Raw genomic sequence first — 57671 nt, forward strand, 5'->3', positions numbered from 1 at the left:
GGGAAGTTGGCGATGGCCCCGGTGAGCTCGCGCATCGCGCCGCTGACGGCGATGCCGAACACGCCCTGACCACCCTGCAGTAAATCCACGACCTCTTCCGGCGACGAGCATTCGTACACCGTGGCGCCGTCGGAGAAGAGCGTGATGCCGGCCAGATCCTCGACGCCGCGGCTGCGCAGGTGATCCACGGCGATGCGGATGTTCTGCAGTGAGATGCCGGCGTCGAGCAGCCGCTTGACGATTTTGAGGACCAGGATGTCCTTGAACGAGTACAGCCGCTGGCTGCCCGATCCGGTGGCGGAGCGAATGGACGGCACGACCAGCCCGGTGCGGGCCCAGTAGTCCAGCTGACGATAGGTGATCCCGGCCACCTGGCAGGCGCTGGGCACCCGGTAGCCCACGAGTTCGTCCGGCACCGTGTCGTCGGGGAACAGCCCAGGCTGCACCACATCCTGCGGTTGCGGTTGATCTCCCACTGACTACTCCCTTACTGCTTGCCTGTCAGGGCTCGTGTTCGTGAACACTCGTCGACGCTGGAGCGTGGCCTAACTATCGAGGCTACTCTCCTGATTGTCTCGGGAGTATCGGCATCGAACCAAGCGCCCTCGGCGGCGTGTTTCTAGACCTTAAGTACAGGTCGAGACAATAATTGCACCGTCGCCGAGATCACCTGCGAGCACCCCTGAAGATCAGCTGTCGGTGGCCTTGAAATCATCGGGCGACACCGACTCGAGGAACTCCTTGAACTTCTCGACCTCGTCCTCTTTCTCGTCCGGCATGACCAGCCCGGCTTCCTCGAGGACCGGCTCCTCGGCGTAGATCGGACAGCCGACGCGCAGCGCGATGGCGACCGAATCCGAGGGCCGCGCCGAGACGCGTAGATCGTTGTCGAAGACCAGATCGGCGTAGAAGGTGCCCTCCTGCAGATCCACGATGCGCACCTCTTTCAAGGTGTGCCCGAGTTCCTTGATCAGAATCTTGATCAGATCGTGGGTGAGCGGGCGGATCGGCGTGACGCCTTCTTGCTCGAGCACGATCGCGGTCGCCTCGGCCTGCCCGATCCAAATCGGTAGATAGCGATCACCGTTGGCCTCACGAAGCAACAGCACGGGCTGGTTCTGTGGCTGTTCGACACGGATGCCGATAACACGCATTTCGCTCATCGTCCTGCCTCGCTAGAGCTCGGCAGGACGATGCGCGAACGCGCGCTGTGCTCATCGATTCGCTCGCTGCGCTCGCTCATGGCCAACTGCCTCCCAAGTACTCGCCGGCCGAACCCAGCCCTGCCTAACGTAGTCGGCCGTATCACCGAGTCTAGGCGAAGATTTCAGCCCCCGAGGGAAGCGCGCACAGAGGTCTTCACCAGGCATGTGTGCAGGGTCAGCGACAGTGCCGCCAACTCGCGCACGGTCTCTTCGGCACGGGCGCGGGCGTCCGCGTCGCGGCTCTTCGCGATCGGGGCGGCGATCTGTGCGACCATCGCGGCCTCGCGATCCGCGGCCAGCTTGAAGGCACGCAGATGCCGTGCCTCCAAACCGAATTCGCTGAGGGCCTTAGCGGTGCGGGCGAGGGTCACCGCGTCGGCGTCGAAAAATCCGGCGGCGCCGGGGGTGATCAGGTTGGCTCGGATGAGTTCGGTCAGGAACTTCTCGTCGATACCGGCCTGATCGAGCAGGTCCGCCCGAGTGATCCGGATTTCGTGATCGAACCGGAGTTCCTCGGGCGATACCTCACCGGGCACGACTCCGAGCCGTCGTAATCGGCCGTCACCGTTGGGCGCCATAGTGTTTCCTTGCGCGGCCGCACCGTTGCCGGCGTGCGAGCCGTCTCCCCCCACGCCCGCTCGGGCACGGGCTTCCCGTACGCCGAGCGTCGCGGCACCGCTGTCGATCGCTTCGAGCTGCTCCTTGATCACCTTCAAGGGCAGGTACTGGTCCCGCTGTGCGGTCAGAACGAACCGCAGGCGTTCGACGTCGCCGACGTGAAACCTGCGGTATCCCGAGGGAGTTCGCTCCGGGCTGATCAATCCCTCCGATTCGAGGAACCGAATCTTCGAGATGGTGATGTCCGGGAAATCCGGACGCAGCAAATCCAGCACGGAGCCGATCGACATACCTCCGCGCGTCCACTGCGCTGCGCCTGTCATTCCGGAGTGTCCTATAGCGTGCCCGACGCCTCTACGGGGCGGGGGCCGGTCAGGAACACGAGACGGAACTTGCCGATCTGCACCTCGTCGCCGTTCTGCAGCTCCGAGGAATCCACCGGCTCCCGGTTCACGTAGGTGCCGTTCAGGCTGCCCACATCGACGACCTGGAAGGTGTCGTCGTCCTGACGGAACTCGGCGTGGCGACGGCTGACGGTGACATCGTCCAGGAAGATGTCGCTGTCGGGGTGGCGCCCCGCGGAGGTGGTGGGCTGGTCGAGCAGGAAACGCGATCCGGCATTCGGGCCGCGCTTGACCACCAGCAGGGCCGCGCCCGCGGGCAGGCCCTCGACCCCTTGCACCGGCTGTTCACCGGTCTGCTCGGTGCGCGACGTGTCGACCTCGTTCAGGAAATCAGCGCGGAACACCGAAGTGGTTTCGGCTGCTGTCTCCTGGTAACCCGGGTCTTTGTTCTCGCTCACCCTTGCTCTCCTCCTCGAACCGAATAATCCATGCAAGCAGTTGATGCCTTCGGCGATGCGGCCACCGGCCGCCTCCCCGATTGTCGGGTTGGTCCGGACTTCTGAACACACCGTCCGGGCACCGGCTGCAGACACATCTGTTGGCAATGACCGTACCCTGCCAGGGCGTACCCGTGCAGGTAGAACTGTGAAGGCTCCTTCAGCCTCCGATAACTCCTTGATAACCTGCCGCGTCGAGCAGCTTTGCGAGCTCTGCGTCGAGGGCTGCGGCGTCGGAGACCTCGAGTTCGAACATCCAGCCGTCGCCGTACGGATCGGTGTTGATGGTCTCCGGTTCGGCGACCAGAAGATCGTTCACGGCAACGATTTTCGCGGCAAGCGGGATGTAGATGTCGGAGACGGACTTGGTCGACTCCACCTCGGCGATGCTCTCGCCGGCAGCCTCTTCACGGCCCACGTCGGGCAGCTGCACGAAGACGACGTCACCCAGCTGCGACTGTGCGAAGTCGGTGATGCCCACCCGCACCCGGGTCGGCCCCACTTTGCGCACCCATTCGTGTTCTTCGGTGTAGCGCAGGTCCTCGGGTAGGTCGGTCACAAGTGTCCTTTCAACGGGCGTCCTCTCGCGGCATCGTCGTCGATGCGTGGCAATACCCTATCGGCTAGCGATCATGGTGCGGCACGGCCGGTATGGTCCGGGCCACGGCAATGGCTTTGCCGAGGTAGAGAATGCCGGTCCAGACGTACACCGCCGTACCCCAGACCAAGAATGCCCCACCGAAGGCTCGGCCGAAACCCGCGGCGGCCCAATCCATCTGGCCGGCCAGCAGCCACGGCAGCGCCGACATGAGCGCGAAGGTGGCGGCCTTGCCCAGGTAGATGACCTCCGGCGGGGGCAGATCGCGGCGTTTGTAGATGCCCAGCGTCAGGAACAGAACCGCGTCGCGGCCGACCAGGATGAGCACCACCCACCAGGGCAGGATCCCGCGAATCAGCAAGCCACCCAACGTCGCCAGCAGGTACAGCCGATCCACCAGCGGGTCCAGGATGGCCCCGAGTTTGGAGGACTGGTCGAGCAGCCGGGCGAGCTTGCCGTCCAGGAAGTCGGTGAAACCGCTGACGACCAGCAGCGCGAAGGCCCAGCCGTCGGCCTTCTCGACCAGCAGTAGCCACAGGAAGACGGGGACGCCGATGAGCCGGATGACGCTGAGAACATTCGGCACGGTCAGGATGCGGTCGCTGTACACCGGTTCGGTGTGGCGCTCGGTGGTCACAGTGCGGTCATACCGCAATCAAGCCCGCATCACCATCCGGGCACGCCGCTTGGCCGAGCTCGCGTGAAACCGATATGGTCTCCGCCATATCCAGGGGGTGACAGAATGAGTCGGCATCCTTCTCATCTGACTCCGGTGTGCGAGAGGAAAGACCATGCCCGACTTCGACTATGACGTCGTCGTGATCGGTTCCGGCTTCGGGGGCAGTGTCAGTGCGCTGCGCCTGACCGAGAAGGGCTACCGGGTGGCCGTGCTGGAATCCGGCCGCCGCTGGACTGCGGAGGACATCCCCAAGACGAACTGGAATGTGCGCAGATCGCTGTGGGCGCCACGGCTGGGATTGACCGGCCCGCAGCGCATCAGCCTGCTCGGCAAGTGTGCGGTCTTCTCCGCCTCGGGCGTCGGCGGCGGCTCGCTCATCTACGGCAACACGCTCTACGAGCCGCTGCCGAACTTCTACACCGATCCGCAGTGGGCGCACATCACCGACTGGCGGACCGAACTCGCGCCCTACTACGACCAGGCGCAGCGCATGCTCGGCGTCGCCCGGAATCCGCGCATGACGCCCGCCGACGAGGTGATCCGTTCGGTCGCCGAGGATCTCGGCGTGGGCTCCACCTTCCACCCCACCGATGTGGGCGTGTTCTTCAACGAGGACGCCCCCGGCGAGGAGGTGGCCGACCCCTACTTCGGCGGCGCGGGGCCGCGGCGCAGCGGCTGCATCCATTGCGCGCGGTGCTTCACCGGCTGCCCGCACAATGCCAAGAACACCACCCCCACCAACTACCTGTACCTGGCCGAGCAGGGCGGCGCGAAGATCTTCGAGCTGACCACGGTGACCAGCGTGCGCCCCATGACCGGTGGCGGCTACGCGCTCGAGACCCAGCGCTCGGATCGCTGGATCCGCAAGGAGCGCAAGACCTTCACCGCCGAGCAGGTGGTCTTCGCGGCGGCGGCGCTGGGCACCCAGAAGCTGCTGCACAAGATGCGCGACGAGGGCGTGCTCAACCATCTCTCGCCGCGCCTGGGCGAGCTGACCCGCTCCAACTCCGAGGCCATCCTGAACGTGGTGAGCCGCGAGCGCGACGATTTCGCCGAGGGCATCGCCATCACCTCCTCGATTCATCCGGAACCGGATACGCATGTCGAGGTGTGTCACTACGGCAAGGGCCAGAACATGCTGTTCCCCATGTCGGTGCCGATCGTCGACGGCGGCGCGTTCCGGGTGCTGCGCTTCCTGCTGGCGATCCTGCTGCATCCGCTGGTGTTCGCGCGCAGCCTCAACGCGCACCGGGCCTCGGAGAAGTCGGTGATCCTGTTGGTCATGCAGTCGCTGGACAATTCGCTGACCTCGTATCGGCGCTGGGGTCAGCTCAAGACCAGACAGGGCACGGGGAAGCCGAATCCGACCTGGATTCCACTGGCGCACGAGGTGGGCCGCCGCTTCGGCAAGAAGGTGAACGGCGATGTGCACGGACTGATCATGGATGTGTTCAACATTCCGGCGACCGCGCACTACATCGGCGGCTGTGTGATCGGCGAGGGCCCGGAATCCGGTGTGGTGGACCCGTATCAGCGGGTCTTCGGGCATCCGGGCCTGCATGTGGCCGACGGTTCGGCGGTGACGGCCAATCTGGGCGTGAACCCGTCTCTGACCATCACCGCGCAGGCCGAGCGCGCGATGGCGTACTGGCCCAACCGGAACGAGCACGATCCGCGCCCGGAGCTGGGTGCCGGATATGTGCGCATCAACCCGGTCGTGCCGAAGCAGGCGGCGGTTCCGGACTCGGCGCCGGGTGCGCTGCGGCTGCCGATCTTCCCGGTGGAGCAGCCCGAGAAGCCGGTGATTCCGGCCAACTGAGCGAATCCGCCGGTGCGACGGTAGGTTCAGCTCTCGTGTCTGCAGGTGTGATCGATTTCCGCGCTCCCGTCTCGCCGGAGGAGGTGCGGGCGCGGGGTGCGGCGTTGCGTGATCGCACTCCGGTGCGGGCGCGGGACCGGGCAGCGGCCGGTACGTCACGGCCCGGGGTGCTGGAGTTCCTGGAGTCGAGCAACCGGGGACGGCTGCCGCATCTGGTGCCGTTGCGGTTCGGGCGGATGGCGGCCTCGCCGTTCACGTTCTTCCGGGGCGCGGCCGGGTTGATGGCGGCGGATCTGGCGGACAGTCCGGTGAGCGGGCCGCACGCACAGCTGTGCGGGGACGCGCATGCCGCCAACTTCGGGTTGTACGGCACGCCGCGCGGCGACATCGTCATGGACATCAACGATTTCGACGAGACCATCCCCGGACCATGGGAGTGGGATCTGGAGCGGCTGGCGGCCAGCCTGGTGCTGGCGGGCCGGGAGAGCGGTGCGTCCGAGGACGACTGCCGCGCCGCCGCGCGCGATGCCGCCCGCACCTACCGGCTGGCGGTGACAGCCATTGCGGGACAACCGTTCCTGCAGTCCTGGAATGCCGTGCCCGGGGAATCGGTGCTGGGCACGGTGAACGCCGACGGGCTGGCCGACGATTTCAAGAAGGCCGCCAGGAAGGCGCGCAAGAACACCAGCGCCAAGGTGGCGCGCAAGTGGACCGAACACCTCGAGGATCACGAAGCCGGTTACGGCAAGCACAGATTCGTGCCGGATCCGCCGATCCTGACCGGCGTCGAGGCGGGCGTCGCGGACGCGGTGATCGACGGTCTCACCGAGTACGTCGGCACGCTGCGGGAGTCGCGGCGCAATCTGATCACCCGATACCGGGTGTCCGACATCGCTTTTCGCATTGTCGGCACCGGAAGCGTGGGCCTGCACAGCTATCTGGCGCTGCTGCACGGCAACGGTGACGACGACGCGCTGGTGCTGCAGATCAAACAGGCGGTGCCGTCCTCGCTGACGCCGTACCTGCCGAAGCAGCAGCCGCGGCACGAGGGTGAGCGAATCGTGCAGGGCGCCAGGACCGTTCAGGCCGAGACCGACATCCTGCTGGGCTGGACGACACTGCGCCTGGACGGCCGGGAGCTGCCGTTCATCGTGCGCCAGTTCCGAAACCTCAAGGGCGGCATCGATCCCGCCGAACTGGAGCCGCATCAGCTCGACGACTACGGGCGGCTGGCGGGCGCGCTGCTGGCACGCGCGCACTCCCGATCGCTGGACGCGCGGCTGCTGGCCGGATACCTCGACGACGACGAGGCTTTCGAGGACGCGGTGGCCGCGTTCGCGGTGCGCTACGCCGACCGCACCGAGGCCGATCACGCCCAGCTGGTGGCCGCGGTGAAGGACGGCCGACTACCCGCCGAAACGGCCTGAGCGAGCCCGACACTCGGCCGGTCGGCAAATCTGTGCCGAGGGTGCGGTGGCTCCGTACCATTTCTGTGAGTGCTTCCGCTGTGCCCGCCACAGCACCGACAGCTTGAATACGATTCGACGAGGAAGGTGCGGAGCCGATGCTCGTCCGAGTGCAGAACACCGCCGGCACCCATGCCGAGAAGGTGCTCATCGATTGGCTGCGCACCTGGAAGGGCAGCGCCGATCCGCACGGGGTGGCCACCGTGAATTGCAGCGTCTTCCACGGGGATCGGCTGCATTCCTTCGACGCCGTGGTGTGGACGCCCAGCAGCTGCGTGGTGGTGGAGGCCGAGGCGATCGTCGAGCAGGCCGACGGTGAGCTCGAGGTGCCGCTCAACGGCCCGTGGCGGGTCGGCGACAAGCTGATCAACTTCGAGGGCGGTGACAAGCGCACGCCCCTCGACAAGTCCCGCGAGCACACCTACGCGCTGCAGGATTGGCTGGCCAACCGCGGTCTCGGCCAGCGGGTGGTGCACGGCGTGGTGCTGGTCATCCCGCCGCCCAATTCGAAGATCCAGGTCCGCCAGATGTGGAGCGACCCGAGCTTCGAGGTGTGCCTCGGCGACGATCCGCGCCGCCTGCGCGACTACTTCACCAATCTGTCCTCGCGGGGGCGGCCACAGTGGTCGGCCAATGATGTGGCCTTCGCGTTCCGCGGGATGAACCTGCTCCCCTACCTGCCCGCGCCCCAGGATCTGCTGAACGAGGGTTTCCTCGGTCCGGTGGACATCACGCTCTGGCACGGCGGCCCGCAGCAGGCGCAGGCCGAGGCCTGGGCCGAGGAGCAGGCCCGGCTCGAGCAGGAGGTGGCCGCCGATCGGCCGCTGCACGTCAACCTGCCCTGGTTCGCGCCCTCCAAGCTCTATCCCAGGGAGTCCGGCGATGTCAGTTTCGGTCGCGGCTTCATGCGGGTGATGCTGACCATCGGCATGATCGTCGTGGTGCTGTGGATCATCTGGTTCGTCTTCGCCGCGGCTATCCAGTACGGGCCACTGTGACCGCGTAGGACCGCACCGGCAGGTACATGGCCGTCACCAGCGCGACGGCCGCCGCCGTGCCGCCGATGACGTCGGTCGGATGGTGGTATCCCAGGCCCACCATCCCGATCGTGACGGCGGGCAGGACCACGGCCGCCACCGCCACCGCCGTCACCCGGACCCGCGTCGAACCACTCGCCAGGGCGACGGCGGTCACCACCGCGACCAGGTGCACGGTGTGCCCGCTCGGATACGCGAGATAGCTGTGCAGGGGCCGGTCCCACGCCGGTTTCAGCACCAGGCTGTTGATCAGCATCGCCACCTCGGGCGCGACGATCACGAACGCCGCCTGCCACCATTCCCGCCGAGACGCGAACCAGCCCGCTCCGGCGAGCAGCAGCGGCACCACCGCGTACGCGTTGCTGGGCGACACCAGTAGCCGGTAGGTCCACGGGTGCCCGTCCAGGGCGGCGTGAATGTGCTCGGCCACCGCGCGATCCAGTCCGGTGGCGCCGCCATCGGCCGGAAAGAACTGCGGCACAACGCACATCACCAGCACCGACACCGCGATCAGTACGGGGAGCGCCGCCCGGCGGGTCACTTCACCTTCACGGTGCGCAGACGTGGGCGGCGGATTGTGCCGAACCGCTGCAGGATTCGCGGGCGGCGCAGGTCGCGGGCGAACCATTCACCGAGGGTGACGCCGGCGGCCAGGGCGCAGCCGACGGCGAACGCGCTGAACATGTGGTTGAGGCCGAGCACGAGTTCATCGTTGAGCAGGGCGTAGAGGCCGCGGTAGACGCGCAGGCCGGGGAGCAGGGGCGTGATGCCCGCGACGGCCACGACCAGGGGCGGGGTGAGGGCGCGGCGGGCGAGCAGACCACCGGCGAGGCCCACGACGGTGGCGGCCACGCCCGAGGAGATGATCGGGCCGAAACCGGCGTTCTGGGCGAGCAGGAAGACGATGGTGGCGGCCGCGCCGGAGAAGGCGGCGGCGGCCAGCGCGCGGCGTTCGGCGTAGCAGGCCAGGGCGAAGGCCAGCGAGGTGATGGCGCCCGCGAGGAGTTTCAGCGGCAGGTTGGTGAGGTCGCGGGCGGAGGTCATATCGACCGAGGGGACGGTCAGGTCGAGCAGTTCGGCGCCGCGCAGCACGAGCACGATGCCCGCGATGATGCCGCCGGTCATGACGATCACCTCGAGCATACGGGCGGCGGCGGTGATGGGCGCGCCGGTGATGGCGTCCTCGATGCCGCCGACCAGTTGTAAACCGGCCAGCAGCGCGGTGATTCCGGCCGCGATGACCACGCCGGGGTGCAGGTGCAGTTCACCGGCGTAGGTGGAGACGAGCACCGCGGGCACGGTGGCGATCGCGCCGCCGGCCATGTGCTGGAAGAAGAACGGCAGTCCGCGCCGGTTCAGGATGCGGTTGGTGCGGTCGATGGCCATGGTGGTGACGAAGCTCAGTCCGGCGATGAGCCAGCCGCCGTTGAGCAGCAGTGCCACGCCCGCCGCCAGCAGCGCCCAGCCGAAGGTGGCGACCCAGCGGTTGTAGGGGTGCGGTGCGGTGGTGATCTCGTCGAGGGCCTCGAGGGCTTCCTCCGGCGGGACCAGTTCGCGGCGGATGCGGCGGGTCAGCCGGTCGACGGCGGCGAGGCGGGTGAAGTCTAGGGAGCGGTACTGCACCACCCGCAGCGTCGAGGCGGGCGGCAGGGTCGGCCCGCGGTCGGCGGAGATGCGGATCGAGTTGTAGGTGACGTCGATATCGCATTTGGTCAGCCCGTAGGTGGAGGCGATGAACTCGATCTGCTGCTGGGTGTCGGTGACGGCGGTGCCGGAGGCGAGGACGACCTCGCCCACGCGTTCGGCCAGATCGAGGACGCGGGTGACGGTGGCGTCATCGGTGAGGTCGATCGGCTGTACCGGCGCGGGCGCTTCCACCACCGCGTCCACGGTGGCGCTGCGGTCGGCGACGACGCGGTCCGTGGCGCGGGCCAGCAGGTGTCGCCAGCGGACCCGCGGCCCGGAAACCGCATTGTCAGCTTGGGTAACCAGGTCGTTGCTCACGGTGAGACCGTACACGGGTGCGGGAGATCACCCAGTCGAGCATATCTATGGCAGTAGTGTTTTGAAGTATGGAGACCGGCAGCGATCCGATAGCGGACCAACTACGCGCGGCCCTGGACGGCCCCTGGCGGGAAGTCCGAGAAAAGGCCCGTGAGCACCTCGATGACGAACGTCTCTACGGAGATCCCTACCTCGACTACCGGGCCGCCCGCGCCCGGGTACTGGAACAAATGCGACTGGTGTCGCAATTCGGCTGGGCCGAAAAAGGTTTCAAGCGGGAGAACGGCGGCGCGAGCGATCCGGGCGGTGCCGTCACCGCCCTGGAGATGCTCGCCTACACCGATCTGTCCCTGTGGGTGAAATGCGGTGTGCAGTGGGGACTTTTCGGCGGCGCCGTCGAAAACCTCGGCACCGCAAGGCATAAGGAGTACATCGAGAAGCTGATCACGCTCGATCTGCTCGGCTGTTTCGCCATGACCGAGACCGGGCACGGCTCCGATGTCGCGAATCTGGAGACCACCGCCACCTACGATCCGGGCACCCAGGAATTCGTGATCCACAGCCCGACCCCCTCCGCCCGCAAGGACTACATCGGCGGCGCGGCCGAACATGCCCGCGTAGCAGCGGTTTTCGCGCAGTTGATCACCGGCGGGGAATCGCAGGGCGTGCACTGCTTCGTGGTGCCCATCCGCGACGAGCAGGGTAACGACCTGCCCGGCGTCACCACGTCCGACGACGGCCTCAAGGGTGGCCTCCCGGGTGTGGACAATGGCCGAATCCTCTTCGACCAGGTCCGAATTCCCCGCGAGAACCTGCTCAACCGCTACGCCGACGTGGCCCCCGACGGCACCTACAGCTCGGAGATCGAGAACCCGAGCCGCCGCTTCTTCACCACCCTGGGCACGCTCGTCCGAGGCCGCGTCAGCGTCGGCGGCGCAGCCGCCGCGGGAGCCCGCGTCGCGCTGAGCATCGCCGTCCGCTACGCCGAAAAGCGCCGCCAATTCGCCGATCCCGACACCGGCGAGGAAACGGTGCTGCTCGACTACCGCTCCCACCAGCGCCGACTGCTCCCCCTCGTCGCGCGCGCCTACGCCCTCTCCTTCGCCCAGAACGACCTGGTGCGGCGCATGCACCTGGTGCAAACCGGCCAGGACCTGGACCCGAATGCGCAGCGCGCCTTGGAGAAGCGCGCCGCCGGCCTCAAGGTGGCCCAGACCCGCCATGCCACCCGCGCCATCCAGGAATGCCGCGAAGCCTGCGGCGGCGCAGGCTATCTCACCGAGAACCGCCTGGTAACCCTCAAGGCCGACACCGACGTCTTCACCACCTTCGAAGGCGACAACGTCGTCCTGACCCAGCTGGTGGCGAAAGAGCTCCTCACCTCCTACGCCGACGAGGTCCGCGACCTCGACGCGCTCGGCTGGGTCCGCTTCGCCGCCACCATGACTCGCGATGTGATCCGCGACGCCACCGGCGTCCGCCAGATGATCCAGCGCCTGCGCGACCGCTCCGACCAGACGGTCGACGAAGGCGACCTCTCCCGCCGCGAAGTCCAACTCCAACTCTTCGCCGACCGCGAGGACTACCTGGTCCGCACCGCCGCCCACCGACTCCGCGCCCGCGCCAAGGAAACCGGCCCCTTCGAAGCGTTCAACAACGCCCAGGACCACATCCTCGCCGCAGGCACGGCCCACATAGACCGCCTCGTCCTGGAAGCCTTCATCGACGGCATAGCCGACGTCGAAGACGACGAAGCCCGCAAACTAGCCGAAGACGTCTGCGACCTCTTCGTCTACACCACAATCGAAGAGAACCAAGCCTGGTTCATCATGCACCGCTTCATGTCGGTCGAACGCGCCAAAGCAGTCCGCCGCGGCGTCAACGAACTCGTAGACCGCCTCCGCCCCAACGCCCTGACCCTCATAGGAGGTCTCGGCGTACCGGAGAAGATGCTGCACGCTGCCATGATCGAGTGAATATCCCACCCTGAGAGACGGAAACAGCACGGCGACCTCGTCCGGACCATTGCGCGTCCAGCCGAGTTCGTCCGTGCTGGAACGGTCATGCGCGGTTACCTTTCGCTGGGCGGGTCAAACGTTCGACGGTGAGCTCGGCGAGCCGCCGGTGGTCCGCGTCCATCAGCGACGTCGTGAAGTGGCTGTTGGACGCCAGTTCCGTATAGCCGATCCAGCCTTCGTGACTGATATACGATTCAACGAAATTGAAAAGGACAGGACTGCTCCTGCGCATGGCATCGACATCCAGATGCAACAGCCCGAAGCCGACATAGAAAAGATCTGTGGCAACAGTGAACTTGCACTCGGATATCTGCGCTTCGGTCAGACGGCGTTTCCTAAGCAAATCCCGGAACTGTTGAATCCTGGATTCGCGCTCCGACATGTCTTGGGAAAGTACGAAGCTATAGCTGCGCCCCGCCCTGAGGTTGTCGGCCACGACAGCTAGGAAACCACCCGCCGTGACACCCCGCTCGAACTCGCTGTCGACATCACGCAGATTCTCATCCAGGTTCATCACCACCACAATGCTGTGCTTGCTGTATCGCTCGAGCTCGAGGGCCTGGATGTGATCCAACATTCCGTGAAAGGTCGGCGGCCGCTTGGCAACCGCCTGTGCCGCCGAGGCGATCTGCTCCGCGATGATGGTGCCGATCTTGGCGACTCGGGCGGCTTCGGCGGCCGCTTCGGCGCGTGACGCGGCGAAACCAGCTTCCATGTAGCGACCGACCAGCCTCGATTCAGCGCTGTCCTCACCGAACATCAGATAGTCCAGTGAGACGTCGAACAGATCCGCGATGGCGACGAGGTTCTCGAGAGATGGTCTGGTCTGCCCCTTCAGATACTGGGAAAGCGCCGCCGGGGTAATACCAAGATCATTAGCGACCCGCCGCCTATTACCGGCATACTTACCACTGTCGATGAGATGTTTAAGCGTCGCTGCCAGCTCAATCTCGCGCATGACCAAATATCTCCGAAAACAGGGCGAATCATCGGTCGAGTCAAGCAGATATTCGCCGCTCACACTCGATCATCAAGTACCACTTGACATTCTACCGACCATCCGCAGGTCAGCGTTGAAGCTGCACTTGACATTAATCTGAAATCGCCGCACTCTCGACCTCATCCGGGGGCGGCGTATCGCAGCCCCCCAGCGAGCAAAGAAGTACGTCGTGGCAAATGACACCGAGCGATGCCCGAATTGCGGCAATCCACTCGTCGCCGAACCACTGCAGACCCAACCCGTCCTACTACCCGCAGTGCCGATCGAGACCGTAGCGGCCAACGCTCGGCAAGAGAAGCCTCGACGTGCCACGCCCCGGCGGGGGTCGATCACCGGAACCATTGTCGGGACGCCCGAGAGCGTCATGATGACAGTCCCGCAACCACTGTGGTTCTTCGTGCCGATGCTCATCCTGATGGTCGAGCAACCACTGATGCCTCGAGCGGTACTGCCGACACTGGGCGCGGTCCTCGTCGCGGCCGGGGGACAGCATCGGCTGGCGCGTAGCCGGCGGCCGGCGGTTGCGCGATTCTTCCGGCGAATGTCGCCGGTCGATCGCCGGTGGGGGACGCTGGTCCGCCTCGTCGATGACGGGGGCCGCCGGTGGGAGTCCCGTTTTCTCCCGGTGCGGGCCATGGAGTTGGGCAATCGTGATCCGGTGTTCGTCAGCGGATGGACTACTCGGCGCGGGGATCTGACCATCTGGAAGCTGGCCAATATCAGGACCGGGTCCCATCGCATGAACCGGCGGCTGGCGGTGTGGCCGGTGGTTGCGGCCACCTCGGCTGTCGCGATGTTCGTAGTACTCGGCGCGCTGCCGCTGTGAGAGTTCGGACACAAAGTGTCCCTCGCATCGTGTGGTCGGCCAGGATTGGTCGCGGGTCACGCCGGGAGGGTGTGCGGTAGGTGATATGTGAAGGGGGCAACGATGATCGGGAGGCTGACGGCGTTCGCCGTGCGGGCGCCGAAGCTGGTGCTGGTGCTGGTGGGTGTGGCGTTTCTGCTGTGCGGGGCGCTGGGGTCACAGGTGGCGGGGAAGCTGTCCAATGGCGGGTTCGTGGGGACCGATTCCGAATCCGCCCGGGTCGCGGAGATTCTCGAGCGCGACTACGGCATGTCGGGGATGCAGTTGCTGTTGACCGTCGAGTCGAGCAGTAGCGCCAAGACCGCGGCCGCTGTCGCGGAGGGTGGTTCGATCGCGCAGCGGTTGAAGGCGGACGCCCGTGTGTCGCAGGCGGTTTCGCCGTGGACCGAGCCGGTGCTGAGTGGGTCGCTGGTCAGCCGGGACGGGAAGGTCGGGCTGATCGTCGCCACGGTGCGCGGTGACGAGAACACCGCACCGAAGGCGGCGCGGGAGCTGGCCGACGAGTTCACCGGGACGCGGGACGGTGTCACGGTGCGGGCCGGTGGTCAGGCGGCGGTGTGGACGGATACGGCGGCGCAGTCGCAGAAGGATCTGGGGATCGCGGAGGCGATCGCGCTGCCGATCACGTTCCTGCTGCTGGTGTGGTTCCTGAGAAGTCTTGTGGCGGCGTTGATTCCGGTGATCACCGGGGTCGCGGCGATCGTCGGCACCACCGCGGTGCTGTACCTGCTGACATTCGTGACCGAGCTGTCGATCTTCGCGCTGAATCTCACCACCGCGATCGGCTTGGCGCTGGCGATCGACTATTCGCTGCTCATCATCGGCCGCTATCGCGAGGAGATCGCGGCCGGGCAGGAGCGGGACGCCGCCCTGCGGGTGGCCATGCGCCGCGGTGGGCGTGCGGTGGCCTTCTCCGGTCTCACGGTCGGCATCGCGCTGATCGGTCTGACCTTCTTCCCGATGGCGTTCCTGCGGTCACTCGGTTTCGCGGGTCTGGCCGTGGTGGTGCTGTCGATCCTGTTGACGCTCACCCTGGTTCCGGCGCTGCTGATGCTGCTGGGTGAGCGTCTGACCCGCAAGCCGCTGCGGGAGGCGAAGCCGGTCCGCGACGGGATCCTCTACCGCACGACGCGTGCCGTGCAGCGGCGTCCCGCGCTGTGCGCGCTGCCGGTGGTCGCGCTGCTGCTGGCGCTCGGCGCACCCATCCTGGGCCTGAAGATGGGTCTGCCCGACGACCGCGTCCTGCCGACCAGCCTGGAGTCCCGTCAGGTGGGCGACCTGCTGCGCGATCGCTTCGACGACAATGCCAGTGGCACAGTGCATGTCATCGTCGAGGCCGAGGGCGCCGATGTCACCGCCTACGCGACCGCCCTGTCCCTGGTCCCCGACGTGCAGAGCGTGACCGGCCCCGCCGGCAGCTACGCGCAGGGCCACCCGGCCGGTCTCGCGGATCCGAAGGCCAACGGCCCCAGCACAGTCCACCTCACGATCGCGACCCGCCTGAACCCCTACTCGGACGCGGGCCGCACCCAACTCGAGGCCCTGCGCGCGGTGCACGCCCCGGCCCCCGTACTCTTCGGCGGCCAGGCCCAGCAGACCTCCGACGCGTCCTCCGGTATCGCCCAGGGCTTCCCGAAAGCCCTGGCCTGGATCGTGGTCACCACTTTCGTCCTGCTGCTCCTGCTGACCAGCAGCGTGATACTCCCCCTGAAAGCGATCCTGCTGAACGTCGTCTCCCTGTCGGCGACCTTCGGCGCCCTGGTCTGGATCTTCCAGGACGGCAACCTCTCCGGCCTCGGCACCACGGCCACCGGCTTCACCATCGCCACCATGCCGGTCCTGCTCTTCTGCGTATCCTTCGGCCTCTCCATGGATTACGAGGTCTTCCTCCTGTCCCGCTTCACCGAGGAATGGCAGCGCTCCGACAAGTCCCGCCGAGCCAACGACGACGCCGTAGCCCTCGGCATCGCCCGCTCCGGCCCGATAGTCACCGCCGCCGCAGTCCTCATGGCAGTAGTCTTCGCGGGCATCGCCGTCAGCGGCGTCACCATGAACCGCATGCTCGGCCTCGGCCTGGCCCTGGCCGTCCTGATAGACGCCACCCTCGTCCGCATGATCCTGGTCCCCGCCTTCATGCGCGCCCTCGGCACCGCCAACTGGTGGTCCCCCACCGCCTCACGCCGGATCCTGGAGAAGGCCGCGTTGCGCGAGTAGTCCCGCGCGCTGAGCCGGATCTCGTTCAGTTGCTGTGCAGTCCGATGCTGCGGCCGATGTCGGCGAGGGTGGCGTTGAAGAGGGCGTCGGGGTCGGAGATGTGGATGGGGTAGTTGCCGAAGGCTTCGAGGGTTACGTGGCCGTAGAGGCGGGCCCAGAATTGGATCATCACGTAGGAGACGCCGAGGTCGAGTTTTTCGGCGGGGAATTTCTGGCCGGATTCGGCGAGGACCGCGAGCAGGTCGGTTTGGAAGCGGATGAGGTCGTCGCGCAGGCTGGGCGGGATCGCCTCGAGCGGTGGGGTGACGACGGCGTAGTCGGTGAGGAGGCGGCCGGCGGCTTCGAGGAAGAGGCGGCCGACAGGTTCGCCGAATTGGCGCATGGCGCTGCCGGTTCCGCCGGCTTCGGGGGAGGCGAAGACGAGGGAGAATTCGCGGGAGTGGGTCAACGCCCAGGTGCGGAAGCCGCGGCAGACGGCGAAGAAGCGGAGCATGGCGTCGTCGGGCTGGCCTTCGAGGGCGGCTGCCATGTGGGCGGCGAGGTCGCAGCAGACGTCGGTGCGGACGGCGGAGACGAGGTCGTCGCGGGATTCGTAGTAGCGGTAGAGGGCGGGGGCGGTGACGCCGAGGTCGCGGGCGATGGCGCGCAGGGTGACCGCGTCGGGGCCGTGGGATACCAGCAAAGACCTTGCGACGCGGCGGATGTCGGTGTCGCTGACCGCGGGCATTCGGCCGCGTCGCTTGGTCTCTGTCATGGGTACCGCTCTTCTTGTTACCGCTGGGGTGTCACTCGTAGGCGACTTGCCAGCTCTTGATGCCGTTGAGCCAGCCCGAACGCAGGCGGACCGGCTCGGAGATCTGGCGCAGGTTCGGCATCACGTCGGCGATGGCGTTGAACATCAGGTCGATCTCGAGTCGCGCGAGGTTCGCACCCACACAGTAGTGGGTTCCGGTCCCGCCGAAGCCGACATGAGGATTCGGGTTGCGCAGAACGTTGAACTGGTACGGGTTTTCGAAGTGCTTCTCGTCGAAGTTGGCCGCACTGTAGAACATTCCGACGCGCTGGCCGACCTTCAGCTCCTGTCCGCCCAGGACGGTGTCCTGCATGACGGTGCGCTGGAAGGAGATGACGGGGGTGGCCCAGCGGACGATCTCGTCGGGCGCGGTGCGCGGACGCTGCTCCCGGTAGAGCTCCCACTGGTCCGGGTGGTCGACGAACGCCTTCATGCCGTGGGTGATGGCATTACGGGTGGTCTCGTTGCCGGCGACCGCCAAAAGGATGACGAACCAGGCGAATTCGTCGGAGGCGAGGGCTTCGCCGTCGACGTCGGCATTGAGCAGGGTGGACATGATGTCCTCCGCGCCGCCGAGGTCGACAGGGCAGCCCTTCTTGCCTTCGGCGAGGTTCCACGAGTAGCCCATGACCTCGGCGGTGGCGACCTTGTGGTCACCCTCGAAGTCGGGGTCGTCGTAGGAGATCATCTGGTTGGTCCAGTCGAAGATCTTGCGGCGATCTTCCTGCGGGATGCCGATGAGCTCGGCGATGGCCTGCAGCGGCAGCTCGCACGCGACCTGTTCGACGAAGTCGCCGGAGCCGGTCTTCTTGGCCTCGTGCACGATTCGCTCCGCACGATCGCGCAGCGCGTTGCGCAGCGATTCGACGGCGCGCGGGGTGAAGCCCTTGGAGATGATGCGGCGCAGCTTGGTGTGGCGCGGCGGGTCCTGGTTCAGCAGCAGGAAGCGCTGGACCTCGATCTCCTCGCGCAGGATGTCGCCGTAGAAGCGGATGACCGCGGTGTTCTCTTCCGAGGAGTACACATCGGGAGTCTTGGAGATCTCCTTGATGTCCTCGAGCTGGGTGACGGCCCAGTAGCCGTCGTCCTTGAATCCGCTGTCCTTCTGCGGCACCCACGTGACGGGCGCGGTGCGGCGCAGTTCGGCGAATTCCTCGACAGGAAGTCGGTTGGCGAGCAGGTCGGGATCGGTGAAGTCGAACCCGGTGGGGATGGACGGGGCTGACACGGGTACCTCCTTTGGAACACGTCGCGACGAGTGAACCACACCACACCCCCATTTGTGAACAGGTTTTAGTAAATCCTGTTCACTTGATGTGTCAGCGAGGTTCGCGCAGCGCGGCAAGCGGCCTTGCCGATCGGCGTAACGGCGACCTTCGCATACACGACATGCGGGGTACCGGCCCGTCGGGCGCGGGACGCCGAATGGCCGAAACCCGTTGCGTTTCATACCTTTAGGTTTCCCACCATTGCTTTCCCGCCCGCCGCCGGAACCAGTAATATTTCTCCTTGGCATCCAATGGGGGGATAGCCATGAGGCTCAGCGCGCGGGGATGGAGCAGCAGGATGGCCTTCCAGATCGAGCAGGAACAGATTCTCGCGCCGCCACCGCAGCCCGAGAGTCCGCAGCGATCGGGCAAACAGCGCTGGCAGGCCGAGTACCGCCGCCGGCTGCGCATAACAGATGCCCTGGTCATCGCGGGTGCGGTGGCCATGGCCCAGGCCATCCGCTTCGGCGGGCTCAACAATGACGCCCGGGTGGACTGGGTGGGCGATCACGACCGCGTGGGGTACGCGGCCATCTCCTTCCTGCTCACCTTCACCTGGCTGGGTTTCCTGGCGGTGGGCAACACGTGGTCGCCGACCGTGCTGGGCACCGGGCCCGAGGAGTACCGGCGTCTGGTGGCGGCCACCATGCGGCTGTTCGGGTTGATAGCCATCGTGTCGCTACTGCTCCGAATCGATTTCGCCCGAGGCTATCTCGCCATCGCACTACCTGTCGGTTTGCTCGGCCTGATACTGAATCGCCTGTTCTGGCGCAAGTTTGCCGCGCGTAAGCGGCGCACCGGCCGCTACCTGACCTCCACTCTCGTTGTCGGCCATCGTGATTCGGCCCGCGAGATCATGCGCTGCTTCGAACGCGACCCGGCCGTCGGATACTCCGTGGTCGGCGTCTACACGCCATACGAGATCGTCGACGAGGCCGAACTCACCGGCGACGACAGCGATCTCCCCATTGTGGTCGCCGAATCCTCGGTCGTGGACGCGGTCCGCGCCACCGCCGCCGACACCGTGGTCATCGCCGCCACCGAGCATCTGGGCACGCGCGGCATCAACGACCTGCTCTGGAAACTCAAGCCACTCGGCGTCGAACTGGTCGTGACCCCCGGTGTCGTCGACGTCGCCGACCAGCGACTATCCATCACCCCAGTCTCGAATCTTCCACTCCTGCATATCGAGAAGCCGCAGTACGACCGCGCCAAATCCTTCGGCAAGGCCGTCTTCGACCTCGTCTTCGCCACCCTCGCCCTGCTGGCGGTCTCCCCCGTCATGATCTTCACCGCCATCGCCATCAAGGCCACCAGCCGCGGCCCGGTCTTCTACCGCTCCGAACGCATCGGCCTCAACGGCGAACCCTTCCGCATGGTCAAGTTCCGCAGCATGTACGTAGACGCCGACCGCGTCCGCGACACCCTCCTGGCCGAAAACGACGGCGCGGGCCCCCTCTTCAAGATGCGCGAAGACCCCCGAGTCACCCCCGTAGGCCGCATCCTGCGCAAATACTCCCTCGACGAACTCCCCCAGTTCCTCAATGTCATCCGCGGCGAAATGTGCGTCGTAGGCCCCCGCCCACCCCTGCGCACCGAAGTCGAACAGTACGACCGCAAAATGCTGCGCCGCCTCCTCGTCAAGCCCGGCGTCACCGGCCTCTGGCAGGTCTCCGGCCGCTCCAACCTCTCCTGGGACGAGTCCGTCCGCCTGGACCTGTCCTACGTCGAGAACTGGTCCATGGTGCAGGACCTGCTGATCATCAAGAAGACCATCTCGGCGGTCACGCGCAGCGAGGGAGCCTACTGAGCGGTCGCCGCAGGGTCCGCGTCGAACCCTAGCAATGTCTCCCGCGCGATCGACCTCACCAGCCCGGCGTCGAACGTCGCGACGAGGTCGAGCGCGGCGTACCAGGGACCGACACCCCAGATCTCCCCGAGCAGCTGGGAGATGTTTCGGTGCAGCGACTTTCGCTGCACCGGTGCCGCCTCGAAGTAGCGGGCCACCAATTCCTTCGCCACGCGGGTGAGCGCGACCACGCGATACTCGGGCTCGGCTCGCCGCGCGAGATCGAGTGCGTATCCGGTGTCGCCCAGGGCCAGCGCGGCGAAAACCAGCGACAGCAAAGCTCGGCTCATCTGCTCGTCGATGGACACGTTCTCGAGGAACGCCTCCCACGCCCCTTGCTTCGCGATGTCATCGAGGAGCGCTTCGGCGTCCACAAGCACGGCGCGTGCCGCATCGAAACCACGCGCCTCAGCGAGTCCGGGGACAACCAGAGCCAATGCACGGATCCGCTGGTCGACTTCGGGGATCCGCTGGGCGAGATCGAGTGCTCTCGGTACTTCGCCGGATCGCACGAGCGCTGCGACAATCTCCCGGGTGGCCGCGCCCTGGTAGGCCACCCCCCAAAAAACGCTCGGCGATTTCCGAGGCTCCTGTGACATCCCCGCTGCGCGCCAGCGCGACAGCGAGTTTGGACATCACATCCGGACTGTCCGTCGGGTGGTCGGCGGGCAGCAGTTTCAGGGTGAGATCGGCCAACCCGAGCGTGGCGGCGACAGCTGCCAGCGCCTCATTGGCCTCGGCTGAGTCTTCAAAAATTCGCTGTGCACGATCACGAAGAAACGGACCGATGAAACGGGTCGCGCGGCCCTTGTCGACCTGCTCCGCCACCACCGCCAAGGCGGCCTCGATTCCGCCGGAATCCGCAGGGCGCGTACTGATGAGGAAGGGATGCGCGAGCACTTCCGACGCGAGTTCCAACGCATCGCACTCGACCAACGCTGCGACCACCGCGGCGAGCGTCGCACCGAATTCGACGCCCTCGGGCTCCGCGGAGTCCGCCGACGCGGCGAGTTCTCGAATCAGCACGGCGGCTCGGTCACGAGCGCCCGCTCCGAGCAGCGCGCGTACTAGTTCAGCCATCGGAATCCGTCCAGCTTCCGCATGCTTCTGCTCGATCCTGGACAGCTCCGGATCACCTTGAACTGGGCCGAAGTACGCCGCCCCATCCGCGCGCCCTCGTGCCATCGCCTCGATCATCTGTCGCGCAGCGGCCTCCGAAGCCTCGAGAAATCGATCGACCCACGTATGGTCACCCAGGGATGCCGAGGCCAGGCGAGCACAGGCGTAGACGCGGTGATGCGGTACGTCGATCCGCTGAGCAACGGCATACGCGGCGGTCGAGTCACCGGCGGCGAGAACAGCTTCGGACAATACCGACAGCGCGCGTCCCCGCTGTTGTGGGTTCGTCATGCTGTAGCAGAGTTGCTCGGCTTCTTCCGCGAGACTCCGCGCCGCATCGCGATCGATCACCGCCATTGCCGGAACGATCCGCAGCAGCCTGTAGGCGTCATAGACGGTGGCCATCGACGCATGACACAGGGCTATTGCGCGATCCAGTTCGCCGATCTCGATCAGACACGCTACAGCTCGGTCGAGTTCCGCGCGCCGTTCCAGCTCACCGGAGTCCCCGATACGGTCAGTGTTCTTGTGGATGACTACCCGCAGTTGCTGATCGTGACCGGCCGCGACAAGATCGGCCACGATCGCCTCGGCGGATTCGATCGTGGCCCCGAGTAGACGTGCTCCGGCCAGTTCGGCGACTACTTCAGCCGCAAGATGCTCCGCTGCTGCCGAATTTCCCTGGCCCGCCATACATCTGGCGATCCGTGCCAGTGCGGCTAGTTCGTCGGACTTGGTCACGCATTGGCGAGCGTAGGATTCCGCACGATCGAATCTGCCGAGGTGTGCCAGCGCATGCGCCGCGTATCGAGCGGCGATACCACGTTCCCAGCTCATCGGCAGTTCGGCGGTGCTCTCGGTGCCGGAACCGGTAGCCCAGAGGTCGGCATCATCCTCTATCAGCTCAACCTCATCAGGATGTTCGACCTCGAACGGGTTGTCCGGGTCGAACTCCGGCTCCTCCAGTTCGGTGACTTCAAACCTGTCGTGATCTTCAGCGGCGCGTGCGAAGTCCTCTATCTCGACCGCCGCTTGCGCTGCCGCAGCGTCACAGCCCGTAGTCGACCAAGCTTCGGCCAGTAGCGCCAAGACGCGCATCCGCGGTTCGAGCTGGCGGATCCGGCCTACGAGCGCTTCAGCACTGTCGACATCCCCCGCAGAGATCAGCGCCGCGGCGAGAGCACAGAGTGCGGCATCGTAGTTGTCCGAGTGTCGCAGGCTGGGCAGCAAAGCCTCGACAGCGTTCCGGTCGCGCTCCCGGTATTCGGTGCGCTCACGGACCGCGATCAACCGGATATGTGCCTCGATCCGCCGTTCCGGGTCGATGATGCTCTCCGCCAAGCTGTCCGCCCGGTCGTGCTCCCCCAGCACGGCGAAGGCGACGGGCAGGTTCGGCGGGATGTTCTTCCCTCGCAGGGACAATCGCTGCCGTCGCATCGACAACGTGCACAACGTGAGCAGATCCAGCTCCGGTTGTCCGCCAAGATGCTCGCTGACCCGGGAGATCTCACGGCGGGCGGTGATGTCGCCGCCGGTCAGGCGCAACAGGCGGTCGTGCCGGACGGAGTCGAGGGCGAGGGCGGCCATCCGGAGGAGATCATTGCGGGCCTGGAGCATCGAGAAGTACCGGGTGAGGAGGTAGGTGGGAGTGTCGGCGGGCCACGCGCGGTCGCGATAGTGGTCGGCCCAGGCGTGGATGCGGGTGCGGTAGTCGTCGAGAAGGGTACGGCCGAAGGCTCGTTCGGCTTCGGATTGGAGGGTTTCGTGGGCCAGGAGGTTGATGTGGTCGAGGGCGTAGCGGCTGGGGCGAGTTCGGAAGGTGCGGCCGGTGACACCTGCCAGGATTTCGTCGATTCGGAATGGGGGGAGGTTGGTGAGATCTTCCAATTCGGGGCTGGTGAGCCCGCCTGCCGCCGTGATGAATCCGAGGATGTCGCGGGAGCCGTCGGAACCCTTGAGCATGCGGTCCAGTTCGAGGCGGGCGACGCGGCGGATGTCTCCGGCGCGGGTGGAGTCGGCGAGGATGCGGCGGCGGCAGGTGCGCAGGGGGTGGATGGTCGCGACATCCAGGGGCAGGGCCGGATTCGGGCGGCCCGCGACGATGATGCGGAGGTGCGGATGGGGCTTCTTCGGCAGCAGGGAGGCGATGCTCGGGCTGCCTTCGTCTTCGTCGAGGCCGTCGATGAGGAGGACGAGGCGGGTTCCGCTGGTGGCCGCTCGTTCGGCGGCGAGGTCGATCAGTTGGCGGCGGAGTGCGTCGCGGTTGCCGGTTGTCGCGGTGATCGTGCCGCGTTTGTCGGGTAGGAGTTCTGAAAGTTGTTCCAGGATGGCGTCGTTGAAGGCGGTGTGGTCGGCCTGGGAGGCCAGTCGTGAGGTGATGAAGAAGGCCACGACGCGTACATGGTCCGGTGGGTGCAGGGCGAAGGAGGACATGAGTGCGGTTTTGCCTGCCCACGGCCCGGCCTGCCACCAGATGTACTGGTCGTCGCCGTCGCAGAAGGCGGCCAGTTCGGCCAGTTCGTGTTCGCGGTTGTCCAGGTGGTCGGCGGGTGCGATTTCGCGGATCTGCGCGTAGTACGCGGAGCCCGATGCGTTCGGGAAAACGCCGGGCGGGGCCGAACTTCTTCGGGCCGGGTTGATCGCGAGGGCGAGGGAGCCCGCGGTACCGCGTTCCAGCGCTTTGGGTTTGGGCATGTTCGCGGCGGGGAGGCGGGAGCGCAGTTCGCGGTAGAGCGCGTCCATGGTGAGGTACTCGTCGGGCCCGGGGATACCGGAGTGAAGGGTGTCGAGCAGCATGCCGGTGAAGGCGGTGCGACCGTCAGCGCTCGTGGCGACGGCGAACTTCGTCTTCTCGTCGGTGGCGGTGAGCACGAACGCGCCATCTATGTCGACGGCGGAGCGCAGGACATCGTCGCTGGCGGCGAGCACATCGCTGCCGAAGGCTCTGCCGCTGTGGCAGCAGTCGAGGATGACCACCACGGGTCCGCGAGCGCCGGACCTGATGCGGGAGCGGATGACGCTGTAGGGCAGGGTCGTGACGTCGGCGTCCGCGCCGTCTCGGGATCCGGTGTGGGTCAGGTGAAGTCGGTTGTCGACCGCTACGCCGTGGCCGACGTAGTAGACCAGCAGCAGGTCGGTGGCTTCGCGGCAGGCGGTGCTGATCCGCTCGGCGATGGTCTGTGCGTCGGGCGGATCGGCGACCACGTCGACGTGCCGCAGGCCGGTGGTGGTGCGCAGGAAGGTGGCGACGTCGTCCAGGCTGCGTTTGATCTCCGGGAAGGATTCGAAGCCCGAATCCGGTGCGTACGAAGCGGTTCCGATCAGGACGGCGCGTGAGGCCTCCGGGTCAGGAAGCCGCATTCTTCCCCTCGGGCTCCGCGTTCGCAGGGCGTCCCTCGAGCTCCGCGGTCGCACGACGGCCCTGGAGCTCCGCATTCGCGCCGCGCCCGTCGGACTTCGTATTCTCGCCGCGCACGATATCGATCGCCTCGAGCACCTGGGCCTCGTTCACGGCTTCCCCGCCGATGGCCACGATTTCGGCGTGCAGCCCGTCGGGGCGGCTGAGTTTCAGCCGTAGTTGTGGCCGCCGCATGCGCAGCCAGGCGACGACGCAGGTGGTGACCGCGCCCCAGAATTCGGGGGCGTCGATCACGATGCGGATGATCTCCTCCGCGCCGAGGGTGCCCGCGCGGGGTGTCCGCGCGATCTCCTTGCGCAGCGCGCGTAGCTCGTCGTCCACGACCAGTTCGTCGAACAGCGACTTCAGTTCGGCGACGTCGTCGTCGGAGTCGTGTACCGCGAGGAGTATCTCCACCATCCGTCCTTCCCCAGCGTGTGGTGTCAGCCACGAGTGTGCCACGCCGTTGCGACAGGTGAAGCACCGTCGGGGAGTTGGGATTTGGAATTACGGGACATTCGCGGCGGTCGCGTCCGCGGGCAGGTCGGGCAGCTCGACGCGGCGACGGAGTTCGCGGTGCCACACCTCCAGCGAGAGCAGGGTCCACAGCCGGGACTGCTCGTCGCGCTCGCCGGAGTCGTGCGCCGCGAGCAGGCGGCGCACCATGGCCCGATCGAAGACCGCCCCGACGAACGACGACGGCCCCGTGAGCAGGTCGAAGGCGGGCTCGCGCAGGTGGCCGCGGAACCATTCGTCGAGGGGAACCTTGAAGCCGACCTTGGACCGATCCACCAGATCCGCCGGAAAGTGCCGGCGCGCCAGCTCTTTGACCACCCATTTGGTGGTGCCGTTGCGAATCTTGAGATGGCTGGGCATGCGGAAGGCCAATTCGGCCACCCGGTGGTCGAGGAAGGGCGGGCGCAGTTCCACCGACGCCGCCATGGACATCCGGTCGCCGCGTTCGAGCAGGTTGTCGGCAAGCCAGGTGTGCGTATCGGCGTAGAGCATGCGGCGCAACGCATCTCCCCTGCCATCCCGATAGGGCGCCAGGACGGTGCGCTCGGGCGGGCCGCCCAGCAGCTGTTCGCGTTCAGCGGAGGTGAAGGGCGCGAACCAGCCGCGCATGCGTTCGGCGTAGGTGGGTTCGGAGATGGCACGCAGGGCCACGGTCAGGCGCGCCTGCGCTGCCCCGAGCCGGGTTTCCAGGTGCCGCAGCGGCGAGCGCGGCAGTCCGGGAACCCGGGTGGTGCGCGCGAAGCGGTATTTCGGGTATCCGGCGAACAGTTCGTCGCTGCCCTCGCCGGAGAGCACGACCTTCACGTGTTCGCCCGCGAGCCGGGCCAGGTGGTACACGGCCACATCGGCCGGTTCGGACAGCGGGGAGTCGCGGTGCCAGCTCAGCCGCGCCCAGTCGCGCTGGAAATCCTCGGGCGTGACGAGGGTTTCGTGATGGGTGCTGCCGACGAGATCGGCGGCCCGGCGTGCCCACGAGGTCTCGTCGACCCGGGCGTCGCCGAAGCCCGCGGTGAAGGTGTGCAGTTCGGCGTCCGGCCGCAGTTCGGTGGCGAGCGCGCACAGCAGGCTGCTGTCCACGCCGCCGGACAGGTACGCCCCGACCGGCACATCCGAGACGAGCGCGTCGCGCACCGCGGACCGCAGCGCGTCGTCGAGCAGCGCGACCGCGTCACCGGGTGGGATGTCGAGCACCTCACCGGCGGTGGGCAGTTGCCAGAACGGCTCGATGTGCACGGTGCCGTCGGCCCGTACCACCAGGTGATGGCCCTGCGGCACCTTCCGCACGCCGTCGATGAAGGTGTAGGGCGCGGGCACCGAGCGGTGTGCGAGGAAGTCGTGCAGGCTCGCGGTGTCCACCCGTGGTGAATCGATCACCGGCAGCAGCGCTTTGATCTCGGAGGCGAAGGCGAACAGGGTGTCGCTGCGGTAGTAGTACAGCGGCGCGATGCCCAGCCGGTCCCGGAACAAATGGGTCTCATTGGTCCGATAGTCGTGCAGCGCGTACGCGAACTGCCCTCGCAGGGAGCGCACTCCGGCCGGGCCGTGGGCCTCGTACACGGCGAGCAGCACCTCGGTGTCACCGCGGGTGGTGAACGGGTAGGCGAGCTCGCGCCGCAGTTCCCGATAGTTGAGGATCTCGCCGTTGAACGAGATGTGGGTGGTGCCATTGGATCCCGCCATGGGCTGTGCGGATCCGCCGGGGTCGATGATGGACAGCCGGCTGTGGGTGAACCCGACCGGCCCGGCACACCACAGTCCCTCGTCGTCGGGTCCGCGATGCCGCAGACACCTGCCCATTTCGGCGAGCAGTTCGGGGTCGACGGGTATGCCGTCGAATCGGCGCACTCCAGCTATGCCACACACGTTGCCTCCGTCTCGGTGTCGACGGCGTGCCCTGCTGACCAGGGTAGTCGCGTTCGAGCCCGGCTTCGCGTGACGAAAAAGACTGGCGTATTGGTGAATTCGAGGTTTAGCGGGCGCGGCGGCGGTTCGGGCCGGGTGGCCGCGGCCCGCACGCTCCCCAGCGGCGCCACGCCCCAGGCGGTATCGTCGGGCCCGGCCGGGGCGATACAGCGGGGGTGGGCGTTCACCTCGTAGGGAGGGTGTCAGTGAGCCGGGCGGTCTGGTATCTGCAACGTCTGCGGACGATGAACGGCAGGGAAATCCTCTGGCGGACAACACGATTGCGGCATCGGCTCAGCACCCGGCAGCTGACCTGGGAGTCGGCGGAGCGCGCGCTGTTCGGCCGCGAGCAGCCGGACCGGGCGCGGCTGCTGCGCGACTTCCGCGAGGCCGCCGGCCGGCCGGTGCTGCTCGACCGGGCGCGCGCCGCACGCCTGGCCGCCGACCATCCCGCCGAGGTCGCGGCGGTGATCGCGGCGGCCGAGCAGATCCTGGCCGGGAAGGTGCGCTACTTCGGCTACCCGCACGCGAGCATCGGCGCCGAGGTCGACTGGCATCTCGACCCGCTCTCCGGAACACGCTGGCCCCGGGTGGATTCCGACCGCATCGACCATCGCACCGCGACCGGCGACCCCAAGTGGATCTGGGAGCTCAATCGTCTCCAGCATCTGCCGTGGCTGGCGCAGGCGTGGCTGTTCACGGGCGAGGATCGCTTCGCGGACAAGGCTTTCGAGCATCTGGACAGCTGGATCGAGCAGAATCCGCCCGGTATCGGGATCGCCTGGCGCGGCGCGTTCGAATGCGGGATCCGCGCGATCTCGGTGGCGGTCGCGGTGCAGGGTCTGCGGGATGCCCCCGGTCTGACGCCCGACCGATTCGCCAGGATCGTCACGCTGCTGGGCGAGAGCGCCCGCCGCTGCTGGGCGGACCGCTCACTGTTCAGCTCCGCCAACAATCATCTGATCGGCGAGCTGGCGGGCCTGGTCACGGTGGCCGTCCTGCTGCCCGAGTTGCCGTCGGCCGCACGCTGGGAACGCGATGCCCTGGCCCTGCTCACCACCCATGCCGAGCGACAGATCCTGCCGGACGGCGCGGGCGCGGAACAGGCCGTGGGCTATCAGCTCTTCACCGCCGAACTGCTCGCCCTCGTGTACGCCCTGCTGGCCCTGCGCGGTACGCCGCCACCCGCACTGGCCACCGTGCTCGACCGCAGTTCCCGCTATCTGTCCTTGCTGGTCGGCGCTGCCGACCCGAACCCCCGCTACGGCGACGACGACGGCGGCTTCGCCCTGCGCCTGGGCCCCGAACAGGTCCGGACGGTCCGCGAGCATCTGGGCATCGCCGCCGCCGTGACGCCCACGCCCGCGGCGCGCCGCGCGAGCACGCAGACGATCACCGCGGCCTGGCTGCGCGCGGCTTTGGGCACGAATCCCGTTGGCGGCGAAGACCATCCGCCGACCGCCGAGTCCCCGGCACCGCAGCCCGCACCGGATGCCGATGCCGTCCACACCGATTGTCCGGACAGCGCCTACGCCGCCGACGGCGGCGTGGTGGTGCTGCGCGCGGGCGGTCGCCGCCTGCTCATGGATGTCGGGCCGCTGGGTTTCCTGTCGATCGCCGCGCACGGGCACGCCGACGCGCTGGCGGTCACCCTCGCCGTCGACGGGCGCGACCTGATCGGTGATCCCGGAACGCCCAGCTACTACGGACATCCGGGGTGGCGCACGGCCTGCCGGAGCACCCGCGCGCATGCCACGGTGTGCGTCGACGGGCTGGATCAGTCGGTGATCGGCGGACCGTTCCTGTGGACGGCGCATGCCGCGATGCGGGTGCGGGCGGTCGATCCGGAGGGCGGCATCGTGGATGCCGAGCACTACGGGTACCGGCGGCTGGCCGATCCGGTGGTGCACCGGCGGTGGCTGATCGCACCGCCGCAGGCCCGCGCGGTGGTCGTCGTGGATCTGCTGGCGGGCAAGCGAACCCATACCGCGCAGGTGTCCTGGCCGCTGCCGCCCGCTCTGGACGCGCGCGCCGGGAACTGCGGGCACACGGTGAGCCGGGATGGTGTCGAGGTCCTGGCGCTGTCCTATGCGGCCACGGTCGACCTCGCCCCGAATCAGCTCCGGGGCGAGGAGGACACCGCGCTGGGCTGGTGGTCGGAACTGCTCGAATCCCGGGAGCCCTCCTGGCTGATCGGCGCCCAGGCGTGCGGCACCGGGCCTTTCGCCGTGGCCACCGTGCTCACGCCGCTCACGGCCGAGGTGAGCCCGGCCCGCGATCTGCGAATAGACCTGGCGGACACCGAGATCCGGGTGCGCTGGACCGACGGCGGGATCGACCGCGCCCTGTCCGTCGACATCACCCGCGACGGCGCGGTGGAGCTCAGCAGTCTCGTTCGGTGAGCGTCCGCAGGTAGCCCGCGGTCTGGTAGAGGTAGGACCACGCCCAGTATCCGGTGGAGAACCGCTCGGTGCTGGCGCGCATCACCAGTTCGCCGCTGAAGCATTCCGCCAGGATGTATCGGGCCCGGGACAGGTGCGGCCGCATGGTGACCACGATGACGGTGTGCCAGCCGCGTGCGGCCGCCACCCGGCGCAGTTCCCGTCCCTCGCCGAGGGTGGTCGGCGGATCGGGTGCGAAGCATTCGAGGGTGAATCCCACCTGTGGTGTGTGGCAGGGCTCGCGGACCTCGTCGATATCGGTGTATTCGCCATACGGGTTGGAGAACAACACATTCGGCGCGTAACCCTGGCGTGCCAGCTCGAGTCCGTAGCGGTAGCGGTCCACGCCGTTGCCGCCCAGCACGACGATGGCGTCGGCCTTGCGCAACGGATCCACCTGTGGGTACACGTATACCGGCAGTCCGGCGCCGACCAGCGCCGGGAGCAGCGCGAGGACGGCGGCGGCCGCGAGCAGCCCGCGCCGTGTCACGCGCGGCGCAGCGCAGACCACACCGGTGCCAGGCTCGACGGGGAAATCAGCTGCAGCACACCGAGGTACAGCACACCGAAGGCGAACGCCTCCGCGACGACCAGGCCGAGCCCGGCTGCTACGCCGCGTTCGCTCGCGTGCAGGATCATGTGCTCGAGCAAGCCGACCGCCACGGCGGCGAGGACGCCGGCGAGCAGCGGGGGCACCAGGCAACGCGCAAGTTCGCCACGGGACACGCCGACCACCCTACGCGACAAGATCAGACCGGTCAGTCCGGTGGCCAGGGCGGATGTGGACAGCGCCAGTCCGACACCCCACAGTCCGTGATGCACCAGGATCAGCAGCAGCGGCACCATGGTGAGCGCGCCCACCCCGGACATCCAATAGAGCAGATGCGGCCGGCCCGCGCCTTTCATCGCCTCGGCGCACACCGACATGAGCGCGAATCCCATGCCCACCCCGGCCATGACCTCGACCAGCTGACCCGCGCCGCGCCACTCGTGGCCGAGCAGCAGCACCACCACCGCCTCCCCGGTCGCGCCCAGCAGCGCGGACGCGGGCACCACCGCCAGCCACATCCAGGTGAGGGCGCGCAGGAACCCGCGTTTCAGCCGATCCGGCTCCCCCGCGATGGTCGCGAACGCGGGAAACAGCACATACGAACAGACTTGGACGATGGCCACCACCGGCAGGAACGACAGTTTGCGTCCATTGCGGTAGTTGCCGAGCGCCGCGGTGTCCAGGCGATTGCCCACGATGACGACCTCGGCGGCCTCGACCGCCCGCTCCACCACACCGTCGATCAGCAGCGGCAGCGAGAAGGTGGCGAGTTCGCGCCACAGCGCGACCCGGAACCGGCCCCGGAACGGCAGCCAACCGGCCAGCCACCAGGCGGCGATCACCGAGACGCCGACGGCCGCGTAGTACCCGGCCACCATCGACCACACCCCGAACCCGGTGGCCGCCAGCGTGATCGACACCGTCGCGAAGGCGAGGGCATTGGCCGGGTCGACGATGATCCGCCGTTTGAACTGAAAAGCCCGCTGCATCAGGGCATCCGGCACCGCGAGCAGCGAAGTCAGCAGCACCGTGCCCGAACTCACCGCGGCCACCGCGCCGACCTGGGTACTGCCGAAGATCAGCGACAGCACCGGCGAGGTCGCCAGCAGCAGCCCCGACAGCAGCGCCCCCGAGGCGAGCGTCGCCCAGAACACCGTCTCGGCCGCGTCCTCGATATCGGTGCGCCGCTGGATCAGCGCCTGACTCAGTGAACTCTGCGAGAACACCATGACGAACGCCGTCAGGAAGGTGCCCGCGGCGAAGACGCCGATTTCACTGGGCGAGAGCAGATGTGCGAGCACCAGTGTCTGCGCCAGGGCGATGATCTGCACCGAGGCGGTGCCCGCGGCCGCGATCGCCGCTCCGCGTTTGAGTACGCCGAGCAGTCCGCCCGTGCGCTCGGCCTCCTGGTCGCGCACCGGTGTCCCCCGATGCGTGGTCGTCGCGTCCGGATGCTGCGAGTCCGCCGAATCCATCATTCCCCCGGCTAGCTGTAATTCTCTCCCCCGTTACCCGTATCCCGCTGCGGCTACCGGCAAACCTTTCCGCCCGATCCCGGTGCCCGTCACCGCTTCACAGCGGTGACCACCCGGCCCGCGACCCGCGCGACCTGCGCGGACACCTGCTGTTTGAGCGGGTGGACGCGCCGCAGGAAACCCGGTAACACGGTGACCGCGGCGATGATCGCACCGGCGCGCACCGTTCTGCGCTGGGCGAACGCCTCTTTCGCGGCGGCCTTCGCACCCCGATCGTCGCCGGTGAGCAGCGCCTGCTGCGCGTGCCGCAGCCGCGTCCAGTAGCGGAAGGTGCGCAGCGTGCGGTCCAGGGCCGCGCGCGCCTCGGGATCCTCCGGCGCCGCCCACGCGAACGAGTGCTCCAACTCCGCCATGAAGGCGTCCACCTTGGCCGGGTCGCGGCTCATCGAGTCGCCGCGAATCCGGAAGCGCGCCAGGCGCTGTGGCAGTACCCGGATGTCGTAGCGCCCGACCATGCGAATCCAGATGGCCACCGATTCGTGCAGCCCCTGTCCGCCGCGGTCGTAGCCGCCGACCGATTCCCACGCCTCGCGCCGGATGGCCGCGGTGTAGTAGGGCACCAGCCCGCCCAGCAGATCGGTGAGCGTCAGCCGCCGCGCGGGATCGGGTTTGCGCTTCACATTGGTCGAGCGGTAGTAGCCGACCGGCAGATCCGCGCCGGAATCGTCGAATCGGAAGGCGTCGCAACCGATCGCGTCGATTCCGGGTTCGGCGTCGAAGACCCGGCCGACCGCTTCGCAGAAGGTGGGCATCACCTGATCGTCGCTGTCGAGCACCACGAAGTAGCGCCCCGTCGCCCCCGCGGCGGCGGCCATGACGCCGCCGTCGTAGCCCTTGTTCTCCTGCCGTATCAACCGGATTCGCCCGTCGCTGCCGTAGCTGTCGACGATGGCCGCGATCTCGTCGGACATGCCGTTGTCGACGACCACCAGCTCCCAGTCCGGAATCGTCTGTGCGAGCACCGAATCGATGGTGTCGCGCAGATAGTCCTCGGTCTGGTAGGCCGTGGTCAGGAAGCTGAACGCCGGTGCCCCCATGTCGTACCCCTTGCCGCTCGTTCCGGTTACCAGCCGATGCCCAGATAGCCCGGCCGGGTGCGCCGCTGCTCCGCCCCGGGCAGCCGGACCAGGTCGATGACGGTTCGGTCGGGCCCGAGCCCGTCCACCGCGGCCACCACCGCGGGTTCGGCGGTGCCCGCGATGAAGATCTCCCCGTGCGCGAGCACGGTGTCGATGTCGTCGGTGAGCAGTTCCCCGATATGCGGCAGCCGTTCCTCGATGAAGGCGCGGTTGGCGCCCATCAGGCGCGACAGCGCCACGTTCGCGTCGTAGATGCGGACGTCGTAGCCCTTGCCGAGGAGTCGTTCGGCGAACTCCACCATGGGGCTCTCGCGCAGATCGTCGGTGCCGGCCTTGAAGGACAGGCCGAAGATGCCGATCCGGCGGCGGCCCAGCGCGATGACCAGATCGACCGCGCGGCGCAGTTGAGCCTCGTTGGACGCCAGCACATTCGACAGCACCGGCAGTTCCAGATCGTGCTGGCGGGCGGTGTGGTTGAGCGCGCGCACGTCCTTGGGCAGGCAGGAGCCGCCGAAGGCGAAGCCGGGCCGCAGGTAGGCGGGGCTGATGTTGAGTTTGGTGTCGGCCAGGAAGATGTCCATGACCGCGTGCGAGTCCAGGCCGAGTTCCGCGCACAGCGCGCCGATCTCGTTGCCGAAGGTGACCTTGAGCGCGTGAAAACTGTTGTCCACGTATTTGGTCATCTCGGCCACCGCGAGGGGTACGCGGAAACGCGGCCCGGGTAGCCCGTCGTACAGGCTCAGCAGTGCCGCGCCGGAGCGCTCGTCGGTTTCGCCGACCACCGTCTTGGGCGGATTCTCGAAATCCCGCACACTGCTACCCTCGCGCAGGAATTCCGGATTCACGCACACCCCGAAATCAATGCCCGCCTGTTTGCCGGAAGCTTTCTCCAGTATCGGGATGAGAATGTTCTCGCAGGTTCCCGGAACCATGGTGCTGCGATAGGCGATCACGTGCCAACCGGCTTTACCAGCCAGCGCCGCGCCGATCTGGGCGCTCACCCGTTCCAGATAGCTGGTCGAAAGCCCGCCGCCCGGGGCGGAGGGCGTGCCCACGCAGATGATCGAGATATCGCTCGCCAGAACCGCTTTCGCCACCTCCTCGGTGACGGTCAGGCGACCCGCGGCGACCACCTCGGCGATGAGCTCACCGATGCGCTCCTCCACGACGGGCGTTTTCCCCTGCCGGATGAATTCCGTTTTCTGCGCGTTCACGTCGACGCCGATCACGGTGTTTCCGCGGGCCGCCAGGCAGGCGGCCGAGACGCATCCCACATAACCGAGCCCGAAAACGCTGACCGTCAGATCCAGGCCGGTTCGCCGGTTCTGCTCGTTCACTCTGCACCCCACCACGCATCGTTGAAACCGCTGATTAGCTTTATACCAATGTGTTTGGTGACTCGTCGGGGTTATCATCTGCGGTGCAAGGGGTGGCGTTACCGCGAACGCCGCAGTCGGGGTTTGGCTGATGATTGCCGGAATGGTGCGCGGAACCGGCTGGGGGCTGTGGAACTATGACGTCGTCGAACTCGGGTCTGAGTTTCAAACATCGGCTCAGGCGCGCTCATCCGCGCCGGCGGGCCCTGCAACGCACGCTGCGCGCGCTGGACCGAGCCGACGCCGAGCGGATACGGGACTTCCAGGAGCAGCGATTACGCCGGCTGGTGCGGGTCGCCGCCCAGCGATCGCCGTTCTACCGCAGCTACTTCCGGGAATCCGGGGTCGATCCGGCCTCGATCCGCACGCTCGCGGATCTGCCGAAGCTGCCGCTGATCTCACGCCGGGAGGTAGCCGGGCACGCGGACCGGTTCCGCACGGTGCCGCGCCGGCTGATGTGGCCCGCGATGTCCAGCGGAACCTCGGGTGTGCCCATCGAGTGCTACCGCACCACCACCTCCTCGGTCCTGGAGCTCACCGCGCTGGAGCGCCAGTGGAGCTGGTTCGGGGTGCCCGCGGATTCGCGACGGGTTGTCTTGCGCGGCAACGGTTTCGCCTCCGGCAACGACGGCGTCGACCTCCCGGTGCGGGCGGTGCCGGGCGCTCGGCAGTTGCTGGTCTCGAGCTTCTATCTCACACCGGACCGGATCGGCGCGATCGCCGAGGAGATCCGGAGTTTCGCGCCGCATGCCATCGAGGGCTGGCCGTCGAGTATCGCGCTGCTGGCCGCGCTGCTGCGCGATCGGGGCGAGAAGATCCCGCTGCGCGCGGTGATCACCTCCTCCGAAATGCAGTCCCCCGGACAGCAGCAGCTGATGCGGGAGGTGTTCGGCGCGCCGATCGTCGATCACTACGGGCAGACCGAGCGCGTCACCATGGCCGGTTCCTGTGAGGCCGGGGGCTATCACGTCTTCCCCGATTACGGCATCACCGAGCTGATTCCCGTGGAGGGCTCCGCGGATCGGTTCGAGATCGTCGGAACGGCCTTGCACAACACCGGTTTTCCGCTGCTGCGCTACCGCACCGGCGACGAGGTGCAGGCGGCCCCGGACGAGCCGTGCCCGTGCGGGCGCGCGTTCCCGCGCCTGGGTGTGATCGCCGGGCGCATCGACGACATCCTCACCGCCGCCGACGGCCGTCCGCTGCCGCTGGGCTCGACGGTGCTCGACGATCTCTCCGGTCTGCGCGAATCCCAGATCGCCCAGCTCCGGCCGGGTGTCTTCGAGCTGAGAGTGGTTCCCGGCGAGGGCTTCTCGCTGGAGCAGGTGAGCGACCACATCCGCCGCAATGTGGATTCGCTGTTCGGTCCCGGCCAGGAGCTGACGGTGCGGGTGCTCGACGCGCTGCCGCGCCCCGCCGGCGGGAAGTTGAAAACCTGTGTGGTGGAGCACGGTTCCGGGGATGTAATACCACCGGGCGGCTCCCCGATTTCGCCGGTACAACCATGGTGAGAAGGGAAGCGCCGTGCGCACTCGCTGGGTGACACCGGCGGCGCTGGTGGTGGTCGCGCTGGTGACGGCCGGGCTGTCCGGCTGCGATCGGGGCGGTGGCGCAGCGCCGTCCGCGCCGTCCACCACCGCGCCCGCGACGACCACCGCCGCAGCCGATCCGTTCGCGGCCAAGAACCGCACCCCGGACCCCCAGGCGGTGGCCATCGGACTGACGAAGATCTCGCTCGCCACCGCCGCCACCGGCGATCAGGTGATCTTCGAGTTCACCGGGAACGCGGTGCCGGGGTGGGCGGTGCACTATGTCGGGCAGGCCGTGCCGAACCCCGGTCCGGCCGTGCTGCCGATGGCGGGCCAGTCGATCATCGAGGTGCTGATCCGGGAGGCCGCCAACCCCTTCAAAACCGGTGTCCCCGCGTACGCGGGCGCGAATCCGGTGATCGATCCGGCCGTGCGCTCGATCAGCGAGGTGCGGTTCGCGAGCGCGGATCGCGGCATCACCCAGGCGTTCATCGGCCTCGCCATCGGACAGGTGGGGTTCCGGGTGACCGCGCTGACCAACCCGACGCGGGTCGTCGTGGAGGTCGATCACCGATGACGGAGGAGCGTTGACGAATACGCTGAGTGTCCTGCTCGACCGGATCTGGCAGCGCCGAATCCTGGTCGCCGTCATCGGATTGGCCACCCTGTTCGGCGCGTACGTGGCCACCCAGGGGCAGGCCACCACCTACACCAGCCGGGTGCTCGTCACCACGGGGTCGTCGCGGCCGCCTACCGAGGACGCCATCCTGGCGCAGGGCTACACCTATTACCTCAACGATCCGACCTATCAGTCGAATCTGAGCCAGGCCAAGGATTTCCCGTCCGACATCTCCAGTTTCGCGGCGGAGTTCGTCACGGCCAGCCCGCTGTTCTACGTCCAGGTGACCGCGCCGACGCCGGAGGCCGCCAAGGCCGCCGCGCCGAAGATCGCCCAGCTGTACGTCGACGACGTCAACGGCCGCCTGGACGCCAATCGCGCGGAGGTGGCCGCGGATATGACAGCGGCCATGCGCAGCGTGTGGGGCGATCGGCTGGCGGCGGGTGATGCGAACGCCTTCAGCGCGCAGGTCCAATTGCAGGAGCGCATCGACGAACTCAACGCCGACAGCTCCAACCGGCTGACCATCCTGCAGTCGGGGGCCGGTGCCACGGCGAACGGCGCGGGCACCACACGCACCCTCGCGACGGGTCTGGTGGGCGGGCTGGTGCTGGGCTGTGTGGCGGCCCTGCTGGCGGGTGCGTCGACCCGGCGGCTCTACACCGATTACGACCTGGTGGAGAAGACCGGCGTCACGCCCTTCGACGTGATCCCGCCGGGCGGGACGCCCGCGCGCGACGCCCGGCGCGAGGTGGCGCTGCGGCATGTGGCCAATCTGGTGGCGAAGTTGGGCACCGGGGCGTCCACTTCCGTTGCGGTGGCCCCGATCTCGACGGGAATCGGCGGCGATCGGGTGGCGCGCGCCATTGCCGAGCATCGCGCCGCCCAGGGCACCCGCACCATTTTCATCGATGCCGACCTGCGGCGGATCGGCTACGGCGAGCCCGGGGCCGGGGTGGCGGAGTTCCTGCGCGGCTCGGTGCGCGATGTGCGGCAGCTGCTGTCCGGGCGCGGGCCCGACGATTTCGCGGTGATCGTGCCCGGCGCGATCGTCGCCGATCCGTATCCGCTCTTCGATCGGGACCGGTTCCAGGAATTGCTGGACGCCGCCGGGGAATTGGCGGAGCTGGTGGTGGTGAATCTGCCGCCGCTGGCGTCCGCGCCGGAGGCGCAGATCGTCGCGGATCTGGCGGATCTGACCGTGCTGGTGGTGGAGCGGGGCCGCACCCGGGTGCCGGAGGTGCACGAGGCGGTGCGGGCGGTGAATCAGATCGGCGCGGAGGTGCTGGGCGCGGTGCTCATCGACACCTCCGCGAAAGCCGGTCTGCTGCAGCGGTTGTCGCATCCGGCGGCGGCTCGGGCCGCGCGATGACGGTCACCGAGCCCACACCCGTCGCCCCGGCACGACCCGGGTCGCTCCCGGAACGGGCCTGGGCGGCGCTGTCGCCGGTGGCGATCCGGGTCGGCTGGCTGGCGGCGATCGGCGTGGCCCTGCCGGTGGGCCTGGCCGGGATGCTCGCGGTGTCCGATCGCGCGCCGGGCGGAGTCGGAACCGTCGCCGCCGCAGGGGGTTTCGCCGCGGTCTGCGTGGTGATCGGGCTCAAGGATCCGCGCTGGGCGTTCGTCTTCCTGGTGGTGGCGACCTTTCTGCGGCCCGCGATTCCGAAGATCCTGCCGACCACCGACCCGTTCATCCTGGCGTTCGGCGGCGTGGTCATCTCCGCGCTGGCGTGGGTGCGCGGGCGGCCCGAGCGGCGCATCCGGCTGGGCGTGATCGAACTGGCCATGGCGCTGTATCTGCTGTGGAATCTCCATTCGATTCTGCAGCCGCACGAGTACCCGCCGCTGCTCAACCCGCTCACCGGGCAGATGCTGGACCTGTGGCGCTACCTGATCATCGGCACGGTGATGCCGTTCGTCGCCTACCTGGTGGCCCGGATGATCTTCGGCGACCGGCGCTCGCTGCGCTTTCTGATCACGACGCTGCTGGTGTGCGCCGCCTATTCGGCGTGGGTGAGCATTCTGCAGTTCCACGGTCCGCAGGCGCTGCTGTGGCCCAAATACATTGCGCTGCGGCCGAACTGGCCCGATCGCGCGGTGGGCCTGCCGAATCAGCCGCAGGTGAACGGGCTCATCCTGATCGTCGGCTTCGTGCTGTGCCTGGTGCTGATGGGTGTCGAACACCGCCCGCGCTGGCAGCGGATCGGCCTGAGCGTGATCGCCGCGGGCTCCGCGTACGCGATCTACCTGACCCACACGCGGTCGGTGTGGCTCGGTTTCGCCGTCGTGGTCGTGCTGGGCGTCGTGCTGGCGAAGGGCTACCGCACCGGGTTCGTGGCGACGGCCGTGGGCGCGGTGCTCGCGATCGCCCTCAACTGGTCGACCTTCACCAGCAAGGATCGCAGCGCGGGCGGCGTGGCCTCCACCAACGAGGTCTTCGACCGGCTCAACGCCAACACCACCGCGGTCTGGGCCTTCGCCGAAAAACCGTGGAGCGGCTGGGGTCTGGGCCGGTTCGTGTCCATCAACACCTACCACCACCAGCAGTGGTCACCCGAGACCCCGTGGAACCGCGGGCTCGGAATCCCCGCCCATCAGAACGAACTGGGCATCATGGCCGAGCTCGGCATCGTCGGTCTGCTGCTGTGGCTCACCGTGATCGTGCTGATCTCCTACCGCCTGATCCGCGCCTTCGTCGACCTCCCGCCCGACGGCATGCTGGGGCGACCGCTGGCCTTCATCGCCGGCACCGCGTTCCTGTCGCTGGTGATGGCGGGCCTGTTCGTCGATCTGCGGCTCTTCGACTACCCCAACACCATGGTGTTCGCCCTGGCCGGTGCGGCGGCCGGCGTGGCCGAGCGTTTCACCCACCGTCCGCTGGAGGACCCCTTGGCGGCGGGCCGGGCCCGCCGCGCCGAGATCCGCGCGCATCGGGCGCGGAAAAATCCCTGATTCCGGGGTGGTTTCCCCCGCGCCGGAGGGGAATGCTGGAGATATGCCTACAACGCCGAGATGGGTCAGTCGGAATCGTTTCGCCGCCTGGTCAACATACTTTTGCGCACTGGTTGCCTCCGCAACGCTGGCAATGGCTCTGACCGCTGCCGCCTCCGGCCACACCGAGCACGCCATGCGCGCCGGTCTCGTCAGTGCCGCGACCGCCCTGGTCGGGATCATGATCATGACCACCACCTGGCATCGCGACACCCTCACCCACCACAATGTCCCCAGCCTGCTCAACGACACCTGGGAGCGCACCCCGCCCTTCGCCCGCCGCCGCGGCAAGCCCGCCGGCATCGAGACCGACCGCCGCCACTGACCCGGCACCGGCACCCCGAACTCCGTCGCGCCGGAGCCCCGCAGATCTACCGAAAGTCAGTAATCTAGGGGATCCAACCGCCGACACGGCAGGAGGCCAGTGGTGAGTGCCGACAACGAACTCGACCCCTCCCGAGTCGAGCTCGGCAAGTTCTATCCCCAGCCGCCCGCGGCGGTGTGGCGCACGCTCACCGACCCCACCGGCATCGAACACTGGCTGCTCCCCTCGGTGGGCTTCGAGGGCCCGCACCCCGGCACCCCGTTCCTGTTCACCCTCCCCACCAATCCCCCGTCCGCGGTCGCCTGCGAGGTGCTCTCCGCCACCCCGGGCGAATCCATGGTGTGGAGCTGGATGGACCCGCGCGGCCCCCAGCCCGTCCGCTGGACCGTCACCTGGATCCTGCAACCCCAGGGGCACGGCACCCGGCTGCTGCTCACCACAACGGGTTTCGACATCACCGACAAGTTCCAGCGCATCCAGCGCAACAATATCGAGCGCGGCTGGCGGCAGGTCCTGTCCAAACTCGCCACCGTCCTGGACGGCCGGTAGCCCCCGGCGCGGGCGGTCAGACGAGCTCGACCTCGTCGAAATCCACGGTCATGGCGTGGCGGCGTTCGCGCAGGACATTGCCCTCACGATGGACGGTGCCTTCGCGGAAGTCGATGCGCAGCTGGGATTTCCGCATGTCGACCTCGCGGACCACGCCGCACACGCCCGCGAACGGACCGGCCGGAAAATAGATGACGTCGCCCGGCCCGAAATCTGGAATCCCCACGCGGACACAGTAATCCACGTGGGGACGCGGCGCAGGACGGGGTCAGCGGCGCACCGAGGTGCGGAAGACCCGCGCGTAGAAGGAGAGCAGGTTCTCGCGGGAGGTGTCCCAGGACAGTTCGCGCTCCACCCGGTCTCGTCCGAGTTCGCCCATATGCTTGCGGCGGATCGGATCATCGAGCAGTTCCGCGATGGCCGCCGCGAAAGCGTGTTCGTCGTTGGCGGGGACGTAGACGGCGGCGTCCCCCGCCGAGACCCGGGCCTCGACGAGGTCGAAGGAGACCAGCGGCCGCGACATCGCCATGTACTCCACGACCTTGTTCATGGTCGACACGTCGTTGAGCGGATTGCGGGGGTCGGGTGAGAGGCAGATGTCCGCGGTGGAGAGCCCGGTCTGGACGAACTCGTCGGGCACCCGGCCGGTGAACTCCACGATGTCGTCGATGCCGAGGCTGCCCGCCAGGGCGACCATATCGTCGAAAGCGTCGCCCGCGCCCATGAAGAGGAAGTGGGTGTCGTCGCGGCCCAGCACATCGCGGTAGTGCGCGATGGCGCGCAGCGCGTAGTCGACCCCGTCCTGCGGCCCCATGACGCCCAGATAGGCTGCCAGATAAGTCTTTCCGCGCCGGAGCGCCGGATCGGGATCGCGCGGGACGAACCGCGACAGATCGGGGGCGCTGCGCACCACCGACACCCGGTCCGGGTCCATCCGCCCGCGCTCGATCGCGACCCTGCGGTAACTCTCGTTGGTGGAGATGACCGCGTCGGCGACGAAGAACGTCATGCGCTCCAGCAGGATCGAGACCCGGTGCAGCAGTGACGGCCCGCCCGCGAAACGCGACTCGAACAGTTCGGGCACCAGATCATGGTGGTCGAAGACGAAGCGCGCCCCGCCGATCCGCAGGACCAGTGCGATGAGGAACAGCAGGTCCGGCGGATTGCAGGCGTGCACGACGTGCACCGGGCCTTCCCGTCGCACCCGCAGCGCCAGGCGCAGGGTGTGCCAGAGCGCCAGCGAGTACTCCCGCAGATACCCCGCGGGCCCCCCGGTCGCGGCGCGCAGCGGATAGCGCAGGATGCGCACCCCCTCCAGCGTGACCTCGGGTTCGCGATCCTGTTTGGCGCCCTGCGGGCAGATGACGGTGACCCGGTATCCGGCGTCCATGAGCGCCCGGCTCTCCTGCCAGACCCTGCGGTCGAACGGCACCGACAGATTCTCGACCAGGATCAGAATGTGTCCGCTCACCGGTACACGACCTCCTCCACGGCCTGCTCGGCGGCCGCGATACTTGCCTTCAGACTGAAGTGGGTTTCGACGCGGGCGCGGGCGGCAGCGCCCATGCGCGCGCGGGCCGGCTCGTCGGTGAGCAGGTCGATCAGGCGCTGTGCGAGCTGATAGGGATCGCGCGGCGGCACCAGGTAGCCGGTCTCGCCGTCGGCGACCATTTCGGGGACGCCGCCGACCGCGGTGCAGACCGCCGGACGCCCGGCGGCCATCGCCTCGAGCACCGCGAGGGGGAAGCATTCGACGCCGCGCGAACTGAGCACCACGACATCCATGGCCCGCAGCAGCGCGGGGATGTCGGAGCGGGAGCCCGTGAGCACCACGCGCGCCCCGAGATCCAGTTCCGCCACCAGGTTCTCGATCTCCGACCGCATCACGCCGTCCCCGACGATGAGGAATCGCGCGGCGGGCACGGCGTCCGCGACCTGGCGGGCCGCGCGCACGAAGGTGGCGTGATCCTTCTCCGGTCGCAGGGCGGCGACGATCCCCACCACCGGATCGCCCTCCCACAACCCGAGGTCGGCGACGGCGTCGCGCGCGGATCCGGTATCGAATTCGGCGGTGTCCACCCCGTTGTAGATGACGGTGATCTTGTCCGCCGGATACCCGAGATCGTCTGTCATGTACCGGATCTGGGCCTGCGCGACACCGAAGTAGGCCGCCGTGCGGCGATCCAGCACCCGGTCGGCGAGATACCGGAACCGGCCGCGCGGCTCGTCGTCGCCGTAGTTGTGCACCCACACGATGGAGGCGGGCACCCGGGCCAGCCAGGCCGCGATCCGGCCGAGCGCCTCGGCGTTGTAGCCCCGGGTGATCACCACATCGGGCCGCTGCGCCCGCATGGCGCGCACGAGATCCCGCAGCGCCCCCAGCGCCTGCCGTTTCGATCGGTGCAGGGCGAACGCGGGCACACCCCCGGCGATCAGGTCGCCGAACAGTTGCCCTTCCTCCCCGATGCAGATCACCGAGGGATCGAATCGGGCGCGGTCGAGATTGGGCAGCAGGGTCGTCACATGGCGTTCGGCCCCGCCGACGCCCAGATCCGGCACCACGTACAGCACCCGGATCCTCGGGCGCTCAACGGTGTTCATCGATGACCTCACGGTAGATCCGGTCGAAGCGACGCCAGACGACGTCGATGTCGAATTCGTCGCGCACCCGCTGCCAGGCGGCCGCGCCGAGCCGGGCGCGCAGTGCGCCGTCGAGCACGACCTGCTCCAATGCCGTTGCGAGCGGCTCGATTTCGCCGGGCGGCACCAGCACACCGCAGTCCTCGCCGACGAGATCCGGGATGCCGCCGACGGGACAGGTCACCACGCACAGTCCGCGGGCCATGGCCTCCAGGATGGCCATGGGCTGCCCCTCCCGGTGTGAGGGCAGCACGAGCACGTGCGCCCGGCGCATGACCTCCGGAACCTGCTGCGCCGCAACCCATCCCCTGATTTCGACGGTGGATTCGACGCCCAGATCCGCGATCCGCTTGCGCGCGGCCTCGACCGCGCCGTCCCCGGCGACCAGCAGCCGCGCGGCCGCGGGGTCACCGGCGGCCCGCACCATCCGCTGCCAGGCGTCCAGCAGGGTGAAGGCGCCCTTGCGCTCCCCGATCTCGCCGAGGAACAGCACCCGCACCGGCTGCTCGGTGCGCTGGTCGACGGGCTCGGCCAGCCGAACCGCATTGCACACCACGATAATCCGTGCCTCGGCGGTGATGCCCCGCAGCGCCTGCGCCCACGGTTCCCCGAGCGCCACCACCACGGCCGCACCGCGCAGCGCGTCCCGGATGGCGGCCCGCAGCAGCCGCGGTCCCCGGTCGTGGAACAGCCGGAAGTCCGAGCCGTGCAGGTGCAGCACCACGGGAATGCGCAGCCCCCGGGCGATGAGTTCGAACACGTACTTGCGCACGAAACTGCCGTAGGACGACATGTGCAGGTGCACCACGGCGGGCCGGTGCGCCAGCACCTGGTACAGGTAGACAACCAGCGCGCGGGCCGCGATCGCGATCTTGGTCAGCGCGGTGCCGTCACGATGCGTGGTCACATGCCGCACATCCCATTCCGTCCACAGGGGCGTTTCGCGCATCTCCCGCACAAAGCTGGCCACACCGCCCCGTGTCGTCATGCTCGTCGAAACCCACAGCGCCCGCTGCCTTTTCATGACGGTGGCGGTCACTCGGTCCGGCGGGCGGCGGTGACGACGGTGTCATCGTGGCGCGGAGTGCGGGCCGGGGCGCGCGGGGCGGGCTCGGCCCCGGTGGATTCCTCGACCGAGATGAGCACCGCCCCCAGCACTTTCGCGTCCACCGCGGCCAGCACCCGCTCGGCGCGGCGGGCATCGCCGGCCTTGGTGACGCCGCGATCGAACACCAGCACGGTCAGCGCGGAGGCCGCGGCAAGCACCTGCGCCTCCACCGCGTCGAGCACCGGCGGCGCGATGATCACCACGAGGTCGGCGCGGCCGTGCAGCAGGGTGAGCAGCCTGGTGAAGCGTTCCTTGCTCAGCGCGGTGAACGGATCCTCACCGGTGCTGCCGGGCAACACCTCCCGCAGATTCCCCATCCGCGTGGGCGTCAGCACGGCGTCGATCTCCGCGCGCCCGGCCAGCAGTTCACCCACCCCGGTGCCGTGCGGCCGGCGCAGGTCCGCGTGCACGAGAATCACCCGCACCCCTTGCCGCGCACGTTCTTCCGCGATGGCGCGGGCGACGATCCGGACGCCGTCGCTGTCGCCGGGAGCGGTCACCACCACGGCCGCCTCGGTGACGGGCGCGGCCAGCCCGACCGCCGTGACGACCTGTTTGAGCGCCCGGTCCCGCGCCGCCGCGTCCTTGCCGGAGGCCGCCGGCACCACGGCCAGCGCGGCGACATCGGCCTTGGCCTCGACATCGTCGGCGGTGCGCAGTCGTCGTGCGCCCACGCCGATCGCGACCGCCAGCAGGCAGCCCAGGAGCAATCCGCTGATCCCGTAGGTCAGCAGCGCCGGAATCCAGGACGGCTCCTTGCGCACCGCCTCCGAGGCCGGTTGCAGATCGATGAGCTTGTTGGAGGTGTCGGCGTTGATCCGGTTGATCTGATCCTGCATCTGGGTCAGCGACACCTCGGAGACGAAGCCGTTGGCGGCGGCCACCTCGTCGAAGGGTTTGCGCACCGCGGCGATGGCGGCGTCCTGCGCGGCCCGCAGCTGGGCGTTGATCTCGTCCCGGAAAACGGTGCCCGCCTTGGTCGCCGCCGCCTGCGCGGTCTGCGGTGAGGCGGCGGTGGCCTCCAGGTAGAGGATGGGGCTCGACGCGACGGTGCGCGCCGCGAAGCTCGCCCCGTCCGGAATCCCCTCCGTCTCTTGCAGTTTCGACTGATACGCCGGGTCCTGGAAGTACTGCGCGTACCCCACCGACAGCACCGCGTCCTGTTCCGGAGCGCGGTTGGGCGAACCGACGGTCAGCGCGACCCGGCTGGTGTAGGCCGGTTCCGCACCGTGGGCCAGGTAGAACCCCAGCGCCGAACCCAGGACGGTGCAGACCAGAACGAGCCATTTCTGCCGCCAGACCCGGTTGACGTGAACTCGTGTCGCGTTGTTCAATTCGTCTCCCTCGACATTCGGGGTTCGGCGTTGACGGATATCGCGTTCCCGGACTTGCCGTTACGCGCGACAAGGCGGCTTACCACCCTCAGGGCCAGGCGGGCGAACCCGCGGACGATGTCGGGGGCGAGCACGGTCAGGGCGAGCAGATACACCGTGGCGAACACCACGACATCGAGGATCAGCACCCCGACGCCGAGCAGGATGGGCCGGGTATCCGCGTGCAGCACACGGTGTTCGAGCACCCAGCAGGCCGCCAGCGCGAGCGCGCCCGCGGGCAGCGGCGGGCCGACGGCGCGCAGGAAGGCGAGCGGTCCGACACCGATCACCGAGCGCGCCAGCGTGGTCACCAGGGCGGCGACGAGCAGTGCCGTCACCGAGGTGGCCAGTCCCACCCCGACCAGACCGAAGAAGTGAATCCCGGCCAGCAGCAACCCGATTCCGAGTACGAGCTCGGTGGCGGTCTGCCAGTTCAGCAGGCCGGTGCGCCCGGTCCCCTTGATGGCCTCCTCGCTCACGCTCATCCAGGCCTTGCCCAGCCCGAGCCCGGCCATGGCGACCACGACGGCTCCGGCCTCGCGCCAGGGCTCGCCGAAGACCAGCACCACGGCGGGCTGCCCGAGCGCGAGGACCAGACCGGTGAGCGCCACCGCACCGACGGTGGCCAGCCGGATGGCGCGCAGGTACGCCTGGGCGAGCCGGCTCCGATCCGAATCCTCGGCGATCCGCGAGAAGGCCGGAAACAGCGAGAACGCACCGACTTCCACGATGAAGCGAACCGGAATCTGCGCGATGCGCTGCCCGTAGCGGTAGTGCCCGAGCGCGGCGGAGTCGAGCCCGCGCCCGACCACGGCGGCCTCGATCATGCCCTGGGCGCGGGCCCCCAGCATGTTCACCACCACCGGTGACCCGTACCGCGCCAGCTCCCGCCACAGCCGGAAGGAGGCGCGTCCGCGGCCGGGCCGCCACCGGGCCAGCCACCAGGTGAGGATCACCCACACCACATAGGAGGCGTAGGTGCCCACCACCATGCTCCAGACCCCGAAACCCAGGGCCGCCATGGTCACCGACACCGTCGCGAAGCTCACCGAGACGGCGGGGCCGACAATGATCCGGCGTTTGACGCTGAATTCCCGCTGCAGCAACGCTTCCGGCACGTTGGTCAGCGAGAAGAGCAGCAGGAATCCGGCGGTGGACGCGGCGACGAGCCCGATGGTGTTGCTGTCGAAGATCATTCCGATGAGCGGCGCGGCGGCGACCGCGCCCAGCGCCATCAGCGTGCCGTTGACGAAGGAGGCGTAGAAGACGGTTTCGGCGGCGTCGGCCACCCGGTCCGGCCGCTGCACCAGCCCGGCCCGCAGCCCGCCTTCGACGAAGGTGGTCAGCAACATGGTGAGCACGGTGCCCGCGGCGAATATGCCGACCTCGGCCGGGCTCAGCAGGCGGGCGAGCGCGATGGTCTGTCCCAGCGTGACGATTTCGCCCACCACCAGCGCCACCGCCGAAGCGGCCGCCACGCGGCCGATTCGTCCGGAGAGGTGCTGTTCCTCGACGGGCTCCGCCGCGACCTGCGACGCCGAGCCGGACTCCGTCGCCGGTTCCCGGCCGACGGGCGTGAATTCCCCTGTGCGCGTTCGCGCGAACTCCCCCGCCCCCGTCCCCGTTCCGGGCCGCCCCCGCCCCAGCCCCGGCGGCAGCGGCCCCTCGACAATGGGTAGTCGCTCGGTGGGGGCGTCGTGGATGTGTTGCCAGATCAGATCGTAGGCGCGAACCGGGGCCCGCTCCGGGGTGTTGCCGTCGAACCTATGCATGCTCGGCGTGCGCCTGTTCGAGGAGCTCGAATAGTCGCTCGAACGCCTGCCTGCTGGCATCGGCCTGTTCGTCCGCACGGGCGCGCAGACCGTCGCGCAGCACCTCGGCCTCGTCCCAGGCGTCGCGGATGGCGGCGGGCAGGCGCAGGGCGAGATCCGGATCGTCGAGATGGATCAACCGCACGCCCCCCTTGAACATGTCGTCGAGGCCGAGGAATTTGTCGTCGTAGTATTCGGTGGAGGTCAGCCCGACCACCGGAATGCCCTGGGACAGCGCGAAAACCGCGAGATGGTAGGCGCCGGTGACGAGGACGCGGCACTGTGCGACCTGCTCCACGACCGCGGGGGTCCGCACGAATCGGCCGATCGGACGCCGGGCGTACGCGCTGTTACGCACCAGCGGCACGGTGGTGGCGCGATCCGGCGAGCCGGGCGTCTCCGCGATGATGAGCGGCACCAGCGGCGCACCGAAGTCCCCGGCGGCGGCCCGTACCGCCACACCGACCGCGGACCGCGCGCTCCGCGTCACCGGAGAATAACCGGCGACCCGCAGACACACCCCGATCCCGTTGCCGAGCACCGGCTTTCGGGCCTCCACCGCGAGTTCGACCGCATCGTCGCCGGTGACGGTGACCACGCTGGAGGGCACCCCGAGCGAATCCAGCAGCGCCGGACCGCGCCGCCGTTCGCGCAGCGCGATCAGCGGCAGCGCGGCCATTACCTGGGCGGCGCGCGCCCGCAGCCGCGGATCCCGCATCGGGCCGATGCCCTGGCCCATCATGGCGACGGGAACCCCTGCGTCCCAGGCATATTCGAGTAGATCCAGGGCGCGCCCGGCCTGCGGGATATCCGCGTCGGTCATGTACCCACCGCCGAGCGCGACCACCATCGACGCTTCCCGGGCCGCGCGCGCCGCACCCGGGCGAGCGGCCAGCACGCGGCTGGTGGTGTCCTCGTGGGCGGCGTCAGCGGCCGCCGCATCGGCGGGCCGCCGCCCGCGCGCGATGCCGCGCCGCAGCCGATCCTTGACCCGGCCCGCCTTCGTCAGCAGCCACAGGCGCGTCCGCAGCCAGGCCACGGCCGGGGGCCCCACGATCCCCGGCCCCAGGACGGCGGCCACTCGTTCCACCAATCCGACTCTCCCCCATGGATTGCGGTCGTACACGGTGATGCCGTGCGCGTCCGGATAATACGCGGCGACCAGTGCCGGCGATTCGGTCATGATCCCGATGCGCACCTGCGGCCAGCGTTGACGCAGTCGGCGTACGGTCACATCCAGCATGGCCAGATCGCCGTAGTTGCGCAGCCAGTATTCGCTGTTCTCGATCAGGATGCGGTGCCCGGCACCACCGCACGGCAGTCCGGCTTCCATCTCGACCTCCCCCGGTCACACAACGGATCCCGCATCATGGGCTGGCCTTCCCTCGCACGCCAACGGTATCTCAATTAGCCACACCCGCAGCATCTTTGCAACTTATGCCGATCCCCTAATCGGCCCCCTAGGGGTACCGGTTCGACGCGAGGCAACCCCTATTGCGCAAGTGTCCGGTAGCTTCTCAGCATGCCGCGTCAAGCTGCGGTCACTCGTGCGGGACTAGGTCGGGTCCACCTCGGACCGGTATCCGTCGACGGACACAAGGTAATTCTCCGCAACACTCGACTATCGGACTTCGAACGCTGGCGGGAGATCCGGTTACAGGACCGGGAATTCATCGAGCCGTTCTGGACCACCTCGGCGCTGAGCTGGGATGAGCGGCACACCCGGGCGTGGTGGATCCGCGAATATCTGCGACAGCGGCACGCACGCGCCATGTTCCGCGCCCTGCCGCTGAGCGTGATCGTGGACGGGGAGTTCTCCGGGCAGTGCAATCTGACGCCGATCGATGCCCATCATCGCTCGGCGGAGCTGGGCATCTGGGTCGACTCCCGGCACGCCGGACACGGCGTGGGCGCGGTCGCGGGAGCGCTGATCGGCGACTACGCCTTCGATCGCCTGGGCCTGCACCGGATCACGGCCCCGGTGTGCGTGGGCAATCGCGCGGCACGGCATCAGGTGAAGCTGGCCGGAATGTCCCACGAAGCCACCATGATTCGCGCGATCAGCGTGAACGGAGAGCGGCGGGACCATGAATTGTGGGCGGTCACCGCGGACCAGCGACCGCCCGCGGGATACCTCCAGGCGCTGATCGCGGCGGGCGTGGGGGCGCGAGTGCTGCCCGAGGCGCACGCGCCGATGAGCACTCGGCTGGCCGAGCACTGGCACGACGCGGTCGCCGCGTCCCCGGTGGCCGTCGTCGCGGTGATCGCCTGGTACTACCTGGGCACCCCGTTGCGCGGGCATTCCGGGCACGCCGCCCGCACCCTGCCCGCTCGGATCGAGGCCCATGATCGCGAGCACGGGCGGGTCACGCTCCGAAACCGCACCTCCCGCCTGCGATTCCGGCTCACCGGCCGGGTCGTCTACGAGGCGCTGGCCGCCGGTGAACCGATCGGCCGGATCGGGCTGGACTGCCGCCGCCCGAACCTCGGCCTGGCCGTCGACCTCGACACCGATCCGGCGCGGCGGGCGGCGGCCACGGCCGCGCTGCGGCTGCTCGTCGACCATGCCCTCGGCGACCTGGGTATCGAGCGCCTCGAGGCCGTCGTCGATCCGGCTCCGGACCGGCTCGCGCCGCTGCTCGCGGGGGCCGGGATGCATCCCGAGGGAGTGCTGACGGGAGCCCGAATCGATTGTGCCGGAGCGTTTCACGATCTCGCGGTCTGGGGAGCCACCGGCGCCGACCGCCGCGCGCGGCCGCTTCCGGATGGGTAGAGTTCCCCCTGCCAAGGACCGCGGGGGGCCTGCACCGGTGACACCTGTCGCCGGTGCGTCGAGGCGGAGCGGCAGACAGACCGAGGAGCACACGTGGGTCTCAACGTTGTGATGATCGCGACGTATCCACTCGAACCGGGCCGGATCGTCGGCGGAATCGAGTCGGTGACAAGCACTCTCGTCTCCGCCCTGGCCGCCAGGGCGGAGATCGACCGGCTCACCGTGCTGCGCTTCCACACCGGGGAAGCGCCCGTGCACACCCGCCGGGAGGGGCCCAAGGTCGAGATCCGGTATCTGCGCGGACAGCGCCGGCTCGCGGTGGCCACGGGCTCGTATTTCGATGTGCGCCAGGCACGGAAGATCATCGCGGAGTTACGGCCCGATGTGGTGCACGCGCAGGAGATCGGCTCGCGTGGCGATATCGCCACCCAGGTCAGCGACAACGCGGTGGTCACCGTGCACGGGCTGGTGCACCTCGAAACCAAGCTCCAGGCGAGATCCAGTGTCAAGGAACGGGTCCGGTACCACCTGATCGCGGGCATGGTACGGCGGGTACTGCGCCGGGCGAGGGTGGTCATCTCCATCTCCGGCTACGACGCGCAGGCCGTCGCGAACATGGTGCACGGCACGCACATCAGTATTCCGAATCCGACCGCCCCGGAGTTCTTCGCGCTCGCGCCGTCCGGTCCCACCGAGCAGCGGCTGCTGTTCGCCGGTGTGCTGTCGGCGCGCAAGAATCCTGAGGGCCTGTTGCGGGCGTTCGCCCTTGCGGTACAGCGGGTTCCGAAGGCGCGGCTGGTCGTGGTCGGACCGCAGCCGGACGCGGAGTACGCGCGCGGCATTCGCGCCCTGGTCACCGAACTCGGGCTCGACGAGCAGGTCGAATTCGCCGGTATGGTCGACAACGAGCGGCTGCGCGCGGAGATCACGCTGGCCCGCGCCGTGGTGATGTTCTCGCACGAGGAAACCTCGCCGACCATCCTCGCGCAGGCCATGGCCGCCGGGAAGCCGGTGCTGTCCTCCCGGGTCGGCGGCATCCCGGAGATGGTGACCGACGGCGAGAACGGCTATCTCGTCGACTCCGAGGACACGAACGCGCTGGCCGAACGCATGGTCACCCTGCTGGAGAACCAGGATCTCGCCCTGCGGCTCGGCGCGCGCGGGCACGACACGGCGCGGGAGAAGTTCGAGCCGGACGCGGTCGCACGGCGCACGGTCGAAACGTATCTGCGGGTCGCCGCGAAGTAGAGACAGCCAAGAAACGCAGGGGGACAACGCATGACAGCGTCCGACAACACCACGGCCTCCGACAACACCACGGCCTCCGGCAGCACGGCGTCCGAGCGCACCGCGGCGTCCGCGACGTCTCCGGGCGACGCGCTGGACTGGGCCGGGCGTCCGGTGCTCGTCACCGGCGGGGCCGGATTCATCGGCTCGCATCTGGTGGAGCAGCTGGTGGCGGCCGGGGCCGAGGTCACCGTGCTGGACATCTTCACCTCCGGCAGCCGCGACAACCTCGCCGCGGTCGCCGAGTCGATCACGCTGCGCGAGACCGATATTCGCGACCTCGACTGGGCCGAATACCTCACCGCGCATCCGGTAGACGTCATCTTCCACCTGGCGGCCAATGCCTATGTGCCGCCCTCGGTGGAGCAGCCCGCCATGGACTGCGAACTCAACTTCACCAGCACCTTCCGCCTGCTCGAGGCGCTGCGCGTGCTCGAGTGGCCGGGCCGGCTGGTCTTCGCCTCCAGCGCGGCGGTGTACGGCAACTCGGTGCGCATTCCGATCCGCGAGGACGATCCCACCGTGCCGATCTCCCCGTACGGGGTGGGCAAGCTGGCCGCCGAACGCTATCTCGCGGTCTTCGCCGACCTGTACGGCCTGAATCTCGCCTCGGTGCGGTTCTTTTCGGCGTTCGGGCCGCGACAGCGCAAACAGGTGGTGTTCGACCTGCTGGCCAAACTCGATCGCGATCACGAGCGACTGTTCATCCACGGTGACGGCACCCAGGTCCGCGACTTCCTCTACGTCGCCGACGCCGCCCGCTCGGCCATGATCGTGGCCGCCAACGCCCCGCTGCGCGGCGAGGCCTACAACGTGGGCGCGGGCCACGAGTACACCATCGACCATCTGGCCAAATCACTGTGCGCCATCACGGGTTCGGCCCCGGAGTTCGACTACAGCGGCACGAATCGCCCCGGCGATCCGGAGAAGCTCGTCGTCGACATCTCCAAACTGCGCGCGATCGGCTACCGGCCCAGCGTCGAGTTCGATCAGGGCCTGGCCGACACCGTCGCCTGGTACGAGTCGCTGACCGGGGCGCGCTGGCGGTGAGAAAACCGTTGCGCGCCACGCTCCTCACCGCACTGCTCGCGGTGCTGGTCGTGGCGTGCTCACCCGGCGCACCGCCGCGCCCGCAGTCCTTCGTGGGCGACTACGAGACCGGCGATTTCAGCCAGTGGGCGTACTGCCAGAACATCGTGGTCACCAGCGGGCCCTGCACGAGCTACAGCAATACCGACAGCATGCAGGTGGTGAGCGATACGGTGCGCCAGGGCCGTTACGCGGCCCGGTTCGAGGTCGATCAGGGCGACACTCCCGGCAGCATCTGCTGCGGCGACCGCGCCGAGGTGAGCGGGGAGAACGCCACCGACGCCGATGAGGGCGACGAGCGCTGGTACCAGTGGAGCACCCGCTTCGCCCCGAACTTCCCGGCCGGCAGGGGCTGGAGCGTGCTGTCGCAGTGGCACGCGAACGCGGACGGCTCACCGCCGCTGGCGATCGGAGCAGGTCCGACCAATGTGAGCGAAGACCATTGGGGCGTGGTCGTTTCCACGTGGTACGCGCCCGGGGATCCGGGGCCGACCTACACCCCGTGGAGCCGGCAGATCGTCACCGGCGAGTGGACCGATATCAAACTGCACGTGAAATGGTCCGTCGAGGATTCCGAGGGCTATCTGGAGCTGTGGGTCGGGGGCGTGCGCCAGAGTTTCGACGCGGCCCCCTGCGCGGGTGAAATCCGGTGCCGGGTACGGACGCTCATGCCCAGCGGCGGCGGGATCTACTTCAAGCAGGGGTACTACCGGGATCCGGATATCGAGGCGGAGGGCATCGTCTATCACGACGGCTTCTCGGTGGCGACCACCGAGGCGGGGCTGAGGCCGCTGTGACCCGGCGCGGTCAGGGCGCGTCCGGCCACCGTCCGACGATGGTCATCTCGCCGCGCAGCACGTTCACGAAGTGCGGCAGGCGTTCCAGCCCGTAGGAGCGAAGCACCCTGCCCACCGGCGTCATTCGCGGATCCTCGCGCGGCGGCAGCAGACGGTTGCCGGCGTCGCTGGCGAACAGCGCCTCGAGATGCGGCCCGACCTCCACGTACATACTGCGGAATTCGAGCATGCCGAAGGGCATTCCGCCGGGGCCGGTCCGCGGCGCCCGGTGCAGGATCGGCCCCTGACTGGATATCTTGACCGCCACCGCGATCACGAGCAGCACGGGCGCGGTGGCGAGCAGTGCCAGCACCGCCAGCAGACAGTCCAGGACGCGATGGGTGGGCCGCACGGCTGCGCCGCTCACGCCGGAGCGCGGCGGCCGGACACGACCGTCGGAAATCTCGAAATCCATGAAACGAACGCACCTCCCCCACGGGAGAACTCGGTTCCGATCTCCGATGATCAGTTCCTCGGATCGGGCTGATGCCGGTTCCCCAAGGGCTTTTCGACCAGGAACCAACCGATGGGGCCGTCGACTCTTTCGGCTGCCAGAGCCCGAATGTTACACATCCGGGTGGACGGAGTTCGCGAAAACTGCGACCCTGCACAGTGTCCCGGAAATAGCGGGAAGCGTCGAGACCGGTTTCCTATTTGTTTCCCACATATTTCCCCTGTTCGATTCTTCGCAGCGTGCCGCATCGGCCACACGCTGGGCCGATGCCGCGTAACCCTTGATTTGCAAGACTCGAGAGTTTGCCGACCGAACGCCCGGTTCTGCGGCTCGCAGAAATTCAACTTCCCATCACCGTCAGATCACGGTCACAGCCCGGCGGCGAGCGTCAATCCTGTTGTAACGTAAGGCCGGATCGAGCCGACCTCAGGTCAACCGGTGCAATCGCCGGCCTGGTTCGGTGAAAGGTGGGGAACCTGCGTGCTGTGCCGTCTCTGTGCGTCCGACCGTCTGGTCAGTGTTCTGGATCTCGGCGCCACTCCGCCGTGCGAGAAATTCCTCACCGCCGGCGAACTGGATCTCCCCGAACCCACCTATCCGCTGCATCTGCGGCTGTGCGAGAACTGCCTGCTGCTCCAAATTCCGGCACTCATCACGCCCGAGGACACCTTCACCGAATACGCCTACTTCTCCTCGTATTCCGACAGCTGGGTGCGGCACGCGAAGATCTTCGTGGACCAGGCCGTGGAACGCGCCGGGCTGGGCGCCGAGTCGTTCGTGGTGGAGGTGGCCAGCAATGACGGCTACCTGCTGCAGCACGCGGTCACCGCGGGCATCCGCTGCCTGGGCATCGAACCGTCGGTGAATGTCGGTGCGGCGGCGCGGGAGAAGGGCGTGCCCACCCGCACCGCCTTCCTCGACGAGGACACCGCGGCGGCGGTGCGGGCCGAGCACGGACCGGCGAATCTCGTTGTCGCCAACAATGTCTACGCCCACATCCCGGATCTGCTCGGCTTCACGCGGTCGCTGCGCGGGCTGCTGGCCGACGACGGCTGGCTGTCCATCGAGGTGCACCACGCGCTGAACCTGGTGACGCTGGGCCAGTTCGACACCATCTATCACGAGCATTTCCAGTACTACACGGTGCTGGCCGCCCAGCGCGCCCTCGCCACCGCCGGTCTCACCGTGGTCGACGTCGAACTGCTTGCCACACACGGGGGTTCGATCCGGCTGTGGGCCCGGCCCGACGCCGTGGCCGAACCGGCCGAGCGGGTCGCCGAGGTATTGCGGATCGAGGCCGAGGCCGGGCTGCACGAGGTCGCGGGATACCTCGAGCTACGTCCCCGCACCGAGCGGGTCCGCCAGGATCTGCTGCGCTATCTGCTGGACGCCAGGGCATCCGGCAAGCGGGTGGTCGGCTACGGCGCGCCCGGCAAGGGCAACACCCTGCTCAACTACTGCGGCATCCGCGCCGACCTGCTCGAGTACACCGTCGACCGGAATCCCTACAAGCACGGGCGATTCACGCCCGGCACCCGCATCCCCATCCACGCCCCGGAACGCATCGACGCCGACCGGCCCGATGTGGTGGTGGTCCTGCCGTGGAATCTCGAAACCGAGATCACCGCGCAGCTGCGTCACGTCGCCGAGTGGGGCGGCGAACTCGTCTATCCCCTCCCCACACTGCATTTCGCTCAGGATTCTGTTCGGAAAGAGGAACTGCCATGAAGGTCGTGCTGTTCTGCGGCGGCTACGGCATGCGGATGCGCAACGGGTCCGAGGACATGGTCCCCAAGCCCATGCAGATGGTCGGCCCCCGCCCGCTGATCTGGCATGTCATGCGCTACTACGCCCACTACGGGCACAAGGACTTCATCCTGTGCCTGGGCTACGGCGCCTCGCACATCAAGAACTTCTTCCTCACCTATCAGGAGTCGGTGTCCAACGACTTCGTCATCCGCGGCGGCAAAGTCGAACTGCTGCAATCCGATATCAGCGATTGGACCATCACCTTCGTCGACACCGGCACCGAATCGCCCATCGGTGAACGGCTGCGCCGCGTACGCGAACACCTCGGCGGCGAACGCTACTTCCTGGCCAACTACGCCGACGTGCTCACCGACGCGCCGCTGGACACCATGATCGGCAAGTTCCAGGATTCCGGCGCGGCGGCCTCCATGATGATCGTGCCGCCGCAGTCCTCCTTCCACTGCGTGGACGTGAACGGCTCCGGCGAGGTCAAGAACATCACCCCGGTCGCTAAGCTGCCCATCTGGGAGAACGGCGGCTACTTCGTGCTCACCCAGGAGGTGTTCGACCACCTGCCGCCGGGCGGCGATCTGGTGGAGGACGCCTGCGGTGCGCTCGCCGCGCAGGGACGGTTGTTCGGCTATCAGCACCACGGGTTCTGGAAGCCCGCCGACACCTTCAAGGAGCGCGCCGAACTCGACGCCGGCTACCAGACCGGCGACCGGCCCTGGATGGTGTGGGAGCAGCCCACCGCATGATCGGACTCGATACCGGCGCGGTCCGCGAAATCGCCCTGCTGGCCGCGCATTGCGATGATCTGGCCATCGGGCTGGGCGGCACCCTGCTCACCCTCGCGCAGAACGTGCCCGGCCTGCGCGTGCGGGCGCTGGTGCTGTCCGGGGCGGGCACCGAGCGCGCCTACGAGGAACAGGCGGCACTCGAAGCCTTCTGCCCCGGAGCCGATCTCGACCTGCGCATCCTCGACGTGCCCGACGGGTACGCGCCCGCGCACTGGGAGCGGGTCAAGGACGCGGTGGCGGTGTTGCGCCGCGGCAGCCGCGCCGACGTGGTCTTCGCCCCGCAGCGCCGCGACGCGCACCAGGACCACCGGCTGCTGGCGCAGTTGACGCCCACCGAGTTCCGCGATCACCTGGTGCTCGGCTACGAGATCCTCAAGTGGGAGACCGACACCCCGCAGCCCACCGTGTTCCATCCGCTGAGCACCGGCAATGCCGAGCTCAAGGCCGCGCTGCTGTTGAAACACTATCCCTCGCAACGTAATCGGGACTGGTTCGACGAACAGTCCTTCCTCGGACTGTCCCGGCTGCGCGGGGTGCAGTGCCGCGCCCGGCATGCCGAGGGCTTCCTGCTCGAGAAGGCCACTCTCATCTTCGGAGGTGCATGATCATGCGCGTGCTCGTCACCGGACATCAGGGGTATCTGGGTACCGTCATGGTGCCGGTACTGCAGGGGGCCGGACACGACGTGACCGGCTTGGACAGTGGGTATTTCGCCGACTGCGTGCTGGGCGAGGCCCCCGCCGCGCCGCCGACGCTGCCGGTGGACCTACGCGATGTGACGGTCGATCAGCTATCGGGTTTCGACGCCGTCGTCCATCTGGCCGCGCTGTCCAATGATCCGCTCGGCGCGCTGGCCCCGCAGATCACCTACGACATCAACCATCACGCCTCGGTGCGGCTGGCCCGGCTGGCCAAAGAGGCGGGCGTGCAACGGTTCCTGTACGCCTCGACCTGCTCGGTGTACGGCGCGGCCGGCGACGGCCTGGTGACCGAGGACGCGCCCCTGCGCCCGCTCACCCCGTACGCGGAGAGCAAGGTGAAGGTGGAGGACGATGTCGCGAACCTCGCCGATTCCGGCTTCTCCCCCGTATTCCTGCGCAATGCCACGGCATTCGGATTCTCACCCCGGCTGCGCGCCGATATCGTGCTCAACAATCTGGTCGGCTATGCCGTGCTGACCGGTGAGGTGAAGGTGCTCTCCGACGGCACGCCGTGGCGGCCGCTGGTGCACGCGCGCGATATCGCCGCCGGCTTCGCCGTCTGCCTGGACGCGCCGAGCGAGGCCATCCACTGCCGCGCCTACAACGTCGGCACCGAGGCCAACAATCTCACCGTCGCCGAGATCGCGCAATCGGTGGTCGAGGCGGTACCGGATTCCACGCTGGTCATCACCGGGGAGAGCGGTGCGGACCCGCGCTCGTATCGGGTCGACTTCTCCTATGCCCGTAAGGAACTCGGCTTCGAAGCCCGGTGGAGCATCCCCGAGGGCGCGGCCGAACTGTACCGCGAATACGTGGCGCGCGGCCTCACCTCCGAGGCGTTCTTCGCC

General features: G+C 68.1%; 49 protein-coding genes (2 of these 49 only partly in view). 22 read left to right on the forward strand and 27 right to left on the reverse strand.

Translation table 11 applies throughout. The features are described 5' to 3' along the window. From JK358_RS06470 to JK358_RS06495, 6 genes are all read right to left on the reverse strand, one after another. Window positions 1-476, reverse strand: partial view of a MerR family transcriptional regulator gene (locus JK358_RS06470; protein WP_181578949.1) — the 5' portion only. 91 nt of this gene lie to the left of the window's left edge; only the first 476 of its 567 coding nucleotides appear in the window; its start codon is at window positions 474-476; its stop codon lies beyond the left edge, outside the window. A gap of 213 nt (window positions 477-689) precedes the next feature. Beyond that, window positions 690-1163, reverse strand: coding sequence for a bifunctional nuclease family protein (locus JK358_RS06475; protein WP_181578948.1), 474 nt, complete (start codon window positions 1161-1163; stop codon window positions 690-692). Between the two features lie 164 nt (window positions 1164-1327). Further along, entirely contained in the window at window positions 1328-2113 is a 786-nt protein-coding gene (gene ftsR, locus JK358_RS06480; protein ID WP_201944800.1) for a transcriptional regulator FtsR, read from the reverse strand. Between the two features lie 44 nt (window positions 2114-2157). Then, window positions 2158-2625, reverse strand: a complete 468-nt coding sequence (gene odhI, locus JK358_RS06485; RefSeq protein WP_201944802.1) for an oxoglutarate dehydrogenase inhibitor Odhl — start codon at window positions 2623-2625, stop codon at window positions 2158-2160. A 199-nt stretch (window positions 2626-2824) separates the two neighbouring features. Next, entirely contained in the window at window positions 2825-3223 is a 399-nt protein-coding gene (gene gcvH, locus JK358_RS06490; RefSeq protein WP_201944805.1) for a glycine cleavage system protein GcvH, read from the reverse strand. Between the two features lie 64 nt (window positions 3224-3287). Further along, a complete protein-coding gene (locus tag JK358_RS06495; RefSeq protein WP_201944806.1) occupies window positions 3288-3899 on the reverse strand; it encodes a CDP-alcohol phosphatidyltransferase family protein in 612 nt (203 codons plus the stop codon). Between the two features lie 154 nt (window positions 3900-4053). Between JK358_RS06495 and JK358_RS06500 the strand changes: the two genes are divergently transcribed. The 3 genes from JK358_RS06500 to JK358_RS06510 all read left to right on the forward strand — a co-directional run bounded on the left by JK358_RS06500 (window position 4054) and on the right by JK358_RS06510 (window position 8224). Next, the gene (locus JK358_RS06500) at window positions 4054-5760 is read left to right on the forward strand and encodes a GMC oxidoreductase (RefSeq protein WP_201944808.1); all 1707 of its coding nucleotides are present in this window, start codon (window positions 4054-4056) and stop codon (window positions 5758-5760) included. A gap of 35 nt (window positions 5761-5795) precedes the next feature. Next, complete coding sequence (locus JK358_RS06505; protein WP_201944810.1) at window positions 5796-7187, forward strand: DUF2252 domain-containing protein; 1392 nt, start codon at window positions 5796-5798, stop codon at window positions 7185-7187. Between the two features lie 137 nt (window positions 7188-7324). After that, window positions 7325-8224, forward strand: coding sequence for a nuclease-related domain-containing protein (locus JK358_RS06510; protein ID WP_201944812.1), 900 nt, complete (start codon window positions 7325-7327; stop codon window positions 8222-8224). On the opposite strand, the gene JK358_RS06515 is transcribed toward JK358_RS06510, so the two are convergent. Both JK358_RS06515 and JK358_RS06520 read right to left on the reverse strand, forming a co-directional pair. Next, window positions 8202-8804 (reverse strand): phosphatase PAP2 family protein, encoded by a 603-nt coding sequence (locus JK358_RS06515; RefSeq protein WP_307817341.1) that lies wholly within the window; start codon window positions 8802-8804, stop codon window positions 8202-8204. The two genes, JK358_RS06510 and JK358_RS06515, sit on opposite strands and share 23 nt — an antisense overlap. Further along, window positions 8801-10198 carry a threonine/serine exporter family protein gene (locus tag JK358_RS06520; RefSeq protein ID WP_201945216.1) on the reverse strand — a complete coding sequence of 466 codons (1398 nt, stop codon included), beginning with the start codon at window positions 10196-10198 and terminating at the stop codon, window positions 8801-8803. Before JK358_RS06520 ends, JK358_RS06515 begins: the two co-directional genes overlap by 4 nt. A 137-nt stretch (window positions 10199-10335) precedes the next feature. Between JK358_RS06520 and JK358_RS06525 the strand changes: the two genes are divergently transcribed. Continuing rightward, entirely contained in the window at window positions 10336-12243 is a 1908-nt protein-coding gene (locus JK358_RS06525; RefSeq protein WP_201944814.1) for an acyl-CoA dehydrogenase family protein, read from the forward strand. A gap of 85 nt (window positions 12244-12328) precedes the next feature. Here the strand turns inward: JK358_RS06525 and JK358_RS06530 are convergent, their stop codons facing one another. Continuing rightward, entirely contained in the window at window positions 12329-13243 is a 915-nt protein-coding gene (locus tag JK358_RS06530) for a helix-turn-helix domain-containing protein (protein WP_201944821.1), read from the reverse strand. Between the two features lie 211 nt (window positions 13244-13454). Between JK358_RS06530 and JK358_RS06535 the strand changes: the two genes are divergently transcribed. Together JK358_RS06535 and JK358_RS06540 are read left to right on the forward strand one after the other, a co-directional pair. Continuing rightward, window positions 13455-14111, forward strand: coding sequence for a hypothetical protein (locus tag JK358_RS06535; RefSeq protein ID WP_201944824.1), 657 nt, complete (start codon window positions 13455-13457; stop codon window positions 14109-14111). 102 nt (window positions 14112-14213) lie between these two features. Next, window positions 14214-16364, forward strand: coding sequence for an MMPL family transporter (locus tag JK358_RS06540; protein WP_201944825.1), 2151 nt, complete (start codon window positions 14214-14216; stop codon window positions 16362-16364). Window positions 16365-16389: 25 nt separating this feature from the next. Here JK358_RS06540 and JK358_RS06545 read toward each other — a convergent pair whose 3' ends face one another. Beyond that, window positions 16390-17118, reverse strand: a complete 729-nt coding sequence (locus JK358_RS06545) for a TetR/AcrR family transcriptional regulator (protein WP_201944827.1) — start codon at window positions 17116-17118, stop codon at window positions 16390-16392. A 31-nt stretch (window positions 17119-17149) separates the two neighbouring features. Beyond that, window positions 17150-18385, reverse strand: coding sequence for a cytochrome P450 (locus tag JK358_RS06550; protein ID WP_201944830.1), 1236 nt, complete (start codon window positions 18383-18385; stop codon window positions 17150-17152). Between the two features lie 338 nt (window positions 18386-18723). On the opposite strand from JK358_RS06550, the gene JK358_RS06555 reads away from it, so the two are divergent. Further along, window positions 18724-20235, forward strand: coding sequence for a sugar transferase (locus tag JK358_RS06555; RefSeq protein ID WP_201944832.1), 1512 nt, complete (start codon window positions 18724-18726; stop codon window positions 20233-20235). Here the strand turns inward: JK358_RS06555 and JK358_RS06560 are convergent. The 4 genes from JK358_RS06560 to asnB form a co-directional block, all read right to left on the reverse strand. Continuing rightward, the gene (locus JK358_RS06560) at window positions 20229-20711 is read right to left on the reverse strand and encodes a hypothetical protein (RefSeq protein WP_201944834.1); all 483 of its coding nucleotides are present in this window, start codon (window positions 20709-20711) and stop codon (window positions 20229-20231) included. The genes JK358_RS06555 and JK358_RS06560 overlap by 7 nt on opposite strands. Continuing rightward, window positions 20683-24753, reverse strand: coding sequence for a caspase, EACC1-associated type (locus tag JK358_RS06565; protein WP_201944843.1), 4071 nt, complete (start codon window positions 24751-24753; stop codon window positions 20683-20685). Before JK358_RS06565 ends, JK358_RS06560 begins: the two co-directional genes overlap by 29 nt. Continuing rightward, entirely contained in the window at window positions 24740-25210 is a 471-nt protein-coding gene (locus JK358_RS06570) for an effector-associated constant component EACC1 (RefSeq protein ID WP_201944845.1), read from the reverse strand. Before JK358_RS06570 ends, JK358_RS06565 begins: the two co-directional genes overlap by 14 nt. Before the next feature lie 87 nt (window positions 25211-25297). Then, complete coding sequence (asnB, locus tag JK358_RS06575; protein WP_307817342.1) at window positions 25298-27169, reverse strand: asparagine synthase (glutamine-hydrolyzing); 1872 nt, start codon at window positions 27167-27169, stop codon at window positions 25298-25300. Window positions 27170-27414: 245 nt separating this feature from the next. Here asnB and JK358_RS06580 point away from each other — a divergent pair, with 245 nt between their 5' ends. Next, complete coding sequence (locus tag JK358_RS06580; protein ID WP_307817343.1) at window positions 27415-29610, forward strand: heparinase II/III family protein; 2196 nt, start codon at window positions 27415-27417, stop codon at window positions 29608-29610. On the opposite strand, the gene JK358_RS06585 is transcribed toward JK358_RS06580, so the two are convergent. The 4 genes from JK358_RS06585 to JK358_RS06600 all read right to left on the reverse strand — a co-directional run bounded on the left by JK358_RS06585 (window position 29591) and on the right by JK358_RS06600 (window position 34150). Then, window positions 29591-30139, reverse strand: coding sequence for a YdcF family protein (locus JK358_RS06585; protein ID WP_307817344.1), 549 nt, complete (start codon window positions 30137-30139; stop codon window positions 29591-29593). The two genes, JK358_RS06580 and JK358_RS06585, sit on opposite strands and share 20 nt — an antisense overlap. Beyond that, window positions 30136-31674 (reverse strand): lipopolysaccharide biosynthesis protein, encoded by a 1539-nt coding sequence (locus JK358_RS06590; protein WP_232850826.1) that lies wholly within the window; start codon window positions 31672-31674, stop codon window positions 30136-30138. The genes JK358_RS06585 and JK358_RS06590 overlap by 4 nt, the downstream gene beginning before the upstream one ends. 89 nt (window positions 31675-31763) lie before the next feature. Then, a complete protein-coding gene (locus tag JK358_RS06595; protein WP_201944847.1) occupies window positions 31764-32771 on the reverse strand; it encodes a glycosyltransferase family A protein in 1008 nt (335 codons plus the stop codon). 26 nt (window positions 32772-32797) lie between these two features. Next, entirely contained in the window at window positions 32798-34150 is a 1353-nt protein-coding gene (locus tag JK358_RS06600) for a nucleotide sugar dehydrogenase (RefSeq protein ID WP_307817345.1), read from the reverse strand. Between the two features lie 176 nt (window positions 34151-34326). Here JK358_RS06600 and JK358_RS06605 point away from each other — a divergent pair, with 176 nt between their 5' ends. The 6 genes from JK358_RS06605 to JK358_RS06630 all read left to right on the forward strand — a co-directional run bounded on the left by JK358_RS06605 (window position 34327) and on the right by JK358_RS06630 (window position 40202). Beyond that, complete coding sequence (locus tag JK358_RS06605; RefSeq protein ID WP_201944855.1) at window positions 34327-35700, forward strand: phenylacetate--CoA ligase family protein; 1374 nt, start codon at window positions 34327-34329, stop codon at window positions 35698-35700. 13 nt (window positions 35701-35713) lie between these two features. Further along, complete coding sequence (locus tag JK358_RS06610; protein WP_201944857.1) at window positions 35714-36295, forward strand: AMIN-like domain-containing (lipo)protein; 582 nt, start codon at window positions 35714-35716, stop codon at window positions 36293-36295. Between the two features lie 10 nt (window positions 36296-36305). Further along, window positions 36306-37709 (forward strand): P-loop NTPase family protein, encoded by a 1404-nt coding sequence (locus JK358_RS06615; RefSeq protein ID WP_201944858.1) that lies wholly within the window; start codon window positions 36306-36308, stop codon window positions 37707-37709. Beyond that, a complete protein-coding gene (locus JK358_RS06620) occupies window positions 37706-39289 on the forward strand; it encodes an O-antigen ligase family protein (RefSeq protein WP_201944860.1) in 1584 nt (527 codons plus the stop codon). Before JK358_RS06615 ends, JK358_RS06620 begins: the two co-directional genes overlap by 4 nt. Before the next feature lie 133 nt (window positions 39290-39422). Further along, window positions 39423-39653, forward strand: a complete 231-nt coding sequence (locus tag JK358_RS06625; RefSeq protein WP_201944862.1) for a hypothetical protein — start codon at window positions 39423-39425, stop codon at window positions 39651-39653. A 102-nt stretch (window positions 39654-39755) separates the two neighbouring features. Further along, window positions 39756-40202: an SRPBCC family protein gene (locus tag JK358_RS06630; protein ID WP_201944864.1), complete on the forward strand. Its 447-nt coding sequence runs from the start codon at window positions 39756-39758 to the stop codon at window positions 40200-40202. Between the two features lie 16 nt (window positions 40203-40218). On the opposite strand, the gene JK358_RS06635 is transcribed toward JK358_RS06630, so the two are convergent. The 7 genes from JK358_RS06635 to JK358_RS06665 are packed head-to-tail and all read right to left on the reverse strand — an operon-like array spanning window position 40219 to window position 48467. Beyond that, window positions 40219-40428 (reverse strand): hypothetical protein, encoded by a 210-nt coding sequence (locus JK358_RS06635; protein ID WP_201944866.1) that lies wholly within the window; start codon window positions 40426-40428, stop codon window positions 40219-40221. A gap of 42 nt (window positions 40429-40470) precedes the next feature. Continuing rightward, window positions 40471-41673, reverse strand: coding sequence for a glycosyltransferase family 4 protein (locus JK358_RS06640; RefSeq protein ID WP_201944868.1), 1203 nt, complete (start codon window positions 41671-41673; stop codon window positions 40471-40473). Beyond that, entirely contained in the window at window positions 41670-42803 is a 1134-nt protein-coding gene (locus tag JK358_RS06645; protein WP_232850827.1) for a glycosyltransferase, read from the reverse strand. Before JK358_RS06645 ends, JK358_RS06640 begins: the two co-directional genes overlap by 4 nt. Then, window positions 42790-43830, reverse strand: coding sequence for a glycosyltransferase (locus JK358_RS06650; protein ID WP_201944871.1), 1041 nt, complete (start codon window positions 43828-43830; stop codon window positions 42790-42792). Before JK358_RS06650 ends, JK358_RS06645 begins: the two co-directional genes overlap by 14 nt. 47 nt (window positions 43831-43877) lie before the next feature. Then, on the reverse strand, window positions 43878-45284 hold the full coding sequence (locus JK358_RS06655) for a Wzz/FepE/Etk N-terminal domain-containing protein (RefSeq protein ID WP_201944880.1): 1407 nt from the start codon (window positions 45282-45284) through the stop codon (window positions 43878-43880). Further along, the gene (locus JK358_RS06660; RefSeq protein WP_201944882.1) at window positions 45281-47095 is read right to left on the reverse strand and encodes an oligosaccharide flippase family protein; all 1815 of its coding nucleotides are present in this window, start codon (window positions 47093-47095) and stop codon (window positions 45281-45283) included. The genes JK358_RS06655 and JK358_RS06660 overlap by 4 nt, the downstream gene beginning before the upstream one ends. Continuing rightward, entirely contained in the window at window positions 47088-48467 is a 1380-nt protein-coding gene (locus tag JK358_RS06665; protein ID WP_201944885.1) for a polysaccharide pyruvyl transferase family protein, read from the reverse strand. The genes JK358_RS06660 and JK358_RS06665 overlap by 8 nt, the downstream gene beginning before the upstream one ends. Window positions 48468-48656: 189 nt before the next feature. Between JK358_RS06665 and JK358_RS06670 the strand changes: the two genes are divergently transcribed. The 4 genes from JK358_RS06670 to JK358_RS06685 all read left to right on the forward strand — a co-directional run bounded on the left by JK358_RS06670 (window position 48657) and on the right by JK358_RS06685 (window position 53080). Beyond that, entirely contained in the window at window positions 48657-49907 is a 1251-nt protein-coding gene (locus JK358_RS06670; RefSeq protein ID WP_201944887.1) for a GNAT family N-acetyltransferase, read from the forward strand. A 93-nt stretch (window positions 49908-50000) separates the two neighbouring features. Continuing rightward, window positions 50001-51155, forward strand: coding sequence for a glycosyltransferase family 4 protein (locus tag JK358_RS06675; RefSeq protein ID WP_201944889.1), 1155 nt, complete (start codon window positions 50001-50003; stop codon window positions 51153-51155). A 30-nt stretch (window positions 51156-51185) separates the two neighbouring features. Then, entirely contained in the window at window positions 51186-52244 is a 1059-nt protein-coding gene (locus tag JK358_RS06680; RefSeq protein ID WP_201944891.1) for a GDP-mannose 4,6-dehydratase, read from the forward strand. Continuing rightward, window positions 52241-53080: a polysaccharide lyase family 20 protein gene (locus tag JK358_RS06685; RefSeq protein WP_201944894.1), complete on the forward strand. Its 840-nt coding sequence runs from the start codon at window positions 52241-52243 to the stop codon at window positions 53078-53080. The genes JK358_RS06680 and JK358_RS06685 overlap by 4 nt, the downstream gene beginning before the upstream one ends. A 10-nt stretch (window positions 53081-53090) precedes the next feature. On the opposite strand, the gene JK358_RS06690 is transcribed toward JK358_RS06685, so the two are convergent. Beyond that, window positions 53091-53534 carry a sugar transferase gene (locus JK358_RS06690; protein ID WP_201944897.1) on the reverse strand — a complete coding sequence of 148 codons (444 nt, stop codon included), beginning with the start codon at window positions 53532-53534 and terminating at the stop codon, window positions 53091-53093. Between the two features lie 519 nt (window positions 53535-54053). Between JK358_RS06690 and JK358_RS06695 the strand changes: the two genes are divergently transcribed. The 4 genes in view from JK358_RS06695 to JK358_RS06710 are tightly spaced (at most 2 nt apart) and all read left to right on the forward strand, a layout consistent with a single transcriptional unit that may run on beyond the window. After that, window positions 54054-55301, forward strand: coding sequence for a class I SAM-dependent methyltransferase (locus JK358_RS06695; protein ID WP_201944898.1), 1248 nt, complete (start codon window positions 54054-54056; stop codon window positions 55299-55301). Further along, a complete protein-coding gene (locus JK358_RS06700; RefSeq protein WP_201944900.1) occupies window positions 55298-56080 on the forward strand; it encodes a sugar phosphate nucleotidyltransferase in 783 nt (260 codons plus the stop codon). The genes JK358_RS06695 and JK358_RS06700 overlap by 4 nt, the downstream gene beginning before the upstream one ends. Continuing rightward, a complete protein-coding gene (locus JK358_RS06705) occupies window positions 56077-56727 on the forward strand; it encodes a PIG-L deacetylase family protein (RefSeq protein ID WP_201944912.1) in 651 nt (216 codons plus the stop codon). The genes JK358_RS06700 and JK358_RS06705 overlap by 4 nt, the downstream gene beginning before the upstream one ends. A gap of 2 nt (window positions 56728-56729) precedes the next feature. Beyond that, a protein-coding gene (locus JK358_RS06710) for an NAD-dependent epimerase/dehydratase family protein (protein ID WP_201944914.1) crosses the window boundary here: on the forward strand, window positions 56730-57671 show its 5' portion. 87 nt of this gene lie beyond the right edge of the window; the window shows 942 of its 1029 coding nt (coding positions 1-942); its start codon is at window positions 56730-56732; the stop codon falls past the right edge of the window.

The organism is Nocardia acididurans, assembly GCF_016741815.1.
Lineage (GTDB): Bacteria > Actinomycetota > Actinomycetes > Mycobacteriales > Mycobacteriaceae > Nocardia > Nocardia acididurans.

Excerpts from the sequence above, each read along its gene's own strand:
- JK358_RS06475 (WP_181578948.1), bottom strand. The coding sequence starts at position 1,163 with ATGAGCGAAATGCGTGTTATCGGCATCCGTGTCGAACAGCCACAGAAC.
- ftsR (WP_201944800.1), bottom strand. The coding sequence starts at position 2,113 with ATGTCGATCGGCTCCGTGCTGGATTTGCTGCGTCCGGATTTCCCGGAC.
- JK358_RS06500 (WP_201944808.1), top strand. The coding sequence starts at position 4,054 with ATGCCCGACTTCGACTATGACGTCGTCGTGATCGGTTCCGGCTTCGGG.
- JK358_RS06510 (WP_201944812.1), top strand. The coding sequence starts at position 7,325 with ATGCTCGTCCGAGTGCAGAACACCGCCGGCACCCATGCCGAGAAGGTG.
- JK358_RS06525 (WP_201944814.1), top strand. The coding sequence starts at position 10,336 with ATGGAGACCGGCAGCGATCCGATAGCGGACCAACTACGCGCGGCCCTG.
- JK358_RS06530 (WP_201944821.1), bottom strand. The coding sequence starts at position 13,243 with ATGCGCGAGATTGAGCTGGCAGCGACGCTTAAACATCTCATCGACAGT.
- JK358_RS06540 (WP_201944825.1), top strand. The coding sequence starts at position 14,214 with ATGATCGGGAGGCTGACGGCGTTCGCCGTGCGGGCGCCGAAGCTGGTG.
- JK358_RS06545 (WP_201944827.1), bottom strand. The coding sequence starts at position 17,118 with ATGACAGAGACCAAGCGACGCGGCCGAATGCCCGCGGTCAGCGACACC.
- JK358_RS06555 (WP_201944832.1), top strand. The coding sequence starts at position 18,724 with ATGGCCTTCCAGATCGAGCAGGAACAGATTCTCGCGCCGCCACCGCAG.
- JK358_RS06565 (WP_201944843.1), bottom strand. The coding sequence starts at position 24,753 with ATGCGGCTTCCTGACCCGGAGGCCTCACGCGCCGTCCTGATCGGAACC.
- JK358_RS06570 (WP_201944845.1), bottom strand. The coding sequence starts at position 25,210 with ATGGTGGAGATACTCCTCGCGGTACACGACTCCGACGACGACGTCGCC.
- JK358_RS06590 (WP_232850826.1), bottom strand. The coding sequence starts at position 31,674 with ATGGATTCGGCGGACTCGCAGCATCCGGACGCGACGACCACGCATCGG.
- JK358_RS06595 (WP_201944847.1), bottom strand. The coding sequence starts at position 32,771 with ATGGGGGCACCGGCGTTCAGCTTCCTGACCACGGCCTACCAGACCGAG.
- JK358_RS06605 (WP_201944855.1), top strand. The coding sequence starts at position 34,327 with ATGACGTCGTCGAACTCGGGTCTGAGTTTCAAACATCGGCTCAGGCGC.
- JK358_RS06620 (WP_201944860.1), top strand. The coding sequence starts at position 37,706 with ATGACGGTCACCGAGCCCACACCCGTCGCCCCGGCACGACCCGGGTCG.
- JK358_RS06625 (WP_201944862.1), top strand. The coding sequence starts at position 39,423 with ATGGCTCTGACCGCTGCCGCCTCCGGCCACACCGAGCACGCCATGCGC.
- JK358_RS06645 (WP_232850827.1), bottom strand. The coding sequence starts at position 42,803 with ATGAACACCGTTGAGCGCCCGAGGATCCGGGTGCTGTACGTGGTGCCG.
- JK358_RS06650 (WP_201944871.1), bottom strand. The coding sequence starts at position 43,830 with ATGACGACACGGGGCGGTGTGGCCAGCTTTGTGCGGGAGATGCGCGAA.
- JK358_RS06660 (WP_201944882.1), bottom strand. The coding sequence starts at position 47,095 with ATGCATAGGTTCGACGGCAACACCCCGGAGCGGGCCCCGGTTCGCGCC.
- JK358_RS06665 (WP_201944885.1), bottom strand. The coding sequence starts at position 48,467 with ATGGAAGCCGGACTGCCGTGCGGTGGTGCCGGGCACCGCATCCTGATC.
- JK358_RS06670 (WP_201944887.1), top strand. The coding sequence starts at position 48,657 with ATGCCGCGTCAAGCTGCGGTCACTCGTGCGGGACTAGGTCGGGTCCAC.
- JK358_RS06680 (WP_201944891.1), top strand. The coding sequence starts at position 51,186 with ATGACAGCGTCCGACAACACCACGGCCTCCGACAACACCACGGCCTCC.
- JK358_RS06690 (WP_201944897.1), bottom strand. The coding sequence starts at position 53,534 with ATGGATTTCGAGATTTCCGACGGTCGTGTCCGGCCGCCGCGCTCCGGC.
- JK358_RS06700 (WP_201944900.1), top strand. The coding sequence starts at position 55,298 with ATGAAGGTCGTGCTGTTCTGCGGCGGCTACGGCATGCGGATGCGCAAC.
- JK358_RS06705 (WP_201944912.1), top strand. The coding sequence starts at position 56,077 with ATGATCGGACTCGATACCGGCGCGGTCCGCGAAATCGCCCTGCTGGCC.